General features: G+C 58.8%; 55 protein-coding genes (2 of these 55 cut by a window edge). 38 read left to right on the plus strand and 17 right to left on the minus strand.

What is annotated here, in order from left to right:
• Positions 1 to 231 carry the start of a 2,3-bisphosphoglycerate-independent phosphoglycerate mutase gene (gene gpmI, locus KDX39_RS08440; protein ID WP_231660017.1) on the minus strand. The gene continues 1302 nt to the left of window position 1, outside the view, so only the first 231 of its 1533 coding nucleotides appear in the window; it begins with the start codon at positions 229 to 231; the stop codon falls past the left edge of the window.
• 145 nt (positions 232 to 376) lie between these two features.
• Here gpmI and KDX39_RS08445 point away from each other — a divergent pair, with 145 nt between their 5' ends.
• The 3 genes from KDX39_RS08445 to secB are packed head-to-tail and all read left to right on the plus strand — an operon-like array spanning position 377 to position 1574.
• Positions 377 to 790 (plus strand): rhodanese-like domain-containing protein, encoded by a 414-nt coding sequence (locus tag KDX39_RS08445; RefSeq protein WP_024685360.1) that lies wholly within the window; start codon positions 377 to 379, stop codon positions 788 to 790.
• Positions 791 to 792: 2 nt separating this feature from the next.
• On the plus strand, positions 793 to 1044 hold the full coding sequence (gene grxC, locus KDX39_RS08450; protein WP_231660018.1) for a glutaredoxin 3: 252 nt from the start codon (positions 793 to 795) through the stop codon (positions 1042 to 1044).
• Positions 1045 to 1082: 38 nt separating this feature from the next.
• Entirely contained in the window at positions 1083 to 1574 is a 492-nt protein-coding gene (secB, locus tag KDX39_RS08455) for a protein-export chaperone SecB (protein ID WP_004883102.1), read from the plus strand.
• A 153-nt stretch (positions 1575 to 1727) separates the two neighbouring features.
• Here the strand turns inward: secB and trmL are convergent, their stop codons facing one another.
• Positions 1728 to 2183, minus strand: a complete 456-nt coding sequence (gene trmL, locus KDX39_RS08460; RefSeq protein WP_231660019.1) for a tRNA (uridine(34)/cytosine(34)/5-carboxymethylaminomethyluridine(34)-2'-O)-methyltransferase TrmL — start codon at positions 2181 to 2183, stop codon at positions 1728 to 1730.
• On the opposite strand from trmL, the gene KDX39_RS08465 reads away from it, so the two are divergent.
• On the plus strand, positions 2182 to 2622 hold the full coding sequence (locus KDX39_RS08465) for a hypothetical protein (protein WP_099227298.1): 441 nt from the start codon (positions 2182 to 2184) through the stop codon (positions 2620 to 2622). The two genes, trmL and KDX39_RS08465, sit on opposite strands and share 2 nt — an antisense overlap.
• Positions 2623 to 2901: 279 nt before the next feature.
• Here the strand turns inward: KDX39_RS08465 and tauC are convergent, their stop codons facing one another.
• Genes tauC through tauA form a run of 3 tightly spaced genes read right to left on the minus strand, consistent with a single transcriptional unit; the run spans position 2902 to position 5516 of the window.
• Entirely contained in the window at positions 2902 to 3732 is an 831-nt protein-coding gene (gene tauC / locus KDX39_RS08470) for a taurine ABC transporter permease TauC (RefSeq protein WP_231660020.1), read from the minus strand.
• Positions 3729 to 4514, minus strand: coding sequence for a taurine ABC transporter ATP-binding subunit (tauB, locus tag KDX39_RS08475; protein WP_231660021.1), 786 nt, complete (start codon positions 4512 to 4514; stop codon positions 3729 to 3731). Before tauB ends, tauC begins: the two co-directional genes overlap by 4 nt.
• Before the next feature lie 24 nt (positions 4515 to 4538).
• Positions 4539 to 5516: a taurine ABC transporter substrate-binding protein gene (gene tauA, locus KDX39_RS08480; protein WP_231660022.1), complete on the minus strand. Its 978-nt coding sequence runs from the start codon at positions 5514 to 5516 to the stop codon at positions 4539 to 4541.
• Between the two features lie 775 nt (positions 5517 to 6291).
• Here tauA and KDX39_RS08485 point away from each other — a divergent pair.
• The 7 genes from KDX39_RS08485 to KDX39_RS08515 all read left to right on the plus strand — a co-directional run bounded on the left by KDX39_RS08485 (position 6292) and on the right by KDX39_RS08515 (position 12959).
• Positions 6292 to 7644 carry an OprD family porin gene (locus KDX39_RS08485; RefSeq protein ID WP_231660023.1) on the plus strand — a complete coding sequence of 451 codons (1353 nt, stop codon included), beginning with the start codon at positions 6292 to 6294 and terminating at the stop codon, positions 7642 to 7644.
• Positions 7645 to 7813: 169 nt separating this feature from the next.
• A complete protein-coding gene (locus KDX39_RS08490; RefSeq protein ID WP_231660024.1) occupies positions 7814 to 8452 on the plus strand; it encodes a peroxiredoxin in 639 nt (212 codons plus the stop codon).
• Positions 8453 to 8726: 274 nt separating this feature from the next.
• Positions 8727 to 9692, plus strand: coding sequence for a sulfonate ABC transporter substrate-binding protein (locus KDX39_RS08495; protein ID WP_231660025.1), 966 nt, complete (start codon positions 8727 to 8729; stop codon positions 9690 to 9692).
• Positions 9693 to 9720: 28 nt separating this feature from the next.
• Positions 9721 to 10518, plus strand: coding sequence for an aliphatic sulfonate ABC transporter permease SsuC (ssuC, locus tag KDX39_RS08500; RefSeq protein ID WP_231660026.1), 798 nt, complete (start codon positions 9721 to 9723; stop codon positions 10516 to 10518).
• Positions 10515 to 11327: an aliphatic sulfonates ABC transporter ATP-binding protein gene (ssuB, locus tag KDX39_RS08505; protein ID WP_231660027.1), complete on the plus strand. Its 813-nt coding sequence runs from the start codon at positions 10515 to 10517 to the stop codon at positions 11325 to 11327. The genes ssuC and ssuB overlap by 4 nt, the downstream gene beginning before the upstream one ends.
• Before the next feature lie 27 nt (positions 11328 to 11354).
• On the plus strand, positions 11355 to 11570 hold the full coding sequence (locus KDX39_RS08510) for a TOBE domain-containing protein (RefSeq protein WP_002555770.1): 216 nt from the start codon (positions 11355 to 11357) through the stop codon (positions 11568 to 11570).
• 273 nt (positions 11571 to 11843) lie between these two features.
• Positions 11844 to 12959, plus strand: coding sequence for an RHS repeat-associated core domain-containing protein (locus KDX39_RS08515; protein WP_231660028.1), 1116 nt, complete (start codon positions 11844 to 11846; stop codon positions 12957 to 12959).
• Between the two features lie 20 nt (positions 12960 to 12979).
• Here KDX39_RS08515 and KDX39_RS08520 read toward each other — a convergent pair whose 3' ends face one another.
• Together KDX39_RS08520 and KDX39_RS08525 are read right to left on the minus strand one after the other, a co-directional pair.
• Positions 12980 to 13630, minus strand: a complete 651-nt coding sequence (locus KDX39_RS08520) for a TetR/AcrR family transcriptional regulator (protein ID WP_231660029.1) — start codon at positions 13628 to 13630, stop codon at positions 12980 to 12982.
• Between the two features lie 77 nt (positions 13631 to 13707).
• Complete coding sequence (locus KDX39_RS08525) at positions 13708 to 14637, minus strand: 2-hydroxyacid dehydrogenase (protein ID WP_231660030.1); 930 nt, start codon at positions 14635 to 14637, stop codon at positions 13708 to 13710.
• Positions 14638 to 14919: 282 nt separating this feature from the next.
• On the opposite strand from KDX39_RS08525, the gene gabT reads away from it, so the two are divergent.
• The 3 genes from gabT to KDX39_RS08540 all read left to right on the plus strand — a co-directional run bounded on the left by gabT (position 14920) and on the right by KDX39_RS08540 (position 17496).
• Positions 14920 to 16224 carry a 4-aminobutyrate--2-oxoglutarate transaminase gene (gene gabT, locus KDX39_RS08530; protein WP_231660031.1) on the plus strand — a complete coding sequence of 435 codons (1305 nt, stop codon included), beginning with the start codon at positions 14920 to 14922 and terminating at the stop codon, positions 16222 to 16224.
• Between the two features lie 79 nt (positions 16225 to 16303).
• Complete coding sequence (locus tag KDX39_RS08535) at positions 16304 to 16960, plus strand: HAD family hydrolase (protein ID WP_231660032.1); 657 nt, start codon at positions 16304 to 16306, stop codon at positions 16958 to 16960.
• A 47-nt stretch (positions 16961 to 17007) separates the two neighbouring features.
• Complete coding sequence (locus KDX39_RS08540) at positions 17008 to 17496, plus strand: Lrp/AsnC family transcriptional regulator (RefSeq protein WP_002555947.1); 489 nt, start codon at positions 17008 to 17010, stop codon at positions 17494 to 17496.
• Between the two features lie 89 nt (positions 17497 to 17585).
• On the opposite strand, the gene serA is transcribed toward KDX39_RS08540, so the two are convergent.
• Positions 17586 to 18815: a phosphoglycerate dehydrogenase gene (gene serA / locus KDX39_RS08545; RefSeq protein WP_231660033.1), complete on the minus strand. Its 1230-nt coding sequence runs from the start codon at positions 18813 to 18815 to the stop codon at positions 17586 to 17588.
• Positions 18816 to 18976: 161 nt separating this feature from the next.
• On the opposite strand from serA, the gene KDX39_RS08550 reads away from it, so the two are divergent.
• The 4 genes from KDX39_RS08550 to KDX39_RS08565 all read left to right on the plus strand — a co-directional run bounded on the left by KDX39_RS08550 (position 18977) and on the right by KDX39_RS08565 (position 23239).
• Positions 18977 to 20371 carry an FAD-binding oxidoreductase gene (locus KDX39_RS08550; protein ID WP_099227313.1) on the plus strand — a complete coding sequence of 465 codons (1395 nt, stop codon included), beginning with the start codon at positions 18977 to 18979 and terminating at the stop codon, positions 20369 to 20371.
• A 73-nt stretch (positions 20372 to 20444) separates the two neighbouring features.
• Positions 20445 to 21110, plus strand: a complete 666-nt coding sequence (locus tag KDX39_RS08555; RefSeq protein ID WP_231660034.1) for a fumarylacetoacetate hydrolase family protein — start codon at positions 20445 to 20447, stop codon at positions 21108 to 21110.
• Between the two features lie 179 nt (positions 21111 to 21289).
• Complete coding sequence (locus KDX39_RS08560; protein WP_231660035.1) at positions 21290 to 22222, plus strand: SdiA-regulated domain-containing protein; 933 nt, start codon at positions 21290 to 21292, stop codon at positions 22220 to 22222.
• Positions 22223 to 22330: 108 nt separating this feature from the next.
• On the plus strand, positions 22331 to 23239 hold the full coding sequence (locus tag KDX39_RS08565; RefSeq protein WP_231660036.1) for an SdiA-regulated domain-containing protein: 909 nt from the start codon (positions 22331 to 22333) through the stop codon (positions 23237 to 23239).
• Between the two features lie 71 nt (positions 23240 to 23310).
• On the opposite strand, the gene rpiA is transcribed toward KDX39_RS08565, so the two are convergent.
• Positions 23311 to 23982, minus strand: coding sequence for a ribose-5-phosphate isomerase RpiA (rpiA, locus tag KDX39_RS08570; protein ID WP_231660037.1), 672 nt, complete (start codon positions 23980 to 23982; stop codon positions 23311 to 23313).
• A 145-nt stretch (positions 23983 to 24127) separates the two neighbouring features.
• Between rpiA and ilvA the strand changes: the two genes are divergently transcribed.
• Both ilvA and KDX39_RS08580 read left to right on the plus strand, forming a co-directional pair.
• A complete protein-coding gene (gene ilvA / locus KDX39_RS08575) occupies positions 24128 to 25642 on the plus strand; it encodes a threonine ammonia-lyase, biosynthetic (RefSeq protein ID WP_231660038.1) in 1515 nt (504 codons plus the stop codon).
• A gap of 155 nt (positions 25643 to 25797) precedes the next feature.
• Entirely contained in the window at positions 25798 to 26226 is a 429-nt protein-coding gene (locus tag KDX39_RS08580) for a DUF2269 family protein (protein WP_231660039.1), read from the plus strand.
• A 9-nt stretch (positions 26227 to 26235) separates the two neighbouring features.
• On the opposite strand, the gene KDX39_RS08585 is transcribed toward KDX39_RS08580, so the two are convergent.
• Positions 26236 to 26892: an HAD family hydrolase gene (locus KDX39_RS08585; RefSeq protein WP_184322033.1), complete on the minus strand. Its 657-nt coding sequence runs from the start codon at positions 26890 to 26892 to the stop codon at positions 26236 to 26238.
• Between the two features lie 142 nt (positions 26893 to 27034).
• Here KDX39_RS08585 and KDX39_RS08590 point away from each other — a divergent pair, with 142 nt between their 5' ends.
• A complete protein-coding gene (locus tag KDX39_RS08590) occupies positions 27035 to 27514 on the plus strand; it encodes an RNA pyrophosphohydrolase (protein WP_002555745.1) in 480 nt (159 codons plus the stop codon).
• A gap of 21 nt (positions 27515 to 27535) precedes the next feature.
• A complete protein-coding gene (ptsP, locus tag KDX39_RS08595; RefSeq protein WP_025994331.1) occupies positions 27536 to 29815 on the plus strand; it encodes a phosphoenolpyruvate--protein phosphotransferase in 2280 nt (759 codons plus the stop codon).
• A 189-nt stretch (positions 29816 to 30004) separates the two neighbouring features.
• Here ptsP and KDX39_RS08600 read toward each other — a convergent pair whose 3' ends face one another.
• On the minus strand, positions 30005 to 30751 hold the full coding sequence (locus KDX39_RS08600; RefSeq protein ID WP_231660040.1) for an NRDE family protein: 747 nt from the start codon (positions 30749 to 30751) through the stop codon (positions 30005 to 30007).
• A 126-nt stretch (positions 30752 to 30877) separates the two neighbouring features.
• Here KDX39_RS08600 and lgt point away from each other — a divergent pair, with 126 nt between their 5' ends.
• Together lgt and KDX39_RS08610 are read left to right on the plus strand one after the other, a co-directional pair.
• The gene (gene lgt, locus KDX39_RS08605; protein WP_231660041.1) at positions 30878 to 31690 is read left to right on the plus strand and encodes a prolipoprotein diacylglyceryl transferase; all 813 of its coding nucleotides are present in this window, start codon (positions 30878 to 30880) and stop codon (positions 31688 to 31690) included.
• Between the two features lie 52 nt (positions 31691 to 31742).
• Positions 31743 to 32714 carry a thymidylate synthase gene (locus KDX39_RS08610; protein ID WP_231660042.1) on the plus strand — a complete coding sequence of 324 codons (972 nt, stop codon included), beginning with the start codon at positions 31743 to 31745 and terminating at the stop codon, positions 32712 to 32714.
• A gap of 68 nt (positions 32715 to 32782) precedes the next feature.
• On the opposite strand, the gene KDX39_RS08615 is transcribed toward KDX39_RS08610, so the two are convergent.
• Entirely contained in the window at positions 32783 to 33769 is a 987-nt protein-coding gene (locus KDX39_RS08615) for a GGDEF domain-containing protein (protein WP_231660043.1), read from the minus strand.
• A gap of 136 nt (positions 33770 to 33905) precedes the next feature.
• The gene (gene desA / locus KDX39_RS08620; RefSeq protein WP_231660044.1) at positions 33906 to 35090 is read right to left on the minus strand and encodes a delta-9 fatty acid desaturase DesA; all 1185 of its coding nucleotides are present in this window, start codon (positions 35088 to 35090) and stop codon (positions 33906 to 33908) included.
• A gap of 157 nt (positions 35091 to 35247) precedes the next feature.
• Here desA and dibA point away from each other — a divergent pair, with 157 nt between their 5' ends.
• From dibA to KDX39_RS08650, 6 genes are all read left to right on the plus strand, one after another.
• Positions 35248 to 37179: a phosphodiesterase DibA gene (dibA, locus tag KDX39_RS08625; RefSeq protein WP_231660045.1), complete on the plus strand. Its 1932-nt coding sequence runs from the start codon at positions 35248 to 35250 to the stop codon at positions 37177 to 37179.
• Between the two features lie 202 nt (positions 37180 to 37381).
• Entirely contained in the window at positions 37382 to 37564 is a 183-nt protein-coding gene (oscA, locus tag KDX39_RS08630) for a sulfur starvation response protein OscA (protein ID WP_099229308.1), read from the plus strand.
• Between the two features lie 130 nt (positions 37565 to 37694).
• Entirely contained in the window at positions 37695 to 38705 is a 1011-nt protein-coding gene (locus KDX39_RS08635; RefSeq protein WP_184322023.1) for a sulfate ABC transporter substrate-binding protein, read from the plus strand.
• A 97-nt stretch (positions 38706 to 38802) separates the two neighbouring features.
• Positions 38803 to 39624 carry a sulfate ABC transporter permease subunit CysT gene (cysT, locus tag KDX39_RS08640; protein ID WP_057408445.1) on the plus strand — a complete coding sequence of 274 codons (822 nt, stop codon included), beginning with the start codon at positions 38803 to 38805 and terminating at the stop codon, positions 39622 to 39624.
• A 10-nt stretch (positions 39625 to 39634) separates the two neighbouring features.
• Positions 39635 to 40507, plus strand: coding sequence for a sulfate ABC transporter permease subunit CysW (gene cysW / locus KDX39_RS08645; protein ID WP_004882801.1), 873 nt, complete (start codon positions 39635 to 39637; stop codon positions 40505 to 40507).
• 2 nt (positions 40508 to 40509) lie between these two features.
• On the plus strand, positions 40510 to 41490 hold the full coding sequence (locus KDX39_RS08650; RefSeq protein ID WP_099229310.1) for a sulfate/molybdate ABC transporter ATP-binding protein: 981 nt from the start codon (positions 40510 to 40512) through the stop codon (positions 41488 to 41490).
• Between the two features lie 68 nt (positions 41491 to 41558).
• Here the strand turns inward: KDX39_RS08650 and KDX39_RS08655 are convergent, their stop codons facing one another.
• A complete protein-coding gene (locus tag KDX39_RS08655; protein WP_231660046.1) occupies positions 41559 to 42083 on the minus strand; it encodes an Mpo1 family 2-hydroxy fatty acid dioxygenase in 525 nt (174 codons plus the stop codon).
• A gap of 84 nt (positions 42084 to 42167) precedes the next feature.
• Here KDX39_RS08655 and KDX39_RS08660 point away from each other — a divergent pair, with 84 nt between their 5' ends.
• A complete protein-coding gene (locus KDX39_RS08660; protein WP_231660047.1) occupies positions 42168 to 42872 on the plus strand; it encodes a Crp/Fnr family transcriptional regulator in 705 nt (234 codons plus the stop codon).
• 68 nt (positions 42873 to 42940) lie between these two features.
• Here KDX39_RS08660 and KDX39_RS08665 read toward each other — a convergent pair whose 3' ends face one another.
• Positions 42941 to 43933 (minus strand): AraC family transcriptional regulator, encoded by a 993-nt coding sequence (locus KDX39_RS08665; protein WP_210071701.1) that lies wholly within the window; start codon positions 43931 to 43933, stop codon positions 42941 to 42943.
• Positions 43934 to 44530: 597 nt separating this feature from the next.
• On the opposite strand from KDX39_RS08665, the gene KDX39_RS08670 reads away from it, so the two are divergent.
• The 4 genes from KDX39_RS08670 (at position 44531) to KDX39_RS08685 (ending at position 48619) form a co-directional block, all read left to right on the plus strand.
• On the plus strand, positions 44531 to 45814 hold the full coding sequence (locus KDX39_RS08670; protein WP_180274399.1) for an MFS transporter: 1284 nt from the start codon (positions 44531 to 44533) through the stop codon (positions 45812 to 45814).
• A gap of 211 nt (positions 45815 to 46025) precedes the next feature.
• Entirely contained in the window at positions 46026 to 46607 is a 582-nt protein-coding gene (locus KDX39_RS08675; protein ID WP_184322018.1) for an alpha/beta hydrolase, read from the plus strand.
• Between the two features lie 81 nt (positions 46608 to 46688).
• On the plus strand, positions 46689 to 47639 hold the full coding sequence (locus tag KDX39_RS08680) for a sigma 54-interacting transcriptional regulator (RefSeq protein WP_231660048.1): 951 nt from the start codon (positions 46689 to 46691) through the stop codon (positions 47637 to 47639).
• Between the two features lie 197 nt (positions 47640 to 47836).
• Positions 47837 to 48619 (plus strand): MetQ/NlpA family ABC transporter substrate-binding protein, encoded by a 783-nt coding sequence (locus tag KDX39_RS08685; RefSeq protein WP_099229317.1) that lies wholly within the window; start codon positions 47837 to 47839, stop codon positions 48617 to 48619.
• 339 nt (positions 48620 to 48958) lie between these two features.
• On the opposite strand, the gene KDX39_RS08690 is transcribed toward KDX39_RS08685, so the two are convergent.
• Positions 48959 to 50674, minus strand: a complete 1716-nt coding sequence (locus KDX39_RS08690) for an IclR family transcriptional regulator domain-containing protein (protein WP_331462072.1) — start codon at positions 50672 to 50674, stop codon at positions 48959 to 48961.
• Between KDX39_RS08690 and KDX39_RS08695 the strand changes: the two genes are divergently transcribed.
• From KDX39_RS08695 to KDX39_RS08705, 3 genes are read left to right on the plus strand one after another with little or no spacing between them, the layout of a single operon-like run.
• Entirely contained in the window at positions 50673 to 52022 is a 1350-nt protein-coding gene (locus KDX39_RS08695; protein WP_231660050.1) for an MFS transporter, read from the plus strand. The two genes, KDX39_RS08690 and KDX39_RS08695, sit on opposite strands and share 2 nt — an antisense overlap.
• Before the next feature lie 10 nt (positions 52023 to 52032).
• Positions 52033 to 53007: a hydroxyacid dehydrogenase gene (locus tag KDX39_RS08700; protein WP_231660051.1), complete on the plus strand. Its 975-nt coding sequence runs from the start codon at positions 52033 to 52035 to the stop codon at positions 53005 to 53007.
• Between the two features lie 33 nt (positions 53008 to 53040).
• Positions 53041 to 53679 carry an RraA family protein gene (locus tag KDX39_RS08705; RefSeq protein ID WP_024695687.1) on the plus strand — a complete coding sequence of 213 codons (639 nt, stop codon included), beginning with the start codon at positions 53041 to 53043 and terminating at the stop codon, positions 53677 to 53679.
• A gap of 182 nt (positions 53680 to 53861) precedes the next feature.
• Here the strand turns inward: KDX39_RS08705 and KDX39_RS08710 are convergent, their stop codons facing one another.
• Positions 53862 to 55882, minus strand: the 3' portion of a protein-coding gene (locus tag KDX39_RS08710; protein ID WP_442964532.1) for an autotransporter domain-containing protein. 1048 nt of this gene lie beyond the right edge of the window; the window shows 2021 of its 3069 coding nt (coding positions 1049–3069); its start codon lies off the right edge, out of view; its stop codon occupies positions 53862 to 53864.

The raw sequence follows: 55882 nt of genomic DNA on the forward strand, positions 1-55882 counted from the left end.
CACCACGCGCCCGGCACCCAGGTTCATGTGGCCGACTTCAGAATTGCCCATCTGCCCGTCCGGCAGACCGACATCCATGCCGGAGCCCGAAATCAGGCCGTTGGGCATGGTCTTGTAGAGGCGATCCATGACTGGCATCTTCGCAGCCAGGATAGCGTTGCCTTCACGGTGTTCGCTGTGTCCGAAGCCGTCCAGGATGATAAGGACCAGAGGTTTTGGGGTGGCAGTCATAGAACCCACTCGAGGCTGGTTGGAATAAAGAACAAGGGATCGGCATTTTAAGGACAAGTTCAAACGGCGTCACTGCCGTACGGACTTTGGCCGACCTTGGGTGCTGTGTATACTGGCCGACATTTTAACGCCCTGGAACCTACCGATGGTTGCTCATCTGCTTGAATTCGCTACTAACCACTATTTGATCACCGGTGCCTTCGTCATTCTGTTGGGACTGCTGATCGCTTACGAACTGAGCAAAGGCGGCGCGAGCCTGAGCACCCGCGAGCTGACCGCACTGGTCAACAGCGACCAGGGCGTGGTCATCGACGTGCGCTCCAAGAAGGATTTCGCCAACGGCCACATCGTCGGCTCCCTGAACTTTCCGCAGGACAAAGTGCTGACCCGCACCGCAGAACTGCAGAAATACAAGGACAAGACGTTGATCATCGTCGACGCTATGGGGCAGCATGCTGGCAGCACCGCCCGCGAGCTGCTCAAGACCGGCTTCAAGGCGGCCAAGCTGTCCGGCGGTATCTCTAGCTGGCGCGGCGACAATCTCCCATTGGTGAAATGAAAATGGCTCAAGTCATCGTCTATTCCAGCGACTACTGCCCGTATTGCGTACGTGCCAAGCAGTTGTTGCAGAGCAAGAGTGTGGCCTTCGAGGAGATCAGGGTCGATGGCAAGCCGCAGGTTCGTGCCGAGATGACCAAAAAGGCCGGTCGCACTTCGGTACCCCAGATCTGGATCGGCTCGACCCATGTGGGCGGCTGTGATGATCTGTTCGCTCTGGAACGTGCCGGCAAGCTCGATGCGCTGCTCGGCTGATTCCCCTATTTAACCGCCCCATTTGAGAAGGATCCGAAATGACCGATCAACCGAACAACGGCGCCGTTGCCAACGAAGAAGAAAACGCTCCGCAATTCTCCCTGCAGCGTATCTATGTTCGCGACCTGTCTTTCGAAGCACCGAAAAGCCCGGCGATCTTCCGCCAGGAATGGACCCCGACTGTCAGTCTGGACCTCAACACCCGTCAGAAGCCGCTGGAAGGCGATTTCTATGAAGTGGTGCTGACCCTGTCCGTGACCGTCAACAATGGCGACGAAGTCGCTTTCATCGTTGAAGTGCAGCAGGCCGGTATCTTCCTGATCAAGGGCCTGGACGACGCTTCGATGAGCCACACCCTGGGCGCGTTCTGTCCGAACATCCTGTTCCCTTACGCTCGCGAAGCCATCGACAACCTGGTTGTCCGCGGTTCGTTCCCTGCGCTGATGCTGGCTCCGGTGAACTTCGACGCGCTGTACGCACAGGAACTGCAACGCATGCAGGAAGCTGGCGAAACGCCGACTGTTCAGTAAGCGTTACGGCTGAATGAAAAAGCGCCTTTCGGGGCGCTTTTTTTGTGGAGGGGTACACCCTTCCACTGACACACCGCAGTCTCGCCGCAAACCACGAAGAATCCTGATTCCAGGGCTCTCGCGTGGGAATGCAGTCCACTTCCGCTCAAGGCGCTACGCAAACCCATGCTGTCGCCACGCCTCGTAGACGGCCACGGCAACGGTGTTGGACAGGTTCAGGCTGCGGCAGCCGTCGCGCATGGGCAGGCGCAAGCGCTGGTCGCCGCTTAGCGAGTCGAGAATATCGGCAGGCAGGCCGCGGCTTTCCGGGCCGAACAGAAACGCATCGCCCGGCTCGAAACGGACATCATGAAACGGCCGCGAGCCCTTGGTGGTAAAGGCGAACAGCCGTGGGTTGCCGATCTTTTCCAGACAACTGGCCAGGTCGGCGTGCGTCTGCAGCGTGGCATACTCGTGATAGTCGAGACCCGCCCGGCGCAGGCGTTTATCGTCCAGCTCGAAACCCAACGGTTCGATCAAATGCAGGGTGCAGCCGCTATTGGCACACAGCCTGATGACATTGCCGGTATTCGGCGGAATTTCTGGTTGAAAAAGGATGACGTGAAACATGCACGGCTCCGAACAAAAGGACGGGATGCATTCTACCCCCGAAGAGGACCCCAGACCGAAGCTATGGCCGCGTGTTCTTGGTTCGATGGCCATCGTCGGCTTCACCATCGGCACCATCATCGGTCGCCTGCAGCAGCCTGTACCGGTAGAACTGGAGCAGATTGAAGAGCTGCCCACGGGCCTGGCGCTATGGTTCGACGAAGAACCCCGCTATGAAGGCAGCACGGTGGACGGCGCAGTGGTGCTCAGGCTCGATGCTTCAGGACGGCCGTGGAATGGCCAATTGCGATTCGACAGCAAGGTTGCGCGCTGGAAGCTGGAACGAGGAGAGAAGGGGTTGGTGCTGACGCTCCTGGCGGCCCGTCCACTTCAGGGCGACTGGCGCACTGAGAAGGTGGACGGGCGCTGGAGACTGGAGGTCAGTCTCCGGGAGGAATAAAAGAGGGGATTCCCCGGCCTGCCTGTACCAAGGTCCCCAAAACTGGTGATGTAATACCTTTTGCAGGCAGCGTGCCAGTTTTGACAAAAGAAGCGATAAAACTTGTTCCAGTGCCTCTGAAGCCGCTAATGAGCGGCTTTCGATGAATCCGATGCTGTTGAGCGAGTGTTTCCTATCCTCCCGACCGTTCCGCCATCGTCTTTGTTTGTGCACCCAATTTGCGCATCACAACCGTGCGCCACACCAAGCTGATGCAATTTGTGTCCTGAACTGTCCGAATCAGTGATGCTGACCGTGCCATGGCACCAGTCGACGTTGCAGCGCCCGCAGGCTCAGCTCCATGACGAAAGCGATGGTGGCGATCACCAGAATCCCCAGCACCACGACATCGGTAACCAGAAACTGCGCCGCCGACTGCACTATGAACCCCAGCCCGCTGGTGGCGGCGATGAGTTCGGCGGCGACCAGTGTCGACCAGCCCACACCAAGTCCGATGCGAATGCCGGTCAGGATGTCCGGCAGTGCGCTGGGCAGGATGACATGGCGGATCAGTTGCCAGCGAGTAGCGCCCAGTGATTGCGCAGCGCGCGACCTTGCCGGATCGACCGTGCGCACGCCGGTTGCGGTGGCAATCGCGATGGGCGCGAAGATCGCCAGGTAAATCAGCAGCACTTTGGAAAACTCGCCGATACCGAACCAGATCACGATCAGCGGCAGATAGGCCAGCGGCGGGATCGGGCGATAGAACTCGATCAGCGGGTCCAGAATGCCCTGCGCGATACGGTTGTGGCCGATGGCAATTCCCACCGGAATGGCCGTCAGGATCGCTGCGCCCAGGCCCAGACCGATACGTTGCAGACTGGCGCCCAGATGCTGCCAGAGCGTGGAATCCATGTAGCCCTTGGTCAGGAGCAGCCAGGCTTTTTCCAGCACCGCCGAGGGTGGCGGCAGAAACAAGGGCTCGATCCATTCGGCTGCAGTCACGGCCCACCACAGTGCCAGCAGCACAACGAGGGTCACGACGCTGATGGCGCGGGTGCTCAGGTGTAAGAGCGGCCGCCGTGCCGGAACACCGGATTTGACCGGGTTGCTCAGTTCATAGCTGTTCATGCGTGCTGCTCCCGGGCGCGTTGCGAAAAGACGCTGGCCAGCACGTGCTCACGGGTTTCGATGAATTGTGGATCAGACTTGATTGCCCGCGCCGATTCGCCAGCGCTGTAGCGTTGGCCGAAGTCCAGACGCAGGTGTTCGGCGATGCGCCCCGGATCGGGCGCGAGCAGGATCAGATCCGTGGCAAGGAAAACCGCTTCTTCTATATCGTGGGTAATCAGAAAAACCGGCTTGGCGGTGCGTCGCCATACCTGCAGCAGCAGTTCCTGCATGCTTTCACGGGTGAAGGCGTCCAGTGCGCCGAAGGGCTCGTCCATCAACAGCACCCGAGGGTCTGCGGCCAGCGCCCGTGCCAGACCCACACGCTGGCGTTGTCCGCCGGACAGTTGCCAGATGCGCCGTTGTTCAAAGCCGCTCAGGTCCACCAGCGCGAGCATATCCCGCGCTTTCGCTTCCCGCTCGGCCCGCCCGACGCCTGCCAGTTCCAGGCCGAAAGCGACATTAGCCAGCACGTCCTGCCAGGGCAGCAGGGCGTCGTCCTGAAAGACGACGCCACGCTCGGCACCGGGCCCTTCAACCGCTACGCCGTCCAGCGTAATGCGTCCTGTCGCGGGTTTGACGAAGCCTGCAATCAGGTTCAGCAGCGAGGTCTTGCCGCTGCCGGATGGCCCGAGTGCTACCAGCAACTGCTCGGGGCCAAGGCTCAGGTTGATGTCCGTCAGCACGGGCTGCGCTGCGCCGGGATACTGCGCGCCGATGCGCTCCAGCTTCAATAAGGCCATGGCCCTTGGCTCCTTCCGGGTCAATCAGCGAGGGATAAATTTGTCCGTCACGTACGGTGAGTAATCAGGCAGTACGGCGTCGACCTTGCCTTGCTCTTTGAGAAACGCGGCGGTTTTGGTCACAGCTTCGATGGTGGGTGCGCCGAGCAGCGTGGCTTGATCTGCGGCAAGCGGATAGACATTGCCCTGCAGCAGGGCCGGAATGTCTGCGGCCTTGGCCCCGGAAAGCCGGGTCAGCTTGTCGATGTTGGACGCGTTGGCGATCCAGGCATTCGGGTCCTGACGGTAGCTGGCATAGGCGTCGAGCGTGACTTTGGCGAAAGCGCTGACCACGTCAGGGTGCTTGGCAGCGAAGTCCTTGCGCACGATCCAGGCATCAAAGGTCGGTGCGCCGACCTTGGCCAGTTCGCCGGAGGTGATGAGTACCTTGCCGGTTTCCCTGGCGACACCCAGTGCCGGGTCCCAGACATAAGTGGCATCAATGTCGCCACGCTTCCATGCCGCAGCGATGGCGGGCGGAGCCAGATTCAGAATCGTCACCTTGGCCGGATCGATGTTCCAGTGCTTGAGCGCGGCCAGCAGGCTGTAGTGCCCGGTGGACACGAATGGCACGGCGATTTTCTTGCCGATCAGGTCCTGCGGCGAATCGATCCCCGACCCGTTACGCGCCACCAGCGCTTCTGCGGCACCGATCCGGGTCGCGATGAGGAAGGTCTCGACGGGCAGCTTGCGGGTGGCGGCTGCTGTGAACGGGCTTGAACCCAGGTAACCGATCTGCACGTCTCCGGAAGCAATTGCGGTGATCACGTCAGCTCCGTTTTCGAACTTGCGCCAGGCGATTTTCGAATCAGTGGCTTTTTCATAGGCACTGTCGGACTGGGCCACCTTGGCCGGATCGACGGTGGTCTGGTACGCCACCGTAAAGTCAGCCGCCTGCGCGATAAACGCAGCGCCCGTCAGCGACAACGCCGTCAGCAGGCGCAAGGAAAAATGCAGTTTCATGAGTTGCTCCGAATCAGGCGGGCCGGGTACTGGCTGATCTGGAGCCTAAATGATCTAAGAATCGCAATATAAATAACGTTTGTGCATTAGCTTAGAAACGGCTGTGTCTCTTTTTGGGGAATGCAAACGGGCAAACCGCACATTCACGTCTATTCTGCATCTGCCAACTGGCTCACATTGCTGGCGCAGGACAGTAAAACGGACGATTTGTTCAGGTTTGCACCTTTGTTGAGCGTGTTTCAACAGGCAAAAACGGCCTTTTTATGGCCTGAAAACCATTCTTCAAAAAAAAATTGAGGGAGGTGATGGTGCGTCTGCGAAGCGATGACAACTGTAACAATTGATCCCTATTCTCTCCGAAGCTCCCGACCTGTAAGGGTTTTAGCTGAGATGGCTAAAGGCTTTCTTTGGGGTGGGCGTGACCGGCGGGTCTTGAACTGGCCATTTGGTTGCACGAAACAGAGCGATCTGACGAGCGGTAGCAAAATATATTTTGTGAATTAGCGAATTAGGTCGATACACTCCGTGACGTCGTGATTGACACGAGTTGTGACATATGCCGAAAAGTTATTGATTGGGGTTGATTGATTCCTTTCTGTTCTTCAGGGTTTTCACTATCGTCCAGCCACTGACATGCGCGGTCTAGTCATGCAGTCGGGGTGCACAGAAACCATTGACCTCAAGGTCGGGCCTGTCACCTGCGCGAATCCATGGGTCAGGGCAAAAATGCCCGGCACCGTGGAAATAAAAAATTAGATTCACGAGGAGCGTTGCAATGAAGAAGTCCACCCTGGCCCTGGCCGTAACCGTTGGTGTATTGGCGCAACAGGCCGGTGCAGCTGGTTTCATCGAAGACAGTAAAGCGTCCATCAGTTCTCGTACTCTGTATTTCAACAACGACCTGCGTGAAGGCCGTCGTGCTCCGGATCAGCGCGAAACCGCTACTGGCCTGAAGTTCGACTACCTGTCTGGCTACACTCAAGGCACCGTCGGTTTCGGTCTTGATGCACAGGCAGTAATGGGTCTGCACCTGGGTGGTGGCATTCAGCACCACAACGCCGCCACGTCCAACACCGTTGTTCCGACCGACACTGACGGTTCTTCTGTCAGCGACTGGAGCCGTGCCGGCGCCAACGCCAAGGTCCGCTTCTCCAAGACCGAGCTGAAAGTGGGTAACGCTCTGGCGCCTAACCTGCCGATTCTGGTCAGCAACGACGGTCGTCTGTTGCCGCAAGCCTTCCAAGGCGGCATCGTGACCTCCAAGGATCTGGACAATGTGACCTTTACTGCCGGTCAGTTGAGCAAATCCATTGGCCGTGCTTCGAGCAACTGGACTGACCTGTCCGTGGCCGGTGCTGCCAAGACCAGCGACGAGTTCCGCTTTGCCGGTGCTGATTGGAAAGTCACCAAAGACCTGACCCTTCAGTACTACTACGCCAACCTGGAAGACTTCTACAAGCAGCACTTCCTGGGTCTGGTTCACGTTTACCAGATCAACGACAACCAGTCCTTCAAGACTGACCTGCGTTATTTCAACAGCAGCGCTGACGGCAAGAACAGCAGCAACACTTCGGGCTACAGCTTCAGCAACAACGGTGGCTATGCCAAGACTCCGGGCGAAGTTGATAACCAGACCTGGTCTGCCATGTTCACCTACACCCTGGGCGGCCACGCGCTCATGGTTGGTCACCAGCAGGTAGGCGACGACGGCGGCATGGTTTACCTCGGCCAAGGCAACGTTCGTAAAAACAACGGTCTTGGCAGTCTGGAAGGTAACGGCGGCTCCAGCTTCTACCTGTTCACTGACTCGATGATCAACGGTTTCAACCGCGCGGGTGAAAACACTACGTTCGGTCAGTACTCGTTCGACTTCGCCAAGGTTGGTGTCCCAGGCCTGAAAGCTGCGATTGCCTACCTGAGCGGTGATGACATCCGTGACGTGAACCGTGCTCGTGACTCTCACTCCGAGTGGGAACGCGACATGCGTGTTGACTACGTCGTCCAGAGCGGTCCACTCAAGGGCTTCGGCACCACTCTGCGTCACGGTACTTTCCGCGGCGACAGCGCAACCACTGCTGATACCGATCAGACCCGTCTGATCTTCAACTACACCTACAACTTCATGTAAGTGTATTGAGCGTCAAAGAAACCCCGCCCCGTGCGGGGTTTCTTTTGCCTGTTTTTTGATATTCGTTAACGATCTAACCAAAGCGATATCCATTCTTTTTAATTTACCTCGCCAGCAGGCACAGTGGTCTTGAATAAAAGACTCAATCGAACAAGACAGGAGCCACACCATGACACTGCGACTTGGCGATATCGCCCCCGACTTCGAACAGGATTCCAGCGAAGGCCGTATACGCTTTCATGAGTGGCTGGGCGACAGCTGGGGTGTGTTGTTTTCCCATCCCGCAGACTTCACGCCGGTCTGCACCACTGAGCTGGGTTTCACTGCCAAATTGAAAGACGAGTTTGCCAAGCGCGGCGTCAAGGCGATTGCGCTGTCAGTGGACCCGGTCGACTCGCACGTCAAATGGATCGACGACATCAATACCACGCAGAACACTCAGGTCAATTTCCCGATTCTGGCTGACGCGGACCGCAAGGTCTCCGATCTGTACGACCTCATTCACCCCAACGCCAGTGACACGCTGACCGTGCGCTCCTTGTTCGTGATCGATCCGAACAAGAAGGTGCGCCTGACCATTACCTACCCAGCCAGTACCGGGCGTAACTTCCACGAGATTCTGCGGGTCATCGACTCCCTGCAACTGACCGATAACTACAAAGTCGCCACACCTGCCAACTGGGTGGATGGCGAGGACGTCGTCATCGTGCCGTCGATCAAGGACGAGGAAGAGATCAAGCAGCGTTTTCCCAAGGGCTATAAGGCCGTCACGCCTTATCTGCGCCTGACGCCTCAGCCGAACCGTTGATACCTGATTCACCAAGCGTGGGGTATTCGGGCCGATTGATCGGCCCTTTTTTATGGGCGGTTTTTGAGCATTGTGATGATTGTCGCCAAAGCGTTCGCCTCTGGTTCTGCGCGGTGCGGGCGTTCGGTGGGTGATAAGCGCAAGGCAGGGTTTCCGTATATCTCCTTATGGAATAACCAAATGAAAAAATGAGATTTATAGATATAAAAAATCGCTGTTACTGTCATCCCATTCCGGCGGTTCACGCCAGTCCAGTCTTAATAAGGAGCGCGCCATGCGCACAGTTGTTTTGCGTCGAGGTCTGGCCGCTTTGTTGGCTGCCGCGGTTACGTTCGGTGCCTTGAGTCAGGCTCAGGCCGAGGACCTGCGTATCGGCTATCAGAAATACGGCACGCTGGTACTCCTCAAGGCCAAAGGCTCTCTGGAAAAGCGTCTGGCCGAGCAGGGCGTGAAGGTGCAGTGGACGGAGTTCCCCGGCGGCCCGCAATTGCTGGAAGGTCTGAATGTGGGTTCGATCGACTTCGGCGTCACCGGCGAAACGCCGCCAGTGTTCGCCCAGGCGGCCGGTGCCGATCTGTTGTACGTGGCCTACGAGCCGCCCGCGCCGACCAGTGAGGCGATTCTGGTACCCAAGGATTCTCCCATCACCTCGGTCAAGGACCTCAAGGGCAAGAAAGTCGTCCTCAACAAAGGCTCCAACGTGCATTACCTGCTGGTGCGTGCGCTGGAAGATGCCGGCCTGAAATACTCCGATATCCAGACCGTGTTCCTGCCGCCCGCCGATGCCCGTGCCGCGTTCGAGCGTGGCAGTGTCGACGCCTGGGTCATCTGGGACCCGTACCAGGCCGCTGCCGAGAAACAATTGCAGGCGCGCACCCTGAGAGACGGTTCCGGCATCGTCGACAACCATCAGTTCTACTTGGCGACAAAGCCCTACGCCCAGAAAAATCCGAAAGTGATTCAGGCGCTGATCGAAGAAGTGCGTGCGGTAGGAGAGTGGTCCAAGGCCAATCCCGAGGAAGTGACCAAACAGGTCGCGCCCTTGCTGGGGCTGCCAGCCGATATCACGCTGACTTCGGTCAAGCGTCAGGGCTATGGCGCGTTGTTCATCACGCCGCCGGTGGTGGCCGCTCAACAGAAGATCGCCGACACCTTCTACCAGCTCAAATTGATCCCCAAGCCGCTCAGCATTGCTGACGTGGTCTGGACGCCACCTGCTGCTGTTGCTCAAGCACAGTGATTGACAGGCCCTTCGAGGAGACCACTCCATGAGCCTCAGTGCTTCGCAACGCATCATTCATCGGCTGGCGCCCTGGGCGCTGCCTGTCCTGCTGCTGGCGATCTGGCAACTGTCGGTCAGTGCCGGCTGGCTATCCACACGCATTCTTCCTGCACCCAGCGCCGTCATCGAGGCGGGTGTAACGCTGGTTTCCAGTGGTGAAATCTGGACACATCTGGCTATAAGCGGCTGGCGCGCCGGCCTCGGCTTCGTGATCGGCGGCGGCATCGGTCTTGCGCTGGGCTTCATCACCGGTCTGAGCAAATGGGGCGAACGTCTGCTGGACAGCTCGGTGCAGATGATCCGTAACGTGCCGCATCTTGCACTCATTCCGCTGGTGATCCTGTGGTTCGGCATCGATGAGACCGCCAAGATATTTCTGGTGGCATTGGGCACGCTGTTCCCGATCTACCTGAACACCTATCACGGCATACGCAACATCGACCCGGCGCTGGTGGAAATGTCGCGCAGCTATGGCCTGTCCGGCTTCAGCCTGTTTCGCCATGTGATCCTGCCAGGCGCCATGCCATCGATTCTGGTCGGCGTGCGCTTCGCACTGGGTTTCATGTGGCTGACGCTGATCGTGGCCGAAACCATCTCGGCCAGCTCCGGCATTGGCTATCTGGCCATGAACGCCCGTGAGTTTCTGCAAACCGACATCGTGGTGCTGGCCATCGTGCTGTACGCCGTACTCGGCAAGCTCGCCGATCTGGCGGCGCGGGGTCTGGAGCGGGTCTGCCTGCGCTGGCACCCGGCCTATCAAGTCAGCAAAGGCGGTGCCGCATGAGCAATCTGAAACAACAACCGGCACACCTGCTGCGCGGCATTCCACTGGCGATTCAGAACATCAAGAAGGCGTTCGGCTCACGTGAAGTGCTCAAGGACATCGACCTGCACATCCCGGCCGGACAATTCGTGGCAGTGGTGGGGCGCAGCGGCTGCGGCAAAAGCACCCTGCTGCGCTTGCTGGCCGGACTCGACAGCCCGACCCGGGGCGAGCTGCTCGCAGGCTCTGCGCCGCTGGGTGATGCCCGCGAAGACACACGTCTGATGTTCCAGGAAGCCCGCCTGCTGCCGTGGAAAAAGATCATCGACAACGTCGGTCTCGGCCTGACGGGCGACTGGCGCGGACAAGCTCTTGAAGCGCTGGAAGCCGTCGGCCTGGCCGAGCGTGCCAATGAATGGCCTGCCGCATTGTCCGGCGGTCAAAAGCAGCGCGTTGCACTGGCACGTGCGCTGATCCACAAGCCGCGCCTGCTGTTGCTCGACGAGCCGCTGGGTGCGCTGGATGCGTTGACGCGCATCGAAATGCAGCAACTGATCGAAAAACTGTGGCACCAGCATGGCTTCACCGTGCTGCTGGTGACACACGATGTCAGCGAAGCCGTTGCCATTGCCGACCGCGTGATCCTGATCGAAGAAGGGCGTATCGGCCTCGACCTGCTGGTCGAACTGCCGCGCCCCAGAGCCCGTGGCTCGCATCGCCTCGCTGCACTTGAAACCCAGGTGCTCAATCAGGTGCTGGCCGTTCCCGGCTCACCGCCTGAGCCCGAACCCTCATCACCACTGCCCACGCAGTTGCGCTGGGCCACTTAACCCCGATCCCCCAAAGGAAGACCTGCCATGACTATCAAAGCCATCAACGTTCGTAACCAGTTCAAAGGCACCATCAAGGAAATCGTCCACGGCGATGTGTTGTCCGAAATCGACGTGCAGACTGCGTCCGGCGTCGTGACATCCGTGATCACCACCCGTTCGGTCAAGGAGCTGGAACTGGTCGTGGGCAGCGAAGTGATTGCCTTCGTGAAATCCACTGAGGTCTCGATCGCCAAGTTGTGATCAGGCTTCAACCCCCGACCCCGAACGGTGACGACCCTTCGGGGTTTTTTCGTCTGGACTAGGTTTTGTACGAAAAGTCGGCGAGCGAAGGTCAGGCAAGGCAAAAACAGGCGAGGAAGCGGAGTCTACGTGTTGTAAATGAGCATTCCGAGCCTGTTTTTAACGCAGCATCACCGAGCGCAGCCACTTTTCGTACAGAGCCTAGCAGTTCTGCCAGGTACAATTCGGCCCGGGATCAGGGGATGCTGATGATCATTCTTTGGAGGGTTGGACATGGCCTCTTCAGCGCAGACCGCACTTTGCCGCTATCGCTATGATGCGCTGGACCGACTGGCTGCCAAGGCTCCCGCGACAGATACCGAGGTGCAGCGGTTCTATCAGAAGAACCGTCTGGCGACTGAAATTCAGGGCGCTGTGCAGCGCCATATTTTTCAGTATGAGGACGTGCTGCTGGCTCAGGCACAGTGGGCGCAAGGCGAGGCATCTACCGACATTCTGGCGACGGATCAGCACCGCTCCGTGCTCCAGAAACTGTTCAATGCCGGGCTGGAACCGCTGGCGTATATGCCTTACGGGCATCACCCCATCAAGAGCGGCCAGGCCTCTTTGCCAGGCTTCAATGGCGAACCGTACGACCCGGTGACGGGGCATTATTTGCTGGGTAATGGCTACCGCGCGTTCAATCCGGTGTTGATGCGGTTCAACAGCCCCGACAGTTTGAGTCCGTTTGAAGACGGAGGGTTGAATGCGTATGCGTATTGCGAGGGTGATCCGGTTAATTTTGAGGACCCGACAGGGCACGTAAATATAGCTTATCAAAGATATGCAAGATCATTGAACGCGGCACGCCCAACTGTCCTACAACTTAACCCCCAAAGCATGTCAATTCAGAGAGCCAGCACAAGCCAGACACCTGCGCGGGTGTCGACACCCATCGCCGTCGGTCAGGTGGGCAGCGGTTCGTCTTCCACACCACCCTCCGCTCTGCCGCAACCATCCTCCTCGGTACCCGTTGCGGCCTCTTCCTCTGGGGGACATGCGAATAGTTGGCGTGGCAACACCGGCATTCTGTCTGACGAGGAAAAGGCTAGGATACAGTCTTTATTGTCCAGAGATATCAGCCCCAGCCCGCCGTCGACGAAACAACAGATTGATATTGCGGAAAGGCGTTTTCAAAATAGGTTCAAGGATGCAGATGCATTAATACGGCATTACGAGGCGTCGTTGAGCGTTGAAGGCAGAAATCTGCGTTATGACTCTGGTCTTAAGCGAGGACTTGCGACTGCGAAATCAAATAAAAAGAGGGATGCTGACGGCTACAAGCAATTTATGAAAGAGCTTGAGTTGCGCACCAGTGATAATGTCAGAGCGGTGCGCCAGTCTAAGTGACGCCTCACAGTAAGGCGCGCTTACAGCGCTTTGTCATCCGCCGGCTTTCTCTTGACCAGGATGGGCGGCAAGTACAAGCCGACGTACGCATCAAACACCCGCATCCCTTCCACCGCCATGCGCGGTGTGATTTCACCGTGCAGTTGCACCGAGCGGGCGTAAACCCGGTCGCCCAGCTCCATGGCCAGCGCGAACACATCCACGTCGTCCGGCAGTGCAGGCAGGTGGAAATGGCGGTTGAACACGTCGAGCATCAAGTGACCCAGTTCGATGTCGTGCTGACGATCCGCCTGGTTGATTTCGGTCAGGCCGTGTTGCGCCAGGATCAACTGACGCGCTGCGGCGTCGGCGTTGTAGATGTCCAGCATGCGCATCTCTACGACCCGCGACAGGTCTCGCCAGTTGTCGAGTGAGTCATGTTCGATAGGCGCTTGCAGCGAGGCGCGAAAGGCTGCATGGATGTCTGCCGTCAGGGCTTCAAGCAACGCGGGTACGCTGGCGAAGAAGTGATAGACCGAGGACGGCGGAATACCCGCACGCTCCGCCACACTGTAAATCGACAGGCTGGCCACCCCTTCCGACGCCAGCAACGTACGGGCCGCGTCCAGAATCGAGTCGATCCTGGCCTGGCTGCGTGCTCGGGGTTTGCGCGGGGCGGCGGTACGGGTCATGACAAGGCTCTCGGTTGAACGAGCGCCATTGTAAGACAAACCCTTCATGCCTGTCGGTAAGCGAAGCGGCTCGTGGTTCAGTAACCCTGGCCGCGATCCACCTGGCCGTTCATGGCTTCGCCGCGTTCGAAGCGTCGAATGTTGTCCAGCAGCCCCGGGAACGCGCTTTCCGGCTGGGTCATGGCCGCCACGTGTGGCGTCAGCAAAATGTTCGGGTGTGCCCAGAACGGATGATCGGCCGGTGCAGGTTCCTGTTGCAGCACATCCAGCACTGCAGCGCTGAGCTGGCCGCTGTCCAGCGCCGACAGCAGATCGCTTTCCACCAGATGCCCACCGCGCCCCATATTGATCAGCGCAGCGCCTTGCGGCAGTTGCTCGAACAGCCTGCTATTGAGGATGCCTTCGGTTTGCCCGGTCAAGGGCAGCACGCACAACAGAATGTCGCACTGCCCCAGAAAGGCCGGGAGCTGTTTTTCACCGGCATGGCACGCCACGCCCTCAATGCGATGCTCGCTGCGCGCCCAGCCTGACAGCTCGAAACCGAACGGTTTCAGGCTCGACAGAATCTGCTGCGCTTGCAGGCCCAGCCCCATCACGCCTACCCGGCGCTGGTGGGCGGGGGTCAATGGATGCGCTTTCCAGCGTCCTTCTACCTGTTGTTGCCTGTAGCGCAGCATGTCGCGATGCAGACTCAGCACCGCAAACGTCGCGTATTCGCACATGCCCCGGCTGATGCCCGGATCGAGCAGGCGCGCGACCGGCAGCGATTTCGGTATGCGGCGCAGGTCCAGTTGATCGACCCCCGCCGACAGCGCGAACAACACTTTCAGGTTCGGCAGTACCTCCTGCAAATCATCCGGTGCCAGCCAGGCGCCCAGATAATGCACGTCGTCCGGATTACCGATGTTTGGCCATTCCCGCCATTCGATGTCTGGCGCGTGTTCGGCGAACAGTGCTCGCCAGCGTTCGGCGCGTGCAGGATCGGCTTTATAGAGGAAGGCGGGCATGGGCTTTTCCTGAGTATGAGAGTGGGGCTCCATCTTGCCGCAACGCTGAAGCACGATCTGTTGAAAGGCCCGTTCTCAAGCGCTGTACGCGCTGAAAAAGTGCGTTTTGCGGCAGATTAACCGGGCCTTCGAGAGCGTGAAGGAATCTGCCGTTTGCGAGGTGAAAAACAGTCGATATGGACTTCTGAGGGGCCAAGTTCGGCTTAGATCGTTTCGCCGAACGCTTAACCTGAACAGCATCGCAGCCACCCGCCGGTTGCCTGGCTCACTATAGGTAAAACCATGAACAGCAAAGTCGACGAAACACCTCATCTGCTCCGTCAGCGCGATCAATTCGTACCGCGCGGCATCGTCACGGCCCATCCACTGGTTATCGACCGTGCGCAGGGCTCCGAGTTGTGGGACGTCGACGGCAAGCGTTATCTGGACTTCGTGGGCGGCATTGGGGTGTTGAACATTGGCCACAACCATCCGAACGTGGTCAAGGCCATCCAGGGGCAGCTGGAAAAAGTCACGCACGCCTGTTTTCAGGTGGTTTCCTATCAGCCTTACGTGGACCTGGCAAAACGCCTGAGTCTGCTGGTGGCAGGGCCGAGCGGCATCGATCACAAGGCGGTGTTCTTTACCTCTGGCGCCGAAGCGGTGGAAAACGCGGTGAAGATTGCTCGCGCTCACACCAATCGTCCGGCGATCATTTCTTTCCGTGGCGGCTTTCATGGCCGCACCTTGCTCGGCACCACGCTGACCGGCATGAGCCAGCCGTACAAGCAGAACTTCGGGCCAATGGCACCCGAGGTGTTTCACACCCCGTATCCGAACGAGTACCGCGGTGTCACCAGCGACATGGCGTTGGCCGCGCTGCATGAACTGCTGGCGACCCAGGTTGCACCCGACCGCGTGGCGGCCATTCTCATCGAGCCTGTGCAGGGCGACGGTGGTTTTCTGACTGCACCGGTCGAGTTTCTGAAAGCGCTGCGTGCGCTGACCGAACAGCACGGCATCGTGCTTATTCTGGATGAGATCCAGACCGGCTTCGGTCGTACCGGCAAGTGGTTCGGATTCGAGCACGCCGGAATCCAGCCGGATCTGGTCACGGTCGCCAAGAGCCTTGCGGGCGGCATGCCGTTGTCCGGCGTGGTCGGCCGCGCCGAGATCATGGACGCACCGCTTCCGGGCGGTCTGGGCGGTACCTATGGCGGTAATGCGCTGTCCTGCGCCGCCGCGCTGGCAGTCATCGACACCTACGAGCAGGAAAATCTGCTGGCGCGTGGCGAGCAATTGGGTCAGCACCTGCGTGCCGGCCTGCTCAAGCTAAAGGAGCGTTACAGCTGCATCGGTGACGTGCGTGGCACCGGTTTCATGCTGGCCATGGAAATGGTCAAGAACGATGCCGAGCGCAGCCCCGACGCGGACCTTAACTCGAAGATCATTGATCAGGCACGCATCGGCGGCCTGCTGGTGATCAAGTGCGGCGTGTACCGCAACGTGCTGCGCTTCCTGGCACCGCTGGTGACCACCGAGCAGCAGGTTGACGAAGCACTGACCATCCTCGACGCCGCGCTGGCACGAGTATTGAAATCCAACTGAGCCCGGCCCGGTCGTGGTGTTGCAAGACGCTGCGACCGGGCGCTGAGGTTCCACTGTTGGAAAGGAGACGTTGCCTGCCATGGGGCTTATTGATTACCGCGCACTGCTGATCGATTGTGATGAAGTTCTGGTGGATCGCGACTCCGGGGTGTGGACCGCCTTGCAGCCGCTGCTGGACAACGCCGTGTCCGCACCGGACCGCGACGCTGTGCTGACCGAATTCAACGCGGTCATCGCAACGCTCTATCCGCGTTTTGACGAGCTGGGCTTCAGTGGCCTGTTGTGTTTCGCCCATCGCCAGCTGGCCGAGCGGCTTGGCATCAAGACCAGTTGGGAGGAGGGCATGACCTTTGCCCGCTCGGTGCCCAACTGGACGCTGTTCGAAGACGCCCCCGGCGCCATGCTCTATCTGCGCAAGTTCTACCGGCTGCTGGTCTATGCCGACCGTGATCTGCAGGACCGCGGTCTGCTCTGCGAGCGGCTTGGCCTGGAACCTGACAGTCTGCTGTCGCTGACGACTCATCCACTGGACGATCCGCAATGGCTTGCCGGGATGGATCTGGACCCTGCCGAAACCCTGGTGGTGTCGCGTCCGCCTGCCACGGCGCTGGGCAGCGGCGGTCTTTGCCTGATCCGCAGAAGCCGTGCGCAACACAGCCAGCCATGTACCGCAGACATCTGCATCAACAGCATGGCCGATCTGGTCGCTCAGCATCAGCTGTCCTTACGGCGCTGATTTTGCTAGAAGGTAGGCACTGTGAATGGCACAACACGAGGTAGGTAATGGAAGGCTTGGTCAAACTGGATCGGATTGATATCAATATCCTGGTAGAACTCCAGAAAGACGGGCGCATGACCAACGTCAGCCTCGCCGATGCCGTCGGGCTTTCCGCGAGCCCCTGCCTGCAACGCGTCAAGCGTCTGGAGTCGGCGGGTTATATTTCCAGTTACAAGGCGCACCTGAATCTTGCAAAGATCACGGAGTCGGTCACGGTATTCACGGAAATTTCCCTCAGCGACCACAAGCGCGAAGACTTCGCCAAGTTCGAAGCCAACATCCGTCATGTTGATGAGGTGCTGGAGTGTCACTTGATCAGCGGCGGATACGATTATCTGGTGCGCTTCATGACCCGTAGCATCCAGCACTATCAGGAAGTGATCGAAGAACTGCTGGACAAAAACATCGGCATCTCCAAGTACTTCAGCTACATCGTCATCAAATCCCCGGTCATGAAAGACGGCGTGCCGTTGCGCAAACTGCTGCGCCACTGACACCCGGCGATCACGCGGAACGACCCGCAAAAAGTACGACCCACAAAAAAGGAGACCCGAAGGTCTCCTTTTTCAATGCGGCAGGGCGATCAGAACAGAACGCGGCTGCGGATGGTGCCTTTGATGTGCTGCAGCTTTTCTTGCGCCAGATCCGAGTATTCGGCGTCGACGTCGATCACAACGTAACCCACTTTCTCGTTGGTCTGCAGGAACTGACCGGAGATGTTGATGCCGTTCTCGGCGAAGACCTTGTTGATCTCGCTGAGCACGCCCGGGATGTTTTCGTGGATGTGCAGCAGGCGGTGCTTGCCAGGGTGAGCGGGCAGGGCCACTTCCGGGAAGTTGACCGAAGACACCGAGGTGCCGTTGTCGCTGTACTTGACCAGCTTTTCTGCCACTTCCAGACCGATGTTGGCCTGCGCCTCGGCAGTGGAACCACCGATGTGCGGGGTCAGAATCACGTTGTCCAGGCCGCGCAGCGGGCTTTCGAAAATGTCGTCGTTCGAGCGAGGCTCGACCGGGAACACGTCGATGGCCGCGCCGATCAGGTGCTTGTCCTTGATCGCCTCAGCCAGAGCGTCCAGCTCGACCACGGTGCCGCGCGCCGCGTTGATCAGGATCGCGCCTTTCTTCATGGCACGGATTTCCTTCTCGCCGATCATCCACTGGGTGGACGGCAGTTCAGGCACGTGCAGGGAAACGATGTCGGCCAGACCCAGCAGTTCATTCAGGCTGGTGACCTGGGTTGCGTTGCCCAATGGCAGCTTGGTCAGCGGATCGAAGAAGAACACCTGCATGCCCAGGCTCTCGGCCAGAACCGACAACTGCGTACCGATCGAGCCGTAGCCGATGATGCCCAACTTCTTGCCACGGATTTCGAACGAGTTGGCAGCGCTCTTGATCCAGCCGCCACGGTGGCAGGACGCATTCTTCTCGGGGATGCCGCGCAGCAACAGGATGGCCTCGGCCAGTACCAGTTCGGCAACCGAACGGGTGTTGGAGTACGGTGCGTTGAACACCGCGATACCGCGCTCACGGGCAGCGTCCAGGTCAACCTGGTTGGTGCCGATGCAGAAGCAGCCGACCGCGACCAGTTTCTTGGCGCAATCGAACATTTCTTCGGTCAGTTGAGTGCGGGAGCGGATACCGATGAAATGAGCGTCGGCGATCTTTTCCTTCAGCTCGGCTTCCGGCAGAGACTTGGTGTGGTACTCGATGCTGGTGTAACCGGCTGCCTTGAGGACGTCGACGGCGGATTGATGGACGCCTTCGAGAAGAAGGAACTTGATCTTGCTCTTGTCGAGGGAAGTCTTGCTCATCTGCGTAAACCTGTGTCCCGGAGAAAATTGGCAGGGGGTGGCCGAAACGGCGTCAGGCGCTGTTCACGGGGGGCGTATGCTAGCATAAGCCCCCCGCGAAACCCCATTCTTGAACGTGAACCGTTCTCAGGATGCCCATGAATTGTTCGAGAGTTGAGTCCATGACCCATCCCGCTTTGATTGATGAGCTCAAGACCCTGGTCGACCCCGGCAAAGTGCTGATCGACGAGGATTCCCTGCAGACTTACGGCAAGGACTGGACCAAGCAATTCACCCCGGCCCCGTTGGCCATCGTGTTTCCCAAGACCACCGAACAGGTGCAGGCCATCGTGCGCTGGGCCAACGAGCGTCTGGTTGCGCTGGTGCCTTCGGGCGGCAGAACCGGGCTCTCGGCAGCCGCGGTCGCGGCCAACGGTGAGGTGGTGGTTTCGTTCGACTACATGAACCGGATTCTGGACCTCAACCTGACCGATCGCACGGCCGTCTGCCAGCCGGGCGTGATTACCCGGCAATTGCAGTCGATGGCTGAAGAAAACGGGCTGTACTACCCGGTCGACTTCGCCTCGTCGGGCTCCAGCCAGATTGGCGGCAACATCGGCACCAATGCGGGCGGGATCAAGGTCATTCGCTACGGCATGACCCGCAACTGGGTCGCCGGCCTCAAGGTCGTGACCGGCAAGGGCGATCTGCTTGAGCTGAACAAGGACCTGATCAAGAACGCCACCGGTTACGACCTGCGTCAGTTGTTCATTGGTGCCGAGGGCACACTGGGCTTCGTGGTCGAAGCCACCATGCGTCTGGACCGTGCCCCGCGAAACCTGACCGCCATGGTGCTCGGCACCACCGACTTCAATTCGATCATGCCGGTGCTGCACGCTTTTCACGGCAAGCTCGACCTGACGGCCTTTGAGTTCTTTTCCGACAAGTCATTTGCCCGAGTCATGGCGCGGGGCGACGTGCCTTCGCCGTTCGATACGCCGTGCCCGTTCTATGTGCTGCTGGAATTCGAAGCGACCACCGAGGATCTGGCCAATCAGGCCCTGGCGACCTTCGAACACTGCGTCGAGCAGGGCTGGGTGCTGGATGGTGTGATGAGCCAGAGCGAGCAGCAGTTGCGCAATCTGTGGAAGCTGCGCGAGTACATCTCCGAAACCATCTCGCACTTCACGCCCTACAAGAACGACATCTCGGTCACTGTCTCGAAAGTGCCACAGTTCCTGGCTGAAATTGACGCCATCGTCGGTGAACACTATCCCGACTTCGACGTGCTCTGGTACGGCCACATTGGCGACGGCAACCTGCACCTGAATATCCTCAAGCCGGAAAGCCTCGACAAGGATGAGTTCTTCGTCAAATGCGCCCGCGTCAACAAATGGGTGTTCGAGACGGTCGAGAAATACAACGGCTCGATTTCCGCCGAGCACGGCGTCGGTATGACCAAGCGTGACTACCTGACCTACAGTCGCTCGCCGGTGGAAATCGAGTACATGAAGGCCATGAAGGCGATCTTCGACCCCAACGGCATCATGAACCCCGGCAAGATATTCGCTGTTTGATTACGGTCGCAGCGCTACAAAAAATCCTATAAAAACCTTATAAAAGCCGCATCTACCAGACTCAGGAGACGTCATGAGCTACCAGCACAAATATGTCGATGGAACGAATATTCACTTCCCGCTGGGCAAAGTGGTGTGTATCGGTCGCAATTACGCTGAGCACGCCAAAGAGCTGGGCAACCCGGTTCCCACCGAACCGTTGATCTTCATGAAGCCGGGCAGCGCCGTGGTTGCGCTGGAAGGTGGCTTCACCATTCCGGCCGACCGTGGCTCTGTGCACTACGAGGCCGAGATCGTAGTGCTGATCGGCAAGCCGCTGACCAAGAACCCATCCCGCGAAGAAGTACTGGATGCGATCAGCGGTTTTGCACCAGGCCTGGACCTCACCTTGCGTGACGTGCAGTCGCGTCTGCGTGAGAAAGGCCTGCCGTGGGAACTGGCGAAGTGCTTCGACGGTGCTGCGGTCATCGCGCCCTTCGTGCCAGCCGAGACGTTCCCGGACCTGACCGACATCGGCATTCGTCTGACCCTCAACGGCAAGGTCGTTCAGGACGGCAACAGCAGCCTGATGCTCAACCCGATTGTGCCGATGATTCAGCACATGGCGGCCAACTTCTCCCTGCAGGCCGGCGATATCATCATGACCGGTACGCCAGCGGGCGTGGGGCCGTTCGAAGCCGGCGATAAGATCGTCCTCGAACTGGGTGGTCAGACGCCGTTCGAGAGCGTCGTTCGCTAAGCGTTTCGAAAACCGCTCACCGCAAGCCATCCGGATCAACGTCCGGGTGGCTTTTGTTTGTCCGCTGGGTAATAGTTCATTCCGATTTGCGTTTTTTTCACACCTGTTCTGGATAATCCTGCCGGCCCTTCAAGGGCGATAAGCCCTATCGACGTTACCTCTGCTCGGGAACACCTTGAATGCCCTCTTCTTCCCAAACACTGCCTGCTTCCAAGAAACGCTTTGCCTTCATTCGAAGTCTGCGCTGGTACTCGTGGCTGCTGCTGGCGATGATCATGGGGTATGGACTGGCCTTCGCGATGCACTGGGATGATCGTGCGGTGCTCTGGCTTCAGGAAAGTTTCGAGAACAAGGCGGGCCGCAGCGCAAGCATCTGGTTGCCGGACTATCATGTAGATATCGATGCGAAAGCGTTGCCCGGCATGGAAAAGGACGAGGCGTCGGACCTGTCTTATAACCCGGTCACCAAGACCCTGTTCGCAGTCATGGGCAAGAATGCCTTTCTGGTCGAACTGACGCTGACTGGTGATGTGCTGCGCAAGATCCCGCTGGTCGGCTGGAGCAATCCTGAAGGCGTGGCAGTCATGAATGACGGACGGATCGCCATCACTGACGAGCGTCAGCATCAGCTTACTATCGTCAACGTCACGGCAGAGACCACGATGCTTAACATCGAGGACTTCCCGAAATACGATCTGGGCAAATCCGACAACCAGAACAAGGGTTTCGAAGGCATTGCCTGGGATCCGCGTCGCCAACAGTTGATTCTGGGCGAAGAGCGCCCCGCAGCACTGTTTACCTGGGCAAGCGATGGCAGTGACGTACTCAAGGGCGAGAAGCAGAAACTGCCAAGCCGTTCGCTGGACATGCGCAACCTGTCGTCGTTGAGCATCGACCCGCGCACCGGTCACATGCTTGCGCTGTCGGCGGACTCGCATCTGCTGCTGGAGCTGGACGAGCAGGGTGAACAGGTCAGTTTCATGACGTTGCTTGGCGGCATGAATGGCCTGAAAGATACGATTCCGCGTGCTGAAGGCGTTGCGCTGGATGAGGCAGGAACGTTGTACATGGTGAGCGAGCCGAACCTGTTCTATTCGTTTCGCAAGCACTGAGCCAGGACGGCAACACATAATTGGTAAGAAAGTAGCACTACGCCATTAAGCTTGTTTTCAGAATGGCGTGCTATCAATGCCGCCCGCTCAACCTTTCGAGTCACCTCAATGCGTCGCTCTACCCGCTCTTTGCTCGTGCTGATTATCTTCGTGCCGTTGATCGCCCTGCTGTTTTCCATCGCCAACCAGCGATACCGGTTTGTGGAGCGTGCCCAATTCGACTGGCAGATGTTCTGGCAGTCCGATTCACAGGAAGCCATTGGCCTTGATCAATACCGGGCCGTGATTGAAGGGCAGGTCATCGACGGGCTGACGGATGACGTCTCTGGCCTGAGCTACGATCCTGATCGCAAAAGCCTGTTCACGGTGACCAACCAGAACGCCGAAATGGTCGAGCTCGGCCTCGATGGGCGCATCCTGCGCCGTATCAAATTGATCGGCTTCGGTGATGCAGAAGCCGTCGAGTACATCAGTCCGGGCGTTTATGTAATCAGCGACGAGCGCCAGCAGCGCTTGATCAAGGTGCATATTGATGACAGCACCCAGTCGGTGGATGCGGCCAATGCCGAACAACTGACGCTGGGGCTCAATGCGGGTGGCAACAAGGGTTATGAAGGTCTGGCCTATGACCGGCACGGCGAGCGCCTGTTCGTCGCCCGCGAGCGTGATCCGGTGCAGATCATCGAAGTGCGCGGCTTCCCCAAGACGAATGCAGGCGGCCCAGGCAATCTTCAGGTGATTTCCGACAGCAAGCGCGATGCGGGTCTGTTCGTGCGCGATCTATCCAGCTTGCAGTTCGATCAGAACAGCGGCCACTTGTTGGCGCTGTCCGATGAGTCCAGGCAGATCGTCGAGCTGGGTATCGATGGCCGTCCGATCGGCAGCAGCTCGCTGAAGAAAGGGCAGATGGGGTTGAGCAAGACCGTGCCCCAGGCCGAAGGCGTTGCCATGGACGACGATGAAGTGCTGTATCTGGTGAGCGAGCCGAATCTGTTCTATGTGTTTCGCAAGCCCTGACGGTTTCAAGCATTGGCTTGCTGAAAACAAAAGTGCCCACGCGAGGTGGGCTCTTCTTGACGCCGTAACGCTTAGCGGGTCAGGGTTTTCACGCCTTCAGCCGTGCCCAGCAACAGCAGATCCGCAGGGCGTGCAGCGAACAGGCCATTGGTGACCACGCCGACGATGGCGTTGATCTGTGCTTCCAGCTCCACCGGGTTGGTGATGCTCATGTTGTGCACATCGAGAATGATGTTGCCGTTATCGGTCAGCACGCCTTCACGGTAGACAGGGTCGCCGCCCAGCTTGACCAGTTGGCGCGCTACATGGCTGCGTGCCATTGGAATCACTTCAACCGGCAGCGGGAAAGCGCCCAGCACGGGCACCAGCTTGCTGCCGTCGGCGATGCAGATGAAGGTTTTGGCGACTGCCGCCACGATCTTCTCGCGGGTCAGGGCTGCGCCGCCGCCCTTGATCAGGTTCAGATGCTCGTCGCTTTCGTCCGCGCCGTCGATGTAGAACTCCAGATCGCTGACCGTGTTGAGTTCATACACCGGAATGCCGTGGCCCTTGAGGCGCGCAGCGGTGGCTTCGGAACTGGCGACGGCGCCGTCGAACGCAGCCTTGTGCTGGGCCAGTGCGTCGATGAAACAGTTGGCCGTGGAGCCGGTGCCGACGCCCACAATGCTCTTGTCGTCGAGCTTTGGAAGGATGAAATCGACAGCTGCCTGGGCGACTGCCTGTTTGAGTTGATCCTGGGTCATGCGGGCTCCACGGTGCCAGAGGTGTGCAAAAGGGCCCGCATTATAGCGGCGACTGCGGCGCAAAGCCCTGTCATTCGTATGGTCGTGCATCGGAGTGCGGGGTAGACTTGCCGGTCTTGCCCTTTTCATCAGTGATGTCGCCCCGATGCTTGAACAGTACGTCAAGAAAATCCTCACCTCACGCGTCTACGACGTCGCCATCGAGACCCCGCTGCACGGCGCGCGTCAACTGTCCGAGCGACTGGGCAATCAGATCCTGCTCAAGCGCGAAGACTTGCAACCGGTGTTCTCGTTCAAGATTCGCGGCGCTTACAACAAGCTGGCACAACTGACCGCTGAAGACGCGGCGCGCGGTGTGGTCACGGCCTCGGCGGGCAACCATGCGCAGGGGCTGGCGCTGGCAGCCCGGGAGTTGGGCATCAAGGCGACCATCGTGATGCCGCGCACCACGCCCGAGATCAAGGTCGAAGGCGTGCGCTCACGCGGCGCAACGGTGGTGCTGCATGGCGATTCGTTTCCCGAAGCGCTGGCGTATTCGCTGAAGCTGGTCGATGAGCAGGGCTTTGTGTACATCCATCCCTACGACGACCCCGACACCATCGCCGGGCAAGGCACGGTGGCGATGGAAATCCTGCGCCAGCAGCCGGGTCAACTGGACGCGATTTTCGTGCCCGTGGGCGGCGGCGGACTGATCGCGGGCATTGCGGCCTACGTCAAATACCTGCGGCCCGACATCAAGGTCATCGGCGTCGAACCGGACGATTCCAACTGCCTGCAAGCCGCCCTGGCCGCGGGCGAGCGTGTGGTGCTCAGCCAGGTCGGGCTGTTTGCCGATGGTGTGGCGGTGGCGCAGATCGGCCATCACACGTTTGAAGTCTGCCGTCATTACGTGGATGAAGTGATCACGGTCAGCACCGACGAGATCTGCGCCGCCATCAAGGACATCTACGACGACACCCGCTCCATCACCGAACCGTCGGGTGCGCTGGCCGTGGCCGGCATCAAGAAGTACGTCGAACAGCGCGGCGTCAGCGGCCAGACCCTGGTGGCGATCGACTCCGGGGCCAACGTCAACTTCGACCGCCTGCGCCACGTGGCCGAACGCGCCGAACTGGGCGAAGGGCGCGAAGCGATCATCGCCGTGACCATCCCGGAAAAGCCGGGCAGCTTCAAGGCCTTCTGCGAGGCCATCGGCAAGCGGCAGATCACTGAATTCAACTACCGCTACCACACCGACCGCGAAGCGCACATCTTCGTCGGCGTGCAGACCCACCCGGAAAACGATCCGCGCAGCGCGTTGATCGCCAGCCTGACCGAGCAGGGCTTTCCGGTGCTGGACCTGACCGACAACGAACTGGCCAAACTGCACATCCGCCATATGGTGGGCGGACATGCCGAGCGCGTCAGCGATGAAGTGGTGCTGCGCTTCGAATTCCCCGAACGGCCTGGTGCGCTCTTCAACTTTCTCAACCGCCTGGGCGGACGCTGGACCATCTCGATGTTCCACTACCGCAACCACGGCGCGGCGGATGGGCGAGTCGTCGCAGGGCTGGTGGTGCCCGAGGAGGAGCGGCATCTGGTAAGCCAGGCACTCACCGAGATCGGCTATCCGTATTGGGATGAGAGCGAGAACCCGGCGTACAAGTTGTTTTTGGGCTGAGGCCCCAAGGCTTTGTAGGCCGGGACGCGGAGCGTTCTGAGCGGCCTTCCCACGCGGAGCCTGGGAACGATCAGTGTGAGGGCCATGACTGAGCCCGTTAACGCAGGTCTGACTGCTAGACTCAACCCGTCACGATTCAAGAGGAAGACCCTGCAATGGAACCCGTCACCGCCCTGAAAACCCTGCACATCGCTGCCATCACGCTGTTGCTGCTCAGCGCTCTGGTGCTGGCCAGTGGTGTCGTCAAGGTGCGCCTCGAGGGCGATGCGACCATCCAGACCCGTCTGCTCAAGCGCCCATTGCTGTTCTTCTGGCTGCTGATGGCGGTCTGTCTGGCGATTCTGCCGTTCAGCGGCTGGTGGCTGGTGCATTCGTTGGGGCTGTCGCTGGGGCAGACCTGGGTGTTGGGCAGCAGCGTGCTGTACACGTTGGGCCTGTTCAGCTGGGTGTGGCTGGTGGCGAGGCTTGACCGATTGCGTCTGGGCGCCAGGACCGACAGGCGTGGCTTCACATTGGCGCTGGCGATGATCAGTGTGGTGAGTTTCGTCGTGATCGCCGGTTTGATGGGCTTCAAACCGGCGTAAGCACTGGCGTCAATTGCGCAGCGTAATGACCGGCCAGCCGCGCTGCTCGGCTTCAGCGCGCAGTTTCGGATCGGGATCGACCGCCACCGGATTGGCCACTTGCTCCAACAGCGGCAGGTCGTTCATCGAGTCGCTGTAAAAATAGCTGTCCTCAAGGCTGAACGCATTCTCCTCCAGCCACAGATTCAGCCGTGTGACCTTGCCTTCACGGAAGCACGGAATGCCTGTGGTGCGGCCGGTATAACGGCCATCGACCATTTCGCATTCGGTGGCCAGCAGTGTCTCGATCCCCAGCTGTTCCACAATGGGCGCCGTCACGAAACGGTTGGTTGCGGTAATCACCACCAGCTTGTCGCCCGCCGCACGGTGTTTGGCGATCAATTCAATGGCCTTGGGCAGCATGATCGGTTCGATGCAGTCGCGCATGAACTCACGATGCCATTGCGCCAACTGATCCATCTCGGTCGCGCCCAGAATTTCCAGCGTGAAGTTCAGGTACTCGGTCATGTTTAACGTGCCGGCCAGATAATCCTGATAGAACTCATCGTTACGCGTTTTGTAGGACGCGGTATCGAGGATGCCGCGACGGCACAGATAATCACCCCAGGCGTGATCGCTGTCGCCGCCCAGAAGCGTGTTGTCGAGGTCGAATAGTGCCAGGCGCATGCGGTTACTCGCTGAATTAGCTGAAAAAAGAGCACCAGAATACGAGGTTTTCACAAGTCTTCACATAAGGTGACGAGCCTCGTTGCTGGTTTGATCGCCTTTGTGGAACAATGCGGCGACATGCGTTTGCGAGGTTGTTGCCGTGATCGACCCCGATGGTTTCCGTCCTAATGTCGGGATTATTCTGACAAACGATGCTGGTCAGGTCCTATGGGCTCGGCGTATCAACCAGGATGCCTGGCAGTTTCCGCAAGGGGGAATCAACCCACAGGAGACGCCGGAAGACGCGCTTTATCGTGAGTTGAATGAAGAAGTCGGACTCGAACGACATGATGTGCAAATACTTGCCTGCACTCGGGGCTGGTTGCGTTATCGTCTGCCGCAACGACTGGTGCGTACTCACAGCCAACCGCTGTGTATCGGCCAAAAGCAGAAATGGTTTCTCCTGCGCCTGATCTCCAACGAGCAGCGGGTGCGGATGGATTTGACCGGGAAACCGGAGTTCGATGGCTGGCGCTGGGTCAGTTATTGGTATCCGCTTGGCCAGGTGGTGACATTCAAGCGCGAGGTGTATCGACGCGCACTCAAAGAGCTTGCCCCGCGCCTCTTATCGCGCGACTGACACGGAGTTCGACCCCGAGCCATGCTCAATACGCTGCGCAAGATCGTCCAGGAAGTTAACTCCGCCAAGGATCTCAAGGCGGCGTTGGGCATTATTGTGCTGCGCGTAAAGGAGGCCATGGGCAGCCAGGTCTGCTCGGTCTACCTGCTCGATGCCGAAGCCAACCGGTTTGTACTGATGGCCTCCGAAGGCCTCAACAAGCGGTCCATCGGCAAGGTCAGCATGGCGCCGAACGAAGGCCTCGTTGGCCTCGTGGGTACGCGCGAAGAACCGCTGAACCTCGAAAACGCTGCCGATCACCCTCGCTATCGCTACTTTGCCGAAACCGGTGAAGAACGTTATGCGTCGTTCCTGGGTGCGCCGATCATCCACCACCGCCGTGTGGTCGGGGTGTTGGTGATCCAGCAAAAGGAGCGCCGCCAGTTCGACGAGGGCGAAGAAGCGTTCCTGGTTACCATGAGTGCGCAGCTGGCAGGCGTTATTGCCCACGCTGAAGCGACTGGCTCGATCCGTGGTCTGGGTCGCCAGGGCAAGGGTATTCAGGAAGCCAAATTCGTCGGCGTGGCCGGTTCGCCCGGCGCTGCGGTGGGGGTGGCGGTGGTCATGCTGCCGCCTGCGGATCTGGAAGTGGTGCCGGACAAGACGGTCACGGACATCGCTGCCGAGCTGGCGCTGTTTCAGAACGCGCTGGAAGGCGTGCGCAATGACATGCGCACCCTGTCCGCCAAACTGGCCACACAATTGCGCCCTGAAGAGCGTGCGTTGTTCGACGTCTACCTGATGATGCTCGACGATGCCTCGCTGGGCAGCGAAGTCACCAACGTCATCAAGACCGGTCAGTGGGCGCAGGGCGCGTTGCGCTCGGTGGTCAACGAACACGTCAAACGTTTCGAACTGATGGACGACGCCTATCTGCGTGAGCGCGCCTCGGACGTCAAGGACCTGGGCCGCCGTCTGCTGGCGTACCTTCAGGAAGCGCGGCAACAGGCGCTGGTCTATCCCGACAATACGATTCTGGTCAGCGAAGAGCTCTCGCCAGCCATGCTGGGTGAAGTGCCGGAAGGCAAGCTGGTCGGTCTGGTCTCGGTGCAGGGCTCCGGCAACTCCCACGTCGCGATTCTGGCCCGGGCAATGGGCATTCCGACGGTCATGGGGCTGGTGGATTTCCCGTATTCCAAGGTCGATGGCATCGACCTTATCGTTGACGGCTACCACGGTGAGGTCTTCACCAACCCCAGCGACATCATGCGCAAGCAGTTCGGCAAAGTGGTCGAGGAGGAGCGCCAGCTCTCCCAGGGCCTCGATGCACTGCGTGAGCTTCCGTGCGTGACGCTCGACGGACACCGCATGCCGCTCTGGGTCAACACCGGTCTGCTCGCCGACGTGGCTCGCGCTCAGCAGCGTGGCGCCGAAGGCGTGGGTCTGTACCGAACCGAAGTGCCGTTCATGATTAATCAGCGTTTTCCGAGCGAGAAGGAACAGCTGGCGATCTACCGTGAACAGCTGGCCGCCTTCCATCCACTGCCGGTGACCATGCGCAGCCTGGACATTGGTGGTGACAAGGCGCTGTCCTATTTTCCGATCAAGGAAGACAACCCGTTCCTCGGCTGGCGCGGTATTCGCGTCACCCTCGATCACCCGGAAATTTTTCTGGTTCAGACCCGCGCCATGCTCAAGGCCAGTGAAGGCCTGAACAACCTGCGCATTCTGCTGCCGATGATCTCCAGCACCCACGAAGTGGAAGAAGCGCTGCACCTGATCCACCGCGCCTGGGGCGAAGTGCGTGACGAGGGCACCGACGTGCCGATGCCGCCGGTGGGCGTTATGATCGAAGTCCCGGCTGCGGTCTATCAGACCCGCGATCTGGCGCGTCAAGTGGACTTCCTGTCGGTCGGCTCCAACGACCTGACCCAATACCTGCTCGCCGTCGACCGCAACAACCCGCGTGTCGCCGATCTTTACGATTACCTGCACCCTGCGGTGCTACAGGCCCTGCAAAGCGTGGTGCGTGACGCCCATGCCGAAGGCAAGCCAGTCAGCATCTGCGGCGAAATGGCCGGTGATCCGGCAGCGGCGGTGCTGTTGATGGCGATGGGCTTCGACAGCCTGTCGATGAACGCCACCAACCTGCCGAAAGTGAAGTGGATGCTGCGCCAGATCAACCTGAGCAAGGCCAAGGACCTGCTGGCGCAACTGATGACTAACGACAACCCGCAAGTCATCAGCAGCTCGCTGCAACTTGCGCTGAAAAACCTTGGTCTGTCGCGGATGATCAACCCTGGGTCCGTGAAGGGGCACTAGGTTTCTCTGTTGAATTGGCGTGCGCTAGGCCTCCTCAAGCACCCACCAAGCTGCTGGAGAAACGTTTCTCTCGTGGGAGGCGGTTTGCCGGCGATTCGATTTGTCAGGCGACCTGTCAGCAGCTGAAAGGATGCCATCGCCGGCAAGCCGCCTCCCACGGCCCAGTGTCTGTTGCGAGACAGCACTCACTCAAACCCTCAGCTCGACCTCGCCCAACCGTCCACCCTGTGGCCCGAAGCTGTGTTCGATCATCTGCCGCGTGCCGTCTGCGTTGACGATCAGCACGGTGCTGGCGCGGGTGCCGTAGTTGGGGCTGGCGATGAACACGCTGGACAGCAGCTTCTCGGTGGCCAGGCCCACGCCCGTTTCAGGCAGCTCGGCATCTGCGGCTGGCTGCGGATCCTTCAGCAGCTCCAGTAATCGTTCGGGCCGAGGGTCATCCAGTTGCGCCGTCAGTGCTGCTCTGGCCTTGAGCAGCTTCGGCCAGGGCGTGTTCAGCCCAGCGTTGGACAGCCCGTACACGCCTTCACCCAGCAACCGGGGCGTCGGGTCGGTCGAGTTCAGGTAGTACAAACGCTCTGCGTCACCCGCCAGCAGGTTGAAACCGGTGTATTCACTGGCCCGCGCAGCCATTTCCGCCAGGTAATCCTCAGGCGATTGCTCGCTCGCCAGAAACCTGGCCACCAACTCGCCACGGGAACGCAGGCCCAGCGTCTGGCCCGGATCACGAATATTGGTCACAGCGGCAAAGCGCCCCTGTGCACTGATGCCCATCCAGGTGCCGCCGGCTTCGAGGTCCCGTCCGGCATACATGTTCGGCGCGTCTTCCCATTGGCTCAGTGGCCGGGTAGGGCGTGCATAGAATTCGTCACGATTGGCCGCCACAATCAGCGGCTGGGCCAGGGACGGGCGCCAGGCGAATACGATCAGACACATTCGGTTCTCCTTTTTCCTGAACTGTACGCAGCTTTGATCGGTGGCCGCTAGAGCAACCGGCCGGGCTCCGGTAACATGCCCGCCTGATTCAGTCGCCCGCACGGGCGTTCCAATTGAGGATACGCAATGCTGCCTTACCCGCAGATTGACCCGGTAGCCGTTGCCATCGGCCCGCTGCAAATTCACTGGTACGGTTTGATGTACCTGGTCGGCATCGGTGGCGCATGGCTGCTGGCGTCACGTCGCTTGAATGCATTCGACCCGACCTGGACCAGAGAAAAACTCTCCGACCTTATTTTCTGGCTGGCCATGGGCGTGATCGTCGGTGGGCGGCTGGGCTATGTACTGTTCTATGACCTGCCGGCTTATATCGCCAATCCGTTGCTCATCTTCGAGGTCTGGAAAGGCGGCATGGCCTTCCATGGTGGATTTGTCGGCGTGATGATTGCGGCCTGGTGGTTCGGCAAGCGCAACGGCAAAAGCTTCTTCCAACTGATGGACTTCGTTGCACCGCTGGTGCCAATCGGTCTGGGTGCCGGGCGTATCGGCAACTTTATCAATGCCGAACTATGGGGCAAGCCGACCGATGTGCCGTGGGCGATGGTGTTCCCACCGTTCAGCGACCCTGCACAACTGGCGCGCCATCCGTCGCAGCTGTATCAGTTCGCACTGGAAGGTGTGGCACTGTTTATCATCCTCAATCTTTATGCGCGTAAACCTCGCCCGACCATGGCCGTTTCCGGCATGTTCGCACTGTTTTACGGCATTTTCCGTTTCGTGGTCGAGTTCGTCCGGGTACCGGATGCGCAACTGGGCTATCTGGCGTGGGGCTGGGTCACCATGGGTCAGATCCTGAGTCTGCCGATGATCATCGCAGGCCTGCTCCTGATCTGGTTCGCTTACAAGCGCGCTCCGTCGGCAACCAACGCAGCGGTTTAACACCGAAACGCCGCATGTTCGCGTGTGGCGCTTTCAACAATGCAGGTGATTTATGAAGCAATATCTGGAACTGGTCGCGCACGTGATCAAGCACGGGACCTTGCAGTCCAACCGTACCGGCGTGAACACCATCAGCTTTCCGGGTGCGATGCTGCGTTATGACTTGCAGGAAGGTTTCCCGGCAATCACCACACGCCGCATGGCGTTCAAGTCGGCCATCGGTGAGATGGTCGGTTTTCTGCGTGGCGTGAGCAATGCGGCCGAATTCCGCGAGCTGGGCTGCAAGGTCTGGGACCAGAATGCCAACGAGAACGCTCAGTGGCTGAACAATCCGTTCCGCAAGGGCGAAGATGATCTGGGCGAGATATACGGCGTACAGTGGCGCAAATGGCCTGCCTACAAGCGTATCGACGCCGCCAATGTTGCGGCGATCGAACTGGCGCTTGGTCAGGGTTATCGCCAGATTGCCGAATCCGAAGAAGATGGTCGGGCGTTCGTGGTGCTGTACAAGGCTATCGACCAGATTCGTCAGTGTGTCGACACCATCATCAACGATCCCGGCAGCCGCCGGATTCTGTTCCACGGCTGGAACTGTGCGCAACTTGACGAGATGGCGCTGCCGCCTTGCCACCTGCTGTACCAGTTGCACCCGAACCCGCAGACACGTGAAATCTCGCTGACCCTCTACATCCGTTCGAACGATCTTGGTCTGGGCACGCCGTTCAACCTGACCGAAGGCGCTGCGCTGCTGAGCCTGATCGGCCGTCTGACGGGCTACACGCCGCGCTGGTTCACCTATTTCATCGGTGATGCCCACGTGTATGAGAACCATCTGGACATGCTCAACGAGCAGCTCACCCGCGAGCCGTTCCCGATGCCGAAACTGAAAATCTCCGACCGCGTCCCGGACTTTGCGAAGACCGGTGTGTATCAGCCGGAGTGGCTGGAACTGATCGAACCGTCTGACTTCACCCTGGAAGGGTACGAACACCACCCGGCGATGACCGCGCCGATGGCCGTTTAAGCGCCGATGACGATTGTTCCCCATGCGCTGCGTGGGGACGATCATCAGTGTGGGATTAAACGGTCAGGTCAAACCAGCACGATCTGATTCTTGCCCTGACGCTTGGCCTGATACATCGCGGCGTCGGCGCGGCCGTAGAGGGCTTCCAGGCTGTGGTCGTCCTTGGTCAGGTTGGTCAGGCCCTGGCTGGCGGTGATGCTGAAGGTGCTGTTGCCGCACTGGAAGCTCTGTCGCTGGATCTCGCGTTGCAGGCGCTCTGCGATCTGCATGGCCATTTCGGGTGCGCAGCCGGGAAAGACCGCTGCAAACTCTTCGCCGCCAATCCGTCCGAACAGATCCCCGCGTCTCAATGCTGAGCGACCGCTCTCGGCAATGCGTTGCAGCACGGTGTCGCCTTCCTGGTGGCCGTAGGTGTCGTTCACCAGCTTGAAGTCATCAATGTCCAGCAGCAGGAAGGCCAGTGGCGTGCCATTCAGGCGCGCCAGTTCGAACTCGCGCTGGGCGCATTCGAAGAAGTGGCGTCGGTTGCTGCTCTGGGTCAGCACGTCGGTGGTTGCCAGTCGCTGCAGTTCATCTTCGAGCTGTTTCTTCTCGGTGATGTCCTCGGCAATGCCTACCACGACCAGACGCTGTGCATCATCGGTCTGGCGACTGACGAAGCACTTGTCGCTGAGCCAGCGGACTTCACCGTCGGCACGAATGATCCGGTACTCGCGGTCTTCAATGGCGCCTTTCTCGATCACTTCGCTCAGGCTGCGTTCGGCGTAATTGAGGTCATCCGGATAGATGCTGTCGCGCCACTCACCGTAATCGGCCAGCAACAGCCCTGCAGAGCGTCCAAAGATGCGCTCGTAGGCCGGGCTGACGTAGATCATGCGCTGGGTTTCCCAGTCGAACGCCCATAGGACAGCGTTGACGCTGACCAGCAGCGAACTGAACAACTGTTCGCGCTCGCTCAGACGCGCCACTTCAGCCTGTGCATGCATCAGGGCCAGCAGGGTTTCGGCGGCGGCGGGCATTTCGGTAGTGGAAGCGATAGGGCTTTGCTTTTCCATAGAGGCGACGTCTCAAGCAGCGCGCAGCCAGTGCTTGCACGCTCTCCCATTCACAGCGGGAAAGACGATGAGATGTTTTAAAGGGAGGGAAGTTCCGAAACCGGCATGCCCGCAGGGGGCATGCCGATCAACGGTGTCAGGCTTGAGCAGGGCGCAGCGAGTAGGTTTTCAACTGGTCGGCGAAGTCGCGCAGGGACTGAATGCCACTGGCTTCGGCTTCGTGAATCCATTCCTTCATGGCTGACAGCATGTCATGCCCGTTGGTGCTGGTCTTGACCCAGATCTGCTGCAGCGCGAGGCGTTTCTCATAGATCACCTTCAGTGCATGGCTGTGTTCCAGCATGGTCTGGATGCGCACGTGGTGCCGGTCGTCCAGCAGGCTGGTCTCGCGGGACAGCAGGCGCTTGGCGCGGTGGAACTGATGACGGACCGAGGCATCGGCCTTGGCCAGTTCCTGAGTGACCAGTGGACCGATCACGACCTTGCGGTACTGGGCCATGATCTGGAAGCGATTGTTGAGGATCGCCATCGCAGTGTCCATGTCCAGATGACCCTTGCCTTCGACCCGATGGGCGATAGGCGCGACGCGCTGTACCTTGGCCAGACGCAGAAAGCTGAACACCTTGATCCACGCCCAGCCCATGTCGAACTCCCACGGCTTGACCGACAGCTTGGCCGAATTCGGGTAGGTGTGGTGATTGTTGTGCAGTTCTTCGCCGCCAATGATGATGCCCCACGGCACCAGATTGGTTGCCGCATCACGGCACTCGAAGTTGCGATAACCCACGGCATGACCCAGACCGTTGACCACACCGGCGGCCCAGAACGGTATCCACATCATCTGGATCGCCCAGACGGTAATGCCGATAGCGCCGAACAGTGCCAGATCGATGACCGCCATCAGGGCGATACCCAGCATCTTGTAGCGCGAGTACAGATTGCGTTCGATCCAGTCTTCCGGGCAGTTCTTGCCGTAGATGCGCAACGTGTCTTCGTTCCGAGCCTCTTGGCGATACAGCTCGGCGCCCTTGCGCAGAACGGTGGACAGCCCTTTTACAACCGGACTGTGCGGGTCATCGACGGTTTCGCATTTTGCATGGTGCTTGCGATGGATGGCGGTCCACTCGCGGGTGTTCTGCGCCGTGGTGAGCCACAGCCAGAAACGGAAGAAGTGCTTGAGCCCTGCATTGAGTTCCAGGGAGCGGTGAGCGGAGTAGCGGTGCAGATAGACCGTGACGCCGACAATCGTCACATGGGTCATGGCCAGCGTGACTGCTATTACCTGCCAGACGGAAAGGTCGAGCAAACCGTTGTACCACATAGGCTGTTTGGCCCTCGTAAAAATACGCGTGAAGAAAAAAGTAACAACTGCATTATCACTGACATCCCACAGAAAACCAGTCACGCTTTTAGATAAGAGTCGCAGGATGTTTCTTGCTTTATAATTGTGCCCCTTTCATAAGGCCTTGGATTTTCGTGTGACGGACTCTACTGGCGGAGCGCTACGGACGGCCATTCTGTACGGCATGCTGTCCGTTCATTGGTTGCTGGCCTTCGATTGCCTGCTGCCGCTGTTCATCGAAGATTCGGCTCATTTGGCCATCTGGCAGCGTGCGGGCGGCTACGCGTGGGTGTTGATAAGCGCGGTCATGCTCTTCGTCGCGCGTGACCGTTTGATGAAAGCCATCACCGGCAAGGCACAGGTAGCGCGTCATCAAGACGATCATGACCAGCTGAGACTGGCTGCTGCGGTGTTCGACAGTACGCTGGAAGGGGTGCTGGTGACGGACGCCAAAGGGCGGATCGTGCACGTCAACCGGGCTTTCGTGGATATTACCGGCTATCAGCCCGATGAAGTGTTGGGTTTCAACCCCAGCAAATTTCAGTCCGGCCGCCATGGTGCGGAGTTCTATCGGCAGATGTACCGTTCGATCCTCAGCGCCGGTCAATGGAGCGGCGAGATATGGAATCGGCGCAAGAGCGGCGAAGTCTATCCACAGTGGCAGACGATCCGCAGCATCAAGGCCGATGATGGTCAGCCGAAAAATTTCGTCGCGGTGTTTTCCGACATGTCCGCCATCAAGCGTTCCGAGCAGGAACTGGCTCAGTTGGCCCATTACGACGCGCTGACCGGTCTGCCCAACCGTCTGCTGCTCACCGACCGGATCAGTCAGGCACTGACGTCTGCCCGTTCCAGCAAGCGCGGCTGCGCGCTGCTGTTGATTGATCTGGACCATTTCAAGAACATCAATGACAGCCTTGGCCATAACATCGGCGACGAAGTGCTCAAGGCCATTGCCGTTCGACTCGAAGGTGTGATCGAGACGGACATGACCCTGGCACGGCTGGGCGGTGACGAATTTGCCTTGCTGGTCAAGAACTGCCCGCAGATGGTCCAGGCAGCTGCCCTGGCGCAGCGGGTCATCGACGTGCTCAAGGCGCCATTTACCATCGGCGGACAGCAGTTGTTCATCAGTGTCAGCCTGGGCATCAGCCTGTTTCCCGGCGATGCGCTGACCGATCAGCAATTGTTGCGCAATGCCGACTCTGCGCTGTTCAAGGCCAAGAGCAACGGGCGCGACGGCTATGCGTTGTACACCCAGGAACTGACGTCCCACGCCCGTCAGCGGGTGCAACTGGTCAGCGAACTGCGCCATGCCATCGAGCATCAGGAATTGCGCGTCTTTTATCAGCCGGTTCACGACCTTGCCACTCGCTGCATCGTGGGGGTCGAAGCGCTTGTGCGTTGGCAGCATCCGTCACGAGGAATGGTTTCACCGGGTGAATTCATTCCTGTGGCCGAGCAGAGCGGGCTGATTGCCGATATCGATGCCTGGGTGCTGGAAACGGCGTGTCGGCAGATGCTGGCCTGGCAGGCATCCGGCGTGCCGATCCGCTTTGTGGCGGTCAATGTTTCCAGTCGATTGTTCAGCACGGGCGATCTTGACCGTCAGGTCGGTCAAGTGCTGCGTGATACCGGCCTTGATCCTGCCTTGCTGGAGCTGGAGGTGACCGAAAGCGCGGTGATGGAAGACCCCGAGCAGGCCATCGAGCAGTTGCACCGGCTGCGCGAGCTGGGCCTGAGTCTGGCCATCGATGACTTTGGTACCGGCTACTCCTCGCTGCTCAGGCTCAAGCGGATGCCGGTCCAGAAGCTGAAGATCGATCAGGGCTTCGTTGCGGGGCTGCCAGGCGATGACGACGACATCGCGATTGTTCGCGCGGTCATCGCGCTGGCGGGCAGCATGGGCATGCGAGTGCTGGCCGAGGGTATCGAACAGGCCGAGCAGGCGGCGTTTCTGTTCGATAACGGTTGTGAGTTGGGCCAAGGCTACTGGTTTGGTCGGCCGGTGCCTGCCGAATCGATCAATTGGGCGCATGCCCCGAACTTCCTCACAGCCCCGGTCTGACGGGCTCTGACGCGTCTGATTCATGTGCTGGCCGGACGTGCAATGCGTCCCGCCACTGCATGACGTCGCCTAATTTCTTTTGGTTATATCTGCATTCTTAAATAGTCTTTTTAAGAATATCCGCTCCTCACTACTATTGCCTTATCGCCACATGCCAGCGCTTCAGGTGCGACGGCAGGCTCCACTTTCAAGGAATACGATAATGAGCGCATCTCTACGTAGTGTTGACGGTCAGGACGAAGCGGCAATTTTGCGTGAGATTCAGAGTGCGTTGCGTGACCTGCGCTTTGGCGCCGTCGAGATCACTGTGCACAACGCACAGGTGGTGCAGATCGAGCGCAAGGAAAAATTCCGTTTGCAGAACCCAGGTAACAAACCGGGCTGATACAGCGCCGGATGAAATAACCGAATGCGATACACCCCCTGACAAGCAGCGCGCCAGTGTGAATCTCACGCTGGCGTGCGACGAAAAAATCAAAAAAAGCCGACACACAGAATTTCCAGGAGCTTCACCTATGTCCATTCGCCGTTTTGCCCTGGCCGCTCTCGCCAGTGCTGTATTTGCAGGTTCCGCAGTCGCCAAGGACTACGAGCTGCTCAACGTGTCCTACGACCCGACGCGTGAGCTGTATCAGGAGTACAACGCAGAATTCGCCAAGCATTGGAAACAGGCTCATCCGGACGACACCGTGACCATCAAGCAGTCCCATGGTGGTTCGGGCAAACAAGCCCGTGGCGTGATCGACGGCCTGCGTGCCGACGTCGTGACCCTTGCGCTGGCCGGTGACATCGATGAGATCGCCAGGCTGGGCAAAACCCTGCCTGAAAACTGGCAGACCCGCCTGCCGGATGCGAGCACGCCGTACACCTCGACCATCGTGTTCCTGGTGCGCAAGGGCAATCCCAAAGGCATCAAGGACTGGGGCGACCTGATCAAGAAAGACGTCTCTGTCATCACGCCCAACCCGAAAACCTCGGGCGGCGCGCGCTGGAACTTCCTGGCTGCCTGGGCCTATGGCCTGAAGGCAGGCGGTGGCGACGAAGCCAAGGCCAAGGAATACGTTCAGACCCTGTTCAAGCACGTGCCGATTCTGGACACCGGCGCGCGCGGCTCAACGATCACCTTCGTCAACAACGGTCAGGGTGACGTGCTGCTGGCGTGGGAAAACGAGGCGTTCCTGGCGCTGAAAGAAGACGGTGGTGCGGACAAGTTCGATATCGTCGTACCGTCGTTGTCGATCCTGGCCGAGCCGCCGGTCGCGGTCGTCGACAAGAATGCCGAGAAGAAAGGCAATACCGCCGTCGCGACCGAGTACCTGAAGCACCTGTACAGCAAGGAAGGTCAGGAAATTGCCGCGAAAAACTTCTATCGTCCACGTGACAAAGAGATCGCCGCCAAATACGAGAAGCAATTCCCGAAACTGGATCTGGTGACTATCGACAAAGACTTCGGCGGCTGGAAGACTGCGCAGCCGAAGTTTTTCAATGACGGCGGCGTGTTCGACCAGATTTATCAAGCGCAGTAACCGAGTGACGATACCGCCGTTCGCAGGCGGTATTGCCCGTTGGTAAAACAGCCCGGATCAACGTCCGGGCTTCGTGCAAGTAAAACCAGGGACTTCTATGTCGCGTCGTATCTCCCCCGTCATACCCGGCTTCGGGCTGACGCTGGGCTACACCTTGGTGTACCTCAGTCTGATTGTGCTTATACCGCTGGCCGCCATGTTCGTGCATGCCGCACAGCTCACCTGGGATCAGTTCTGGACCATCATCACAGCGCCCCGCGTGCTGGCAGCGCTCAAGCTGAGTTTCAGCACCGCGTTCTATGCGGCAGTCATCAACGGCGTGATTGGTACGCTGCTGGCGTGGGTGCTGGTGCGTTACACCTTCCCCGGCCGCAAGATCATTGATGCGATGATCGACCTGCCGTTTGCCCTGCCGACGGCTGTGGCCGGTATTGCCCTGACGGCGCTGTACGCGCCCAACGGCTGGGTCGGGCAATTCGCCACTGACCTGGGTTTCAAGATCGCCTACACCCCCCTTGGTATTACTCTGGCGCTGACCTTCGTAACGCTGCCTTTCGTGGTGCGCACCGTTCAGCCGGTGCTGGCCGATATCCCGCGTGAAGTCGAAGAGGCCGCCGCCTGCCTGGGTGCTCGCCCGCTGCAGGTGTTCCGCCACATCCTCGTGCCCGCGCTGCTGCCTGCCTGGCTGACCGGCTTTGCGCTGGCGTTTGCTCGTGGCGTGGGCGAGTACGGCTCGGTCATCTTCATTGCTGGCAACATGCCGATGAAGACCGAAATCATGCCGCTGCTGATCATGGTCAAGCTCGACCAATACGACTACACCGGCGCGACCTCCATTGGCGTTCTGATGCTGGTGGTTTCTTTCATTCTGCTGCTGCTGATCAACCTGCTGCAGCGGCGCATCGAAACCCCATCCTGAGGAGGCGAGCATGTCTTATTCATCGGTATCGGCTGCGGCCTCCGCCAACGACGCGCGTCGTGGCAATGCTGTAGCACGTCGTATCCTGATCGGCCTCGGCTGGCTGATCTTCGCCCTGTTTCTGGGGTTGCCGTTGTTCATCGTGGTCTCGCAAGGCCTGAAAAACGGTCTGGGCGCATTCTTCGAGGCGGTGCTCGAGCCGGATGCGTTGTCGGCGCTCAAGCTGACCGTCATTGCCGTGCTGATCTCGGTACCGCTCAACCTGGTGTTCGGCGTCAGCGCCGCATGGTGCGTGAGCAAGTACTCGTTTCGTGGCAAGAGCATCCTGGTTACGCTGATCGACCTGCCGTTCTCGGTATCGCCGGTGATCGCCGGTCTGGTCTATGTGCTGATGTTCGGCGCCCAGGGTCTGTTCGGGCCGTGGCTGCAGGATCACGACATTCAGATCGTCTTCGCCTTGCCGGGCATCGTGCTGGCAACGATCTTTGTGACCGTACCTTTCGTGGCGCGTGAACTGATCCCGCTGATGCAGGAGCAGGGCACGCAGGAAGAAGAGGCGGCGCGCCTGCTGGGTGCCAATGGCTGGCAGATGTTCTGGCATGTGACGGTGCCGAACATCAAGTGGGGCCTGATCTACGGCGTGGTGCTGTGTACTGCGCGGGCGATGGGTGAATTTGGCGCGGTGTCGGTAGTGTCCGGCCACATTCGCGGCGTCACTAACACCCTGCCGCTGCACGTCGAGATCCTCTACAACGAATACAACCACGTTGCCGCTTTCGCGGTGGCGAGCCTGTTGCTGATCCTCGCGCTGTTCATCCTGCTGCTCAAGCAGTGGAGCGAATCCCGTATTAACCGTCTGCGCCATAACGCGGCGGAGGAATAATCATGTCGATCGAAGTCCGTAACGTCAGCAAGAATTTCAACGCGTTCAAGGCCCTGAACAGTATCAATCTGGACATCCAGAGTGGCGAGCTGGTCGCTTTGCTGGGTCCGTCAGGCTGCGGCAAGACCACCTTGTTGCGCATCATCGCCGGCCTGGAAACCCCGGATGCCGGTAGCATCGTGTTCCACGGCGAAGACGTCTCCGGCCATGACGTGCGTGATCGCAATGTCGGTTTCGTGTTTCAGCATTACGCGCTGTTCCGTCACATGACCGTGTTCGACAACGTCGCGTTCGGCCTGCGTATGAAGCCCAAGCGCGAACGGCCCAACGAGACGCGGATCGCCGAGAAGGTCCACGAACTGCTGAATATGGTGCAACTGGACTGGCTGGCGGACCGTTATCCAGAGCAGCTTTCCGGCGGTCAACGCCAGCGTATCGCACTGGCCCGTGCCCTTGCTGTAGAGCCCAAAGTGCTGCTGCTGGACGAGCCGTTCGGTGCGCTGGACGCCAAGGTTCGTAAGGAACTGCGTCGCTGGCTGGCGCGTCTGCACGAAGACATCAACCTGACGTCGGTCTTCGTGACCCACGATCAGGAAGAGGCCATGGAGGTGGCGGATCGCATCGTGGTGATGAACAAGGGCGTGATCGAACAGATCGGCTCACCGGGTGAGGTGTACGAGAATCCGTCCAACGACTTCGTTTACCACTTCCTCGGCGACTCCAATCGCCTGAGTCTGGGTGATGACGGCCACGTCCTGTTCCGCCCGCATGAAGTGTCGTTGTCACGCCAGGAGCTGGAAGACCACCACGCCGCTGAAGTGCGTGACATCCGCCCGCTGGGCGCGACCACGCGGGTCACGCTCAAGGTCGAGGGGCAGAGTGAGCTGATTGAGGCCGAAGTGGTCAAGGATCACGACAGCCTGGTGGGTCTGGCACGGGGTGAGACCCTGTTCTTCAAGCCCAAGGTCTGGCAGAAGTTGTGAGGTACTTAAGCTGATCGCCCGCGGGTTATGCGCTCTGATTGAACGCATAACCTGTGGGAGGCTGTGAGTTAAATCGCAGCCTTGCGCACGTTGCGTCCTACCGGGCCAGCACGCTCCTCGATGGCGTGCTGCAGAGGTTTCAGCAGGCCCATCAGGAAAGCCAGTTCTGCCACCACGAACAACGGGCCGATGATCAGGCCAGTCACGTCGTCGATGAACGCCGGTTTGCGGCCTTCGTAATAATGACCGATGAACTGGATGATCCAGCCAACCACAAACAGTCCCACACCCGCACTCAGCCAGACCATCGTCGTCTGCTGCGCCAGATTCGCGCCCGCCCAGATACACAGCAGCAGAAGTACTGCCATCACCACGCCGAGCACTCGATCCAGTCGCAGGTAAAACACCGTTGAAGCCAGCGCCACCAGGGCCGCAGGCGATATCCAGATGCCGCCCACCGACCACCCCGGTCGGGACAAAAGTACGGCCACCGCCAGAACAATCAGCGGGATACCTATGAAGTGGGTCACGATATTGCGCGAATCGCGGTGATAGGACGCATATTGGCTGAGATGGTCGACAAGGTTTTTCATTATTATTCCTGCCTGAAACGCTGATCCGGGTTGTTCACCGTATCGCTTTTGCAATACGACTGCCTGGAAAACAAGGGAGCAAATATGACAAATGGAACGTTATGGCGGTCACGATTGCTGTCCGATTACTGGTTTTCTCATCTGCCCGCCGGTTTGCAGGATAGCCTGCTGGACGCCGCTTTCCAGATTCGCAAGACGCCCGGCAAGACACTCTTCAAAAAAGGCGATCCGGCGTGCGGTCTTTACGTGTTGGTCGAAGGCAGTGTGCGTGTCGGTCCTGTTGCTGACCAACGTCTGGTGCCACGTCTGGAGCCCGTTCGCTTGCCTTGCTGGTTTGGAGAAGTGTCGTTGTTCGACGGGCTGCCGCGCAGATTCGACGTGGTATCACAGGAGCAGACGATCTTTCTGCATGTTCCACAGCGCGTGCTAATGGAATTGCTCGATCAGCATCCGCACTACTGGCGCTCGTTTGCCGTTCTGCTCAGCCACAAGCTTGGGCTGCCGATCCCGCGTCCTGAGGAGATGGCCCGATGGCCGGCCAGGCATCGGGTTGCGTGGCGGCTGCTGATGTTGTCCGAAGGCTATGGAAGTCTGAGTCATGCGCGACGTCTGATCACGCTGGACGAAATCCAGCCGTCCTCTGATCTTTCTCCGGCTGTTTTGCTTGAGGTGCTGCAAGACCTGCATCAGCGCAGGATCGTGCGTCTGGGGGAAGGGCAACTGGAAGTCTTCGAGGTGGAGAAACTGCGCAAGGTGGCGAATTTTTCCAAGGCCAGTGCCGTGTGTTGAAGGTGCCGACCTCGGGGTATCCGACACCGATCGTGCGGACGTTCCAGTTCAGGCGAAGAAGTGGATCATCAGCGCATCAAATCACTTCGGTACTGCCCCGGCGTCATTCCGGTCCAGCGCTTGAAGGCGCGACTCAGGCTGTCGATGTCGGCGAAACCCAGCAGATAGGCGACTTCGCTCAGTGAGCTGTGCGGATCACTCATGTGCAGCAGTGCCAGATTCTGGCGACATTGGTTGAGCAGCAAGTCATAGCGACAGCCTTCGTCGGCCAGGTGCCGTTGCAGGCTGCGCGGGGTCAGGTGCAGGGCTTCGGCGATGCTTTCGGCAGAAGGTTCGCCGTCCGGCAGCAGGGTTTCGATGGCCGAGCGCACGCGCTGCTCCCAGATCAGCGATGGCAAGGGTTCTGCGCTGGGCACCTGTTCGGCCAGTACAATCGGGTTTTCGTCCAGATGACTGTCGAAGTCATTGCAGGCAAATTCCAGTCGGTTCTCCGGCGCCGAGAAAAAAAGCGGCGCTCGAAACAACTCGTGCCAGGGGTGTGGATTTTCAGGCGGTGGACGTTGCAGGTGAACGGCCAGCGGTGCGTAATTCCTGCCCAGCCTGTTGCGGCAGGTGCGTACATAAATGGCGGCAAAGGCATCCAGCAGTTCATGGGGCGTCGACTGGCAGGACGCGGGCGCGGTGAAGCGGAATTCGTAACGCTCGCCTGCAGCTCTGAAGTCTAGTTCCAGTGAATCCTCGGCCATCGAGTGATAGCGCACGATGCGTTCGAAAACCTCGCGCAATGAGCCGCTGGCCACCAGCGTGTAACCCAATGCATGAAACGTGGTGGGACTGACAAAGCGCGAGACCCGCAACCCCAGCGCTGGATCGCCGCTGGCCTGCACGGCCAGTTGCCAGAGCTTCGCCGTGGCGCTTGCTGCAAAGCTGGCATCGGGGTCATTGAGCTGCTGCGTATCGACGCCTGCTGCCTGGCACAGATCGTCACTGTTCAGGCCAAGCGCATCCAGTTGCTTGCGCAGCGCACGGGTCCAACTGGCGAGGCTGCTTGGCTCAGGCATGCGGGCGACCCTTCCTGTCTTCGACTGGCATTCAACGTCGGTCTGTGCCGACAAGGCATCAATGGGCAACTCCTTTGCCTGACGCTGCCTCCAGAGAATGGAAGCTTTTATGACATTTTTGCAAGTGCTGCCTGACTGAATGCAAGGCTTTACACGCAAGAGCAACCAGCAACGCGCTAAAAGTTCAGGTCATCGTATGACAGGGTCCGCACGGCTTGGCGCATCAAGCGTGTTTTTTACCGATTAAACGGTGCTATCGAGCAATTTCTGCATTTGACACGCTCAGGGCAAATGACTATAAATGCGCCATGTTGTACGACAACATCTAGCTTTCAAAAAATACAATCATAAAAATAATTCAAAGAGTAACAAATCCATGTCCAACGTCCATTCCCCGCTCGGAATCCAGTCGAAATGGTGCGAAAAACACGGCAAAAAAGCCGTAATTCGCCAATTGTGCATCCATTACGCTCTTTCAGTATCAGTAACCTGAAGTTACAAATTCAGTCGCTCCCACGGTCAAGGCTGCGGGACGCTCGTCGCCAATCCAAGAATAAGCAGGGTGAAGAGATGAAAGTAAAAGGCATTCGGTGGTGGATGGTCGGGCTGGTCACAGCCGGTCTGGTCGTCAACTACCTCGCTCGCAACACATTGTCTGTCGCAGCGCCGACGCTCATGAGTGAGCTGAGCATCTCGACCGAGCAGTACGCGCACATCGTGGTCGCGTGGCAGATGTGTTATGCACTGATGCAGCCGATTGCCGGTTACATCATCGACGCCATCGGCACCAAAATGGGCTTTGCGATCTTCGCCGTGGCCTGGTCTGCAGCCTGTGCGGCGGCTGCGTTTGCCACTGGCTGGCAGAGTCTGGCGATTTTTCGCGGATTGCTCGGCCTGACCGAGGCGGCGGGTCTGCCTGCCGGGGTCAAGGCCACCACTGAATGGTTTCCGGCCAAGGAACGTTCAGTCGCCATCGGCTGGTTCAACATCGGTTCGTCCTTCGGTGCTTTGCTGGCACCACCGCTGGTGGTGTGGGCCATCCTGCACAGCGGCTGGGAACTGGCGTTCCTGATCGTGGGCGGTCTGGGCATCATCTGGAGCGGCCTGTGGCTGTTGCTGTACAAACACCCACGTGACCAGAAACGCTTGAGCGACACCGAGCGCGATTACATCCTCAGCGGTCAGGAAGCACGTTTGAAGGACGCTCCGGCGCAGAAGGGCAGCTGGAAAAAGCTGTTCAGGAATCGCAATTTCTACGCCATTGCCTCGGCGCGGATTCTGTCCGAGCCCGCTTGGCAGACGTTCAATGCCTGGATTCCGCTGTACCTGATGACCGAGCGGCACATGAACATCAAGGAAGTCGCGATGTTCGCCTGGCTGCCCTTTCTGGCGGCAGACATCGGCTGCGTGCTGGGCGGCTACCTGAGCCCGCTGTTTCACAAATACTGCAAGGTTTCGCTGTTCACCTCGCGCAAGATGGTCATGTTGTTCGGTTGCTTCTGCATGATCGGCCCGGCGTGCATCGGGCTGGTTGCGAGCCCTTACACCGCCATCGCGTTGCTGTGCATCGGAGGCTTCGCCCACCAGACCTTGTCGGGCGCGCTGTACTCGATCACTTCGGATTCGTTCGGCAAGAATGAGGTGGCAACGGCCACCGGCATGGGCGGCATGTTCGGTTTCCTCGGCGCGGCGGCGTTCACCATGGTGTTCGGTGTGCTGGTCACCAAGATCGGCTACAGCCCGCTGTTCGTCGTGCTGGCAATCTTCGACATCATTGCAGCGTTTGTGGTCTGGACCGTGGCGCGTGAAGTCACCCAGAAAGACGATCCGCTGATCGTGAATGACATCGCACCGGACACCCGCCCCGTGCCTGCGACCTGATGCGGCGTCGCACAGTTGTCATAAAGGCCGGTTAACCTTCGCACTGTAGTTTTTTATTCAGGGCCGTTCCTTCAAGGCAGGGAGCGGTCCTTTTTTTGCCTTCAGCTTTATATTCTTTTTAGGAATTAATAAATATCTTCTTATTCCTTAACGAATATAAGTTCCGTCCCTATACTCGCCCCATGAACGCATACGTGCAGGAGGCGAATCCATGCATAACGAGTCGATCCGGTATCTGATCCTGCCAGGATGGCAGGGGTCCCCTGATAATCACTGGCAAACCCACTGGCAGAACAGCCTGCCCAACAGTGCGCGCGTCGAGCAGGCTGACTGGCTCAAGCCGCGCCGTGAAGACTGGGTGGGTGAGTTGCAGCGCGCCATTGCTGCACAAGACACGCCCGTGATCCTGATCGCTCACAGCCTGGGTTGCATCACCGTCGCGCATTGGGCGCAACTGGCTCCGCTGGAAACGTTGCGTCAGGTGCAGGGCGCGCTGCTGGTAGCGCCTGCCGATGTGGATCGTCCGAACTGCCCGCCTGCGTTGCGCAACTTCTCCCCGATACCCACCGACCTGCTTCCGTTTCCGACCCAGATTGTCAGCTCCGACAACGACCCGGCCGTCAGCTCGCAGCGGGCGATGGAAATGGCCCGTCATTGGGGCGCCGAACTGGGGTTTCTGAGCGAAGCCGGGCACATCAACGTCAAGTCCGGCCACCAACGCTGGGAGCAGGGGTTCGCTTATCTGTACCGTCTGCAAAATCGTCTGGAGCAACACGCGCGTCGTCGCGCATGACCGGATTGCCTTGTACTGCGGGCCATCCGGCCCCGTTTTTTCAACGCCTGAGACCGTGAACGGCTCGGGCGGGAGTGCGTCATGAGCCTTCACGAAACCTTCGGTCAGCCGCTGCTGACCTTCCCTGATTCCGACAAAAGCCCGCTGAGCATTCGTGCCAAGGCGCTGGTCTTCATCGACCCGCGTTCGCGCCAGTTGCGCGAGGAAATGGAATTGCTGGCGCCGCGTTCGCTGCCCGTGTTGATTCGCGGGGAGTCGGGGACGGGCAAGGAGTTACTGGCGCGGCATATCCATCGCGGCAGTGATCGCTCTGGCCTGTTCGTCTCCGTGAACTGCGGCGCCATCAGCCCGACCTACGCCGATGCCGAGCTGTTCGGCTACGCGGCAGGAGCGCACAGCGGCTCGGTCAGCAGTCGCGCAGGCTGGTTCGGTTCGGCCAACGGCGGCACCCTGTACCTGGATGAAATCGGTGACTTGCCACTGCCCATCCAGGTGAAGTTGCTGGCGGCGCTGGAGAATCACGAAGTCACCCGAGTAGGTGCGCATCAGCCCAGTCCGGTAGACGTGCGGCTGGTGGCGGCGACCAGTATCGATCTGGCGCAGGCGGTGGCGGCCGGAAAATTCAATGAGCGGCTTTACGACTATCTGCGCGAAGGAAAACTCGACCTGCCAGCGTTGCGCGAGCAGCCCGGCAACATCCTCCCGCTGGCCGAGTACTTCGTCGGTATCTACAGCCAGCGTCTGAATCTGCCTGTGCAGCTGGTCAGCGAGGCCGCGCAGAAAACGCTGGAAGCCTACAGTTGGCCTGGCAATACCCGCGAGCTTGAGAACGTCATCCATTTTGCGCTGCTGGTCAGCCAGGGTGACGAAATCCAGCCCGAAGACATTCACCTGCCCAAACTCGCCAGCCCTCTTGCTCAGATCGAGCATCAGGCCCGGCGGCTGCTCGCTGAAGACGATCCCGGGCAGCTTGCTGCGCTCAGGCAGTTATTGGAAACAATCAGCGAACGGCTTGAGCAAGACCCGGCATAACCCTTGTCGCAGAGCGCTGCTGATGAGGTGAACAGGACTTCGAGAAAAAAAGCATAAGCATTTGCTTAAAAAGTCTTTTCTCGGAATAAGAAATCTCGGTAATGTCCACAGGATGTCGCAGCACGGGATAGCGCCGCGGCAAACCACTGAAAAGTCGTCATTTTTTGTGACGCTCACGGATTCGCTAAGGACATTGCATGAAAAAGACGTTGTTGATGACCGCTCTGGCGGCTGCTTTCTCGATTGGCCTGGCGCACGCCGGTGAAAAACTGGTTGTGGGCGCCACGCCTGTGCCGCATGCGGAAATCCTTGAGCTGATCAAGCCGACCCTGGCCAAGGAAGGTGTGGACCTGGAAATCAAGGTCTTCACTGACTACGTTCAGCCGAACGTGCAGTTGAGCGAGAAGCGTCTGGACGCCAACTACTTCCAGACCAAGCCTTACCTGGATGGCTTCAACAAAGGCAAGGGCACCAACCTGGTAACGGGTGTTGGCGTACACGTCGAACCTTTCGGCGGATACTCCAAAAAGTACAAGAAAATTGCCGATTTGCCTGAAGGCGCAACCGTTGCCATTCCCAACGAAGGCAGCAACGCCGGTCGCGCACTGCTTCTGCTGCAGAAGAACGGTCTGATCACCCTGAAAGACCCGACCAACGCGCTGGCCACGCCGAAAGACATCGCCACCAACCCGAAGAAACTCAAGTTCCGCGAGCTGGAGTCGGCTGTACTGCCGCGCGCACTGGGTCAGGTTGACCTGGCCTTGATCAACACCAACTACGCGCTGGAAGCCAAACTCAATCCGCAGAAAGACGCCCTGATCATTGAAGGTGCCGATTCGCCGTACGTGAACTTCCTGGTTACCCGCGAAGACAACGCCAACAGCGACGCCATCCAGAAACTGTCCAAGGCCCTGACCAGTCAGGAAGTCAAAGACTTCATCAACAAGAAGTACGACGGCGCGGTACTGCCGGCGTTCTGATTGAACTGATCGCGCCCACGCGCTGCGCATGAGTTGCTGGACACCGCGGCCTCTTCGGGGTCGCGATGTCTCTCAGCACACACGCAGTTGTGGGAGGCGGCTTTCCGGTGATGAAGTCGACGCGATTTATCAGCACAATCGCGTCATCGTTGCTCGCGGGCCCCTCCCACAGATGAAACGGGAGACGGGCTGTTCGATAAGAGCGAGCCTGCTCGCGAAAGCCGTGGGCTGCATCTACAGGGTGCAGGAAAGGCTGAACCAGAATGAAGACCATCAGCGTGCATTTTGCACTAAAAAGAGGCCACTTGGTTTGCCAGGCCCCGCTAACATCCTGCGAGATCACCGTTCAAGGCTTATACCCAACGATAGAAGTCGCTCTATCTTTTTAGTGGCTTCACGCATCAGTTGAGTCAGCAATGGAAGTTCGCGCTCATCTTTACGGTACTGAGGAATAGTGGCTGAAATCGACCCTCGAATTTTACCGTCTACGAAGAAGGGTACCGCCAAGCCGAAGGCTCCGAGCACACGCTCACCCTCACCCGTGGCCCAGCCTCTTTCGTGAATGACCTTTAACTCTTCTTTGAGCACTTCACGCGATGTGATAGTTGCTTCGGTAATTTTTTTAAGCTCAATGGAGTCAACGAGTTCTTTTTCACAAAAGGCTAATACTGCCTTACCCGCTGCACCTGCATAAAGCGGTACTTCTACGTTAACCTGCAGCGTGTACTGAATCTGTCGCCATCCTTGAATGACATCGAGAAACTCAGCTTTCCTGGATGCTTCGTCGTAGGCGAGAAACGCGATTGTCTCACCGGTCTCTTCGACTAAATCTGACAAAATTGGCCGGGTGAGGTCGGCAAGGTTGCGCGAGGCGTTGCCGATCCTGGAGGCCCATCGATAAAGCTTTGAACCTGGAAACAAGGTGGCGTCAGATAAGCTAATAATCCCCGCTTGAACTCCAGATTGTATCAGTCGTTTGGCAGTAGCCTCATTGCATAAGAGTTGCTCAGGCAATCCCACAGTGTCTTTCAGTCCGTCCGGAAAAGCGCAGGCCAACAGTAAAAGCCTTTCGAGACGAGTAACGGTGGACTTAGTCTCCTCGTTCAATATGTAAGGCGCTCGCTGAAGGCTGCCCACAATTTTAGACTTTACAGTCACGTCTATTTCTTCAGCAACGCGTTGCACATCTGCATCAATCTGCGAATTCGTTTTTGATCCGGTGCTCCCCACCGAATGGACAGAGATGCACACGATTAATCCATTTGCAAGACTCTTTGTGGCCATCGACAACGCGCTGGGAAATTCGGCCTCCGATAGTAATCTAAGGTGGTGGCACGCACTAAAATCAGCCTCTCGTGCACTGCTCGGCACCGTTGAAAGTGAAGAGTTGGCTTCGATGAATCCAACAAACTGCCGACCGATATCTCCAAATGTAAGCGGAAAGACAACACCCAGTTCAGGCCTGAACGTAAGAGTAACTTTGGCCTCGCGGCAGGCAGCGACGAAATAACCGTTACTGGAAGGGCAGTAGATAGAGACGAGCGCAGTGCACTGTGATGAATCAGCCAGCTCACTCAACAATGCCGCGCTTCGCCCAAGAGGCATACTTGAATCACTGAGCGTTTTGGTAAGGACGTCAATCCTGGGCCCTATGCTGTACTTACCAACTCCAAGCTCACTTGCCAGGCCGACTTCAACCAATGAGACCAGTATCCGATTAACGGTACTCCGACTCTCTGAAAGCTCTGCCGCCAGCTCTCGAACCCCCCATGGCTCACACCCCGCTCTCCTGACAAGTGCATCTACTACCTCTATCAGCCTGGTATGGCTCGATGCAGGGCGCGCGGGCATAGAGGCGGTAATAGAGCGTTCTGACTGAGCCATCTTAAAGAAATCGCGGGTTGGGGGCCCATTCTGGGGGCAAAAGCTGCCCAACCGCAAATCGCACATGGCTGTTGACAAGCGTGTCGTGGTTCTAGAATCTAGAAAAAACAAAAGCAGGACGCTGTCCCATTTTTTGATTGGGGCCGATGTCCGATAACCCGAGGTGCCCATGAACAACAATAACGTTATGGCCGAGCCTGCCGTTCAGACCCTTGAAGAAACGGAGCAGACGAGGAAAGCCAAGAAAGCCACGAGGGCCGCTGTATTCGGAACCTTTGTCGAGTATTACGACTTCAGCGTCTACGGGTATGTGGCTGCAACCCTCGCAATGGTTTTCTTTCCTTCAGATGATGCGACGACCGGCTTGCTGAACACGTTCCTGGTGTTCGGCTCAGCGTTTTTGGTGAGGCCGCTTGGCGCTATTGCTTTCGGCTGGCTCGGCGACAAGGTAGGCAGACGCTTCAGCCTGATCGCCAGCATCACCTTGATGGGGGGCGCGGCCACGCTGATCGGCCTGTTGCCCGGCTATGCGCAGATCGGCGTGTGGGCACCGATACTCCTGGTCGTGCTGCGCATGCTGCAGGGCTTCTCCGCTGGTGGCGAAATCGGTGGCGCTGCGAGCTACATACGTGAGTGGGCTCCGCCCAAACGCCGCGCTTTGTACATATCCTTCCTGCCCTCAATTGCTCAGTTCGGCAAAGGCCTGGCAGCTGCAATTGCGGGTCTGGCTGCAGCGACCCTCACCGATCCGGAAATGCTTTCCTGGGGCTGGCGTATCCCGTTCCTGCTGGCGCTGCCGCTCGGGATCATTGGTCTTTACATGCGATTGAGCATTGAAGACAGCCCGGAGTTCGCATCTAAGAAAAACGATGCCGAAGTCAAGAAAGGGCATCCCTTCGCTGAGTTGATTCGCGACTATCGCAAGCCTTTGGTCAAGGTAATCATGATTGCGATGGTTCAGAACATCGGCACCTACATAGGCACCGTATTTATCGCGGCCTACTTCAGTTCGATTCTGGGCTACTCGAAAGGTGAAGCATCCACCATCGTTCTAATTGCTGTGATTCTCGCCGCATTTTTGATTCCTCTCGCCGGTCAGCTCGGCTCTTATCGAGGTGGTAAATCAATCTTGCGCTACTCCTACGTGGCCTACGCCGTGGTATCGATACCTTCCTTCATGCTGATGCAGCAGGGCTCGGTCAACCTGGCAATGGCTGGCCTGGCTCTCGGCATGATTCCCTACGCCCTTTGCCAAGCTGGTACCTACTCGGTCATGCCGGAATTTTTCCCGATGCATGTCCGCCATACCGGTGTCGCATTCGGCCACAGTGTAGGCGCGGTTATTGGTGGGGGGGCAGGCCCATTCCTGGCGACATGGTTGATTGGAGCAACCGGCAACCAGTCCACACCGGCATTCATTCTGTGCGTATCAGGTCTCTTGGGACTGATCGTTATCTCTACCGTTCGTAACAATGCGCCGGCGGCTGGCGATGACGCAAACACCCACCAATTCTCATAAGGTGCCGATCATGTCTTTGATTTATGTAACAAGCCCTATCCATCCAGAAGTACTGCACGCCCTTTCTTCGGTCGGTGAAGTTCGACTTGGCTATGGTCTGGATGCGGTGTCTTATGCAGACATCCAACAGCAGGTAGACGCCGTATTTTTGCGCGGTGGCCATATCTCTGCCGAGATGCTCACTGCGTCCCCAAAGCTGCGGATCGTTGCCCGACACGGCGCAGGTTATGACAACGTCGACTACAAAGCGGCAGCCGAGTTGGGGGTATGGGTAACCAACACGCCTGGCGCAAACAGAAGAAGTGTTGTGGAGCATGTGTTTGCTCTGCTGCTGGGCATTAGCCGCAAGATCCAACTGGCCACGGATCAGACCCGAAACAACATTTGGGCGGCAGATCGACTGTCTCTCACAGGCATTGAGCTTGAGGGGCGCACCTTGGGTTTGATCGGGTTCGGCGACATCGGTCGGCATGTTGCGCCAGTTGCTGAAGCGTTCGGCATGAAGGTGTTGGCGACAGACCCTGCTTATGATTCGAGCGTTGATAAACGTTTGGTAGACCTCGACACCTTATTGGTCCAGGCAGACGTCGTGAGCCTCCATGTGCCTCTTCAGGCGGGAACCAAGAATCTCATTGGCGGGGCTGAAATCGAGAAGATGAAAACAGGTGCCATCCTGATCAACACCAGCCGTGGTGGCGTGATCGATGAAGCTGCGGTTGCGGACGCCTTGCGTAGCGGCAAGCTGGGCGGCGCCGGTGTCGACGTTCTGGCTGCAGAAAACACCGACATGATCACCCCGTTCAACTGCAACACGTTCCCCGTTGCCGATTTGCCCAACCTGATCGTCACACCTCACGTCGCAGGGCAGACCAATGAATCATTGCTGCGTGTTGGCATGAGCGCTGTCGAAGCGATTTCCGCAGTCTTGCGCAATGAGATACCGCTGCACCCAGTCAACAACCCAGTATTCAAGACGTTCAACTAATCGCGCTTTAAACGGATTCACGCCGAGGTCGCCATGTTTATCAATGTATCTGATGAAAGCATCACCGTGAGCGAAGATTGGGAGCGCGCATCGCTCAAACAGATTGAAGAGATCTCGCATTACCCAGTCGCATTGATCGGCGATGTATTGCAGCGTCTTGGAATGATGGCCTCCGCTATCCATCATGTTGCAGGTAAAGCTTCGTTCTACGGAACCGTACTGCCTATTCTCACTTGGGAAGGTGACAACCTGGCCATCCATAGGGCATTGGACGATGCGAAGCCAGGTGATGTTCTAGTAATCAACGGCAACGGTGAAACCAACCGTGCGGTCTTTGGTGATCTGCTGGGTGAGGTATGTCTCGCCCGTCAAGTCTCGGCAGTGGTTATCGACGGTGCAGTTCGCGATGTTGAAGAACTGAGCGTCATGGGGCTGCCGACCTATGCACGTGCTGTGAATCCAGCCGGCCCGTCCAAATACGGCCCAGGCCAGGTGGGTGCGCCAGTTGCATGCGGAAACGTTGTATGTAACCCGGGCGATGCCATTTTGGGAGACAGAGACGGAATTATCGTCATCAGCCGCCATTTGGTGCCTTCGCTCGCCGAGAAGCTCAAGATTCAGAACGGGATCGAGAATAGTTTCAGAGAGAAAGTTCGAGCGAGCGTCCGCTGAGTGAGAGACGACATTGGTCGCCTCCCTGACGGCTTTGGATCCTTGCGCAGGGAAAGTAGAGAGAGCGGGGAATGGTTTCAACGCGACGGGAGCGTTTCAGAGAGGTCCTACATAGAGCGTCCTAAAATCTGATGGGCCGTCCCCCGAGTTGGCAGGGGACAGCGATTGCAAGTGGGTATCCCTCAAAACGCCAACGTCACCCGCGCATTCAACGCCTGATCGGTCGTGTCGCTGCCGATCTGTCCGTTGTAGCTCACGCCCACGCTCAGCTTTTCACTCAGCCCCAGGTCCACGCCCGCGCCCAACACGGCTGCGCTGCGCGCAATCGGTGCGCCGGAGAGTGCGAAGGTGTCGCCGCCGCTGAAGGCTGCGCGGCTTTCGGGTGTCACGTCGCCGAACGCACGGCGCCAGCCGACGGTGGCGTTGGGCTGGACGTCAACGCTATCCACGTTCAGGTGCGTGGCTGCCCGCAGGCCGAGAGTGCTGAAGGTGACGTGGTTTTCCTCGGACTTGTTGCGCAGGCTGATGGCGTTGCTGTTTTCGTCGAAGCCTTCGGTGTCCAGCCTTACATGGGCAAGGTTGGCGAAGGGTTCGAGTTGCGCGTTGCCCAGTTCGATGGCATAGCCGAGTTCACCGAATACCTGATTGGTCGCGGCCTGATAATCCTGCTTGAAGCGCTCGGAAGAGCCCGGCAGGTCCAGCGTGCGCTTGGCCGTCAGGTCATGCCAGGTTCGCACTGCACCCAGACGCAGGCCCAGTTGGCCCCATTTTGCGCCGCTGTAGACACCCAAGTGGTAGTTGTCACTGTCGCTCGAACCCGACGCATGGCGCAGGTCGAAACTGCTGCGGCTGAAACCGGCGAGCGCACCGACACGCCAGGTATCGTTGACCGGCACGTCGGCACCGAACAACAGGCCGCTGGTGTGGCTGTCCAGGCCAGAGGCGTCTTGCGTGCTGTCGGTTCGGCCGGTTGCGCCAATGGCCTGAGTCCAGACCAGACCGCGAGAGGCATCGCCTGCCAGGGTTTGCGAAGCGCCACCGGACGCGTGCCCGGATTGCGACTGCTGCAGTCGGTCTGCAATGGCGTTGCGCACCAGTCGACTGTCTTCAATCAATGCAGACTGAGTCGAGGCATGCAGTTCGTTCGACAGCGCGTTGAAGGTCGCTTGCGCGGTTTGCGCGTCTTCCTGCACAACGCTTCTCCACAGCGCATTGCCGGAGCCTGCGCTATCCAGTCCCTGAGCGACTGCCCGGGCGTTGCGAGTGGTCGCGAGGCTGGCGAAGCTTTGCGCGTTGCGGTCAAGCGTCAGGCCGACGTCGGTTGCGGTGTAATTGAGGGTGGGCGTCAGGAACGCGAAGTTCGATTGCACGTTGTTGAACGTGCCGTTGATACCACCCGCTGCCGAGAGGATCGAGTAACGGCTCGCCGCGACCCAGTTGCCGGCCTCGACCAGTGAAACGGTGGCGTTGTTCAGCGTGGCGCGGCCTGTGGCGACAATGCGGTCGGCATTACCGGCGGCATCCGACTCGACCTGATAGACCGAACCCTGCGCAAAGTTGACGTTGCCGTTGACGTTCAGCTGGCCCACGGAATTACCCGGCGCGACGACACCGCCTGACGCCGCATTGATGCCGCCCACCGAGCCATTGCCACCCAGCACTGCACCTGAGTTCACGGTCACGACCGAGTTGCCGAGGTTGCCGTTCACCGCCAGTCGCCCCGCCTGCACAGTGGTCGCGCCGGACAGGCTGCTGTTGCCGGTCAGGTTCAACGAGCCTGCGCCTTGTTTGATCAATGCGCCGTTGCCGGTGATAGCGTTGCTGAAGGTGTCATTGGTCGACTGATCGAGCACCAGCGTCGCGTTGTCGGTGATTGTCCCGCTGCCGAACGCCTGGGCGTGACCGGTCAGGACGCCGCCGTTGATGACAGTGCCCCCCGAGTAAGTGTTGTTGCCAGTCAGCATCAGGTTGCCAGTGCCGTTCTTGATCAGGCCGCCGGTGCCTGAAATGTCGTTGCGCCAGGCATCGATGGCGTTATAGCCGCCAAGGCTGGCGTTCATGTTGACCGTGACGTTGGAATTGAATGCGCCATAACCGTCACCTGCGGCGTACAGGTTCAAACGGCCGTAGCCATTAGACTGATCGATTACTGCGTACCCTGAAGAAATCTCGGTGGTGCCCAGAATCTCGCGGCGCTGGCTGG

Source organism: Pseudomonas sp. CDFA 610, from assembly GCF_021147865.1.
Taxonomy (GTDB): domain Bacteria; phylum Pseudomonadota; class Gammaproteobacteria; order Pseudomonadales; family Pseudomonadaceae; genus Aquipseudomonas; species Aquipseudomonas alliivorans.

What these genes read in the sequence shown, in the direction of transcription:
- KDX39_RS08540 (WP_002555947.1), top strand. Translation starts at nt 17,008, where the DNA reads ATGGAAGGCTTGGTCAAACTGGATCGGATTGATATCAATATCCTGGTA.
- rpiA (WP_231660037.1), bottom strand. Translation starts at nt 23,982, where the DNA reads ATGACCCAGGATCAACTCAAACAGGCAGTCGCCCAGGCAGCTGTCGAT.
- grxC (WP_231660018.1), top strand. Translation starts at nt 793, where the DNA reads ATGGCTCAAGTCATCGTCTATTCCAGCGACTACTGCCCGTATTGCGTA.
- KDX39_RS08520 (WP_231660029.1), bottom strand. Translation starts at nt 13,630, where the DNA reads ATGACCCGTACCGCCGCCCCGCGCAAACCCCGAGCACGCAGCCAGGCC.
- KDX39_RS08705 (WP_024695687.1), top strand. Translation starts at nt 53,041, where the DNA reads ATGTTTATCAATGTATCTGATGAAAGCATCACCGTGAGCGAAGATTGG.
- KDX39_RS08495 (WP_231660025.1), top strand. Translation starts at nt 8,727, where the DNA reads ATGCGCACAGTTGTTTTGCGTCGAGGTCTGGCCGCTTTGTTGGCTGCC.
- lgt (WP_231660041.1), top strand. Translation starts at nt 30,878, where the DNA reads ATGCTGCCTTACCCGCAGATTGACCCGGTAGCCGTTGCCATCGGCCCG.
- KDX39_RS08600 (WP_231660040.1), bottom strand. Translation starts at nt 30,751, where the DNA reads ATGTGTCTGATCGTATTCGCCTGGCGCCCGTCCCTGGCCCAGCCGCTG.
- KDX39_RS08670 (WP_180274399.1), top strand. Translation starts at nt 44,531, where the DNA reads ATGGTCGGGCTGGTCACAGCCGGTCTGGTCGTCAACTACCTCGCTCGC.
- KDX39_RS08610 (WP_231660042.1), top strand. Translation starts at nt 31,743, where the DNA reads ATGAAGCAATATCTGGAACTGGTCGCGCACGTGATCAAGCACGGGACC.
- KDX39_RS08695 (WP_231660050.1), top strand. Translation starts at nt 50,673, where the DNA reads ATGAACAACAATAACGTTATGGCCGAGCCTGCCGTTCAGACCCTTGAA.
- KDX39_RS08680 (WP_231660048.1), top strand. Translation starts at nt 46,689, where the DNA reads ATGAGCCTTCACGAAACCTTCGGTCAGCCGCTGCTGACCTTCCCTGAT.
- KDX39_RS08675 (WP_184322018.1), top strand. Translation starts at nt 46,026, where the DNA reads ATGCATAACGAGTCGATCCGGTATCTGATCCTGCCAGGATGGCAGGGG.
- secB (WP_004883102.1), top strand. Translation starts at nt 1,083, where the DNA reads ATGACCGATCAACCGAACAACGGCGCCGTTGCCAACGAAGAAGAAAAC.
- desA (WP_231660044.1), bottom strand. Translation starts at nt 35,090, where the DNA reads ATGTGGTACAACGGTTTGCTCGACCTTTCCGTCTGGCAGGTAATAGCA.
- tauC (WP_231660020.1), bottom strand. Translation starts at nt 3,732, where the DNA reads ATGAACAGCTATGAACTGAGCAACCCGGTCAAATCCGGTGTTCCGGCA.
- KDX39_RS08700 (WP_231660051.1), top strand. Translation starts at nt 52,033, where the DNA reads ATGTCTTTGATTTATGTAACAAGCCCTATCCATCCAGAAGTACTGCAC.
- KDX39_RS08560 (WP_231660035.1), top strand. Translation starts at nt 21,290, where the DNA reads ATGCCCTCTTCTTCCCAAACACTGCCTGCTTCCAAGAAACGCTTTGCC.
- tauB (WP_231660021.1), bottom strand. Translation starts at nt 4,514, where the DNA reads ATGGCCTTATTGAAGCTGGAGCGCATCGGCGCGCAGTATCCCGGCGCA.
- cysT (WP_057408445.1), top strand. Translation starts at nt 38,803, where the DNA reads ATGTCGCGTCGTATCTCCCCCGTCATACCCGGCTTCGGGCTGACGCTG.
- tauA (WP_231660022.1), bottom strand. Translation starts at nt 5,516, where the DNA reads ATGAAACTGCATTTTTCCTTGCGCCTGCTGACGGCGTTGTCGCTGACG.
- KDX39_RS08490 (WP_231660024.1), top strand. Translation starts at nt 7,814, where the DNA reads ATGACACTGCGACTTGGCGATATCGCCCCCGACTTCGAACAGGATTCC.
- trmL (WP_231660019.1), bottom strand. Translation starts at nt 2,183, where the DNA reads ATGTTTCACGTCATCCTTTTTCAACCAGAAATTCCGCCGAATACCGGC.
- KDX39_RS08515 (WP_231660028.1), top strand. Translation starts at nt 11,844, where the DNA reads ATGGCCTCTTCAGCGCAGACCGCACTTTGCCGCTATCGCTATGATGCG.
- KDX39_RS08555 (WP_231660034.1), top strand. Translation starts at nt 20,445, where the DNA reads ATGAGCTACCAGCACAAATATGTCGATGGAACGAATATTCACTTCCCG.
- ssuB (WP_231660027.1), top strand. Translation starts at nt 10,515, where the DNA reads ATGAGCAATCTGAAACAACAACCGGCACACCTGCTGCGCGGCATTCCA.
- KDX39_RS08485 (WP_231660023.1), top strand. Translation starts at nt 6,292, where the DNA reads ATGAAGAAGTCCACCCTGGCCCTGGCCGTAACCGTTGGTGTATTGGCG.
- KDX39_RS08550 (WP_099227313.1), top strand. Translation starts at nt 18,977, where the DNA reads ATGACCCATCCCGCTTTGATTGATGAGCTCAAGACCCTGGTCGACCCC.
- KDX39_RS08650 (WP_099229310.1), top strand. Translation starts at nt 40,510, where the DNA reads ATGTCGATCGAAGTCCGTAACGTCAGCAAGAATTTCAACGCGTTCAAG.
- ilvA (WP_231660038.1), top strand. Translation starts at nt 24,128, where the DNA reads ATGCTTGAACAGTACGTCAAGAAAATCCTCACCTCACGCGTCTACGAC.
- KDX39_RS08535 (WP_231660032.1), top strand. Translation starts at nt 16,304, where the DNA reads ATGGGGCTTATTGATTACCGCGCACTGCTGATCGATTGTGATGAAGTT.
- oscA (WP_099229308.1), top strand. Translation starts at nt 37,382, where the DNA reads ATGAGCGCATCTCTACGTAGTGTTGACGGTCAGGACGAAGCGGCAATT.
- KDX39_RS08580 (WP_231660039.1), top strand. Translation starts at nt 25,798, where the DNA reads ATGGAACCCGTCACCGCCCTGAAAACCCTGCACATCGCTGCCATCACG.
- KDX39_RS08525 (WP_231660030.1), bottom strand. Translation starts at nt 14,637, where the DNA reads ATGCCCGCCTTCCTCTATAAAGCCGATCCTGCACGCGCCGAACGCTGG.
- gabT (WP_231660031.1), top strand. Translation starts at nt 14,920, where the DNA reads ATGAACAGCAAAGTCGACGAAACACCTCATCTGCTCCGTCAGCGCGAT.
- KDX39_RS08445 (WP_024685360.1), top strand. Translation starts at nt 377, where the DNA reads ATGGTTGCTCATCTGCTTGAATTCGCTACTAACCACTATTTGATCACC.
- KDX39_RS08585 (WP_184322033.1), bottom strand. Translation starts at nt 26,892, where the DNA reads ATGCGCCTGGCACTATTCGACCTCGACAACACGCTTCTGGGCGGCGAC.
- KDX39_RS08655 (WP_231660046.1), bottom strand. Translation starts at nt 42,083, where the DNA reads ATGAAAAACCTTGTCGACCATCTCAGCCAATATGCGTCCTATCACCGC.
- KDX39_RS08660 (WP_231660047.1), top strand. Translation starts at nt 42,168, where the DNA reads ATGACAAATGGAACGTTATGGCGGTCACGATTGCTGTCCGATTACTGG.
- KDX39_RS08510 (WP_002555770.1), top strand. Translation starts at nt 11,355, where the DNA reads ATGACTATCAAAGCCATCAACGTTCGTAACCAGTTCAAAGGCACCATC.
- KDX39_RS08565 (WP_231660036.1), top strand. Translation starts at nt 22,331, where the DNA reads ATGCGTCGCTCTACCCGCTCTTTGCTCGTGCTGATTATCTTCGTGCCG.
- KDX39_RS08690 (WP_331462072.1), bottom strand. Translation starts at nt 50,674, where the DNA reads ATGGGCACCTCGGGTTATCGGACATCGGCCCCAATCAAAAAATGGGAC.
- KDX39_RS08685 (WP_099229317.1), top strand. Translation starts at nt 47,837, where the DNA reads ATGAAAAAGACGTTGTTGATGACCGCTCTGGCGGCTGCTTTCTCGATT.
- KDX39_RS08635 (WP_184322023.1), top strand. Translation starts at nt 37,695, where the DNA reads ATGTCCATTCGCCGTTTTGCCCTGGCCGCTCTCGCCAGTGCTGTATTT.
- cysW (WP_004882801.1), top strand. Translation starts at nt 39,635, where the DNA reads ATGTCTTATTCATCGGTATCGGCTGCGGCCTCCGCCAACGACGCGCGT.
- KDX39_RS08465 (WP_099227298.1), top strand. Translation starts at nt 2,182, where the DNA reads ATGCACGGCTCCGAACAAAAGGACGGGATGCATTCTACCCCCGAAGAG.
- ptsP (WP_025994331.1), top strand. Translation starts at nt 27,536, where the DNA reads ATGCTCAATACGCTGCGCAAGATCGTCCAGGAAGTTAACTCCGCCAAG.
- KDX39_RS08665 (WP_210071701.1), bottom strand. Translation starts at nt 43,933, where the DNA reads ATGCCTGAGCCAAGCAGCCTCGCCAGTTGGACCCGTGCGCTGCGCAAG.
- serA (WP_231660033.1), bottom strand. Translation starts at nt 18,815, where the DNA reads ATGAGCAAGACTTCCCTCGACAAGAGCAAGATCAAGTTCCTTCTTCTC.
- ssuC (WP_231660026.1), top strand. Translation starts at nt 9,721, where the DNA reads ATGAGCCTCAGTGCTTCGCAACGCATCATTCATCGGCTGGCGCCCTGG.
- KDX39_RS08615 (WP_231660043.1), bottom strand. Translation starts at nt 33,769, where the DNA reads ATGGAAAAGCAAAGCCCTATCGCTTCCACTACCGAAATGCCCGCCGCC.